Below are 57,033 nucleotides of genomic sequence, written 5' to 3'. Positions count from 1 at the left end.
ATCGTCTACAAGGGCATGGTGCTGGTGACGCAGCTCGGGGACTACTTCAGGGACCTCGTCGACCCGCGCTTCGAGAGCGCGCTCGCGCTCGTGCACCAGCGCTTCGCGACGAACACCTTCCCGACCTGGCAGCTCGCCCACCCCTACCGCATGGTCGCCCACAACGGCGAGATCAACACGCTGCGCGGCAACGTCAACTGGATGGCGGCCCGGCAGGCGAGCGTCGATTCGGAGCTGTTCGGCAACGACATCTCGAAGCTCTGGCCGATCTCCTACGAGGGCCAGTCCGACACCGCCTGCTTCGACAACGCGCTCGAGTTCCTGGTGCGCGGCGGCTACTCGCTCGCCCACGCCATGATGATGCTCATCCCCGAGGCCTGGGCGGGCAACCCGCTGATGGACGAGGACCGGCGCGTCTTCTACGAGTACCACGCCGCCCTGATGGAGCCGTGGGACGGCCCGGCCGCCATCGCCTTCACCGACGGCCGCCAGATCGGCGCGACGCTCGACCGCAACGGGCTGCGCCCCGCGCGCTACCTCGTCACCGAGGACGACCTCGTCGTGCTCGCCTCCGAGATGGGCGTGCTGCCGATCCCCGAGGAGAAGATCGTCGAGAAGTGGCGCCTGCAGCCCGGGCGCATGCTGCTCATCGACCTCGAGCAGGGGCGCATCGTCGCCGACGAGGAGATCAAGAAGGAGCTCGCCGCGGCGAACCCCTATCGCGAGTGGCTGAAGCACACGCAGATCGTGCTCGAGGACCTCAACCCCGTGCAGCCGCGCCAGTCGCGCACGGACGTGTCGCTGCTCGACCGGCAGCAGGCCTTCGGCTACACGCAGGAGGACCTCAAGCTTCTGATGCAGCCCATGGCCGTCACCGGCCAGGAGGCGGTCGGCTCGATGGGCGCCGATACGCCGATCTCGGCGCTCTCGGACAAGGCGAAGCTGCTCTATACCTACTTCAAGCAGAACTTCGCCCAGGTCACGAACCCGCCGATCGACCCGATCCGCGAGGAGCTCGTGATGAGCCTCGTGTCCTTCATCGGGCCGCGGCCGAACATCCTCGACCTCGAGGGCACCGCGCGGCGCAAGCGCCTCGAGGTGCGCCAGCCGATCCTGACCAACCAGGACCTCGAGAAGATCCGCTGCATCGGCCATTTCGAGGACCGGTTCGACACCAAGACGCTCGACATCACCTATCCCGCGGAGCAGGGCGCGCACGGCATGGAGGGCGCGGTCGAGCGCCTGTGCGATCGCGCGGAGGCCGCCGTGCGCGGCGGCTACAACATCATCATCCTGTCCGACCGGCAGGTGGGCCCGGACCGCATCCCGATCCCGGCGCTGCTCGCCACGGCCGCCGTGCACAGCTACCTGATCCGCAAGGGGCTGCGCACCTCGGTCGGCCTCGTCGTCGAGACCGGCGAGGCGCGCGAGGTGCACCATTTCGCCTGCCTTGCCGGCTACGGCGCCGAGGCGATCAACCCCTACCTCGCCTTCGACACGCTGGCCGCGATGATGGACGAGATGCCGGCGGAGGTGGATTCCACCGAGGTCGTGCAGCGCTACATCAAGGCGATCGACAAGGGCCTGCTCAAGGTCATGTCGAAGATGGGCATCTCGACCTACCAGTCCTATTGCGGGGCGCAGATCTTCGACGCGGTCGGGCTCTCCTCGGCGTTCGTGGCGACCTACTTCTTCGGCACGGCGACCACGATCGAGGGCGTCGGCCTGCCGGAGGTGGCGCAGGAGGCGGTCGCGCGCCACGAGGACGCCTTCGGCGACAGCCCGATCTACCGTGACAGCCTCGACGTCGGCGGCGAGTACGCCTATCGCCTGCGGGGCGAGACCCACGCCTGGAACCCGGACACCGTCGCCACGCTCCAGCACGCCGTGCGCCTGAAGGCGGACGACCGCTATCGCGAGTACGCGCGGCTGGTGAACGAGCAGGAGAACGCCTTCAAGACCGTCCGCGGCCTGCTGCACGTCAAGTCGGCGGAGGAGACCGGCCGCGCGCCGCTGCCGCTCGAGGAGGTCGAGCCGGCGGTGTCGATCGTGCGGCGCTTCTCCACCGGCGCCATGTCCTTCGGATCGATCTCGAAGGAGGCGCACGAGACGCTCGCCATCGCGATGAACGAGCTCGGCGGCAAGTCCAACACCGGCGAGGGCGGCGAGGAGCCCGAGCGCTTCCGGCCGATGCCGGACGGGCGCTCCAAGCGCTCGGCGATCAAGCAGGTGGCGTCCGGCCGCTTCGGCGTGACGACGGAGTACCTCGTCAACTCCGACATGATGCAGATCAAGGTCGCGCAGGGCGCCAAGCCCGGCGAGGGCGGGCAGCTGCCGGGCCACAAGGTCGACGCCAAGATCGCCAAGGTCCGGCACTCGACGCCGGGCGTGGGCCTAATCTCGCCGCCGCCGCACCACGACATCTACTCGATCGAGGACCTGGCGCAGCTGATCTTCGACCTGAAGAACGTCAACCCGTCCGCCGACGTGTCGGTGAAGCTCGTCTCGGAAGTGGGCGTCGGCACGGTCGCGGCGGGCGTCGCCAAGGCGCGCGCCGACCACATCACGATCTCGGGCTTCGAGGGCGGCACGGGCGCGTCCCCGCTCACCTCGATCAAGCACGCGGGCTCGCCCTGGGAGATGGGCCTCGCCGAGACGCATCAGACGCTGGTGATGAACCGCCTGCGCGGGCGCGTGGCGCTGCAGGTCGACGGCGGCCTGCGCACGGGGCGCGACGTGATCGTCGGCGCGCTGCTCGGGGCCGACGAGTTCGGCTTCTCGACGGCGCCGCTGATCGCGGCGGGCTGCATCATGATGCGCAAGTGCCACCTCAACACCTGCCCCGTCGGCGTCGCGACGCAGGACCCGGTGCTGCGCAAGCGCTTCAAGGGCCTGCCCGAGCACGTGGTGAACTACTTCTTCTTCGTCGCGGAAGAGGTGCGCGAGCTTCTCGCGCAGATGGGCTATCGCTCGCTCGAGGAGATCGTCGGCCAGACCGACCTCCTGTGCAAGCGCGCGGGCGTCGATCACTGGAAGGCGCGCGGGATCGACTTCGCCCGCATGCTGACCAAGCCCGACGTCGGGCCGGACGTCGCCGTGCGCCACGTCGAGCGGCAGGTCCATCCGATCGCGGACGTGCTCGACCGCCGGCTGATCGCCGAGGCGCAGCCCGCTCTCGAGGGCGGCGAGGCGGTGACGATCGAGGCCCGCGTGAAGAACGTCGACCGCACCGTCGGCGCCATGCTCTCCGGCGAGGTCGCCAAGCGCTGGGGCCACGAGGGCCTGCCCGACGACACGATCACCGTGAAGCTGAAGGGCACCGCCGGCCAGAGCTTCGGCGCCTGGGTCGCCTGCGGCGTCACCCTCGAGCTCGAGGGCGAGGCCAACGACTACGTCGGCAAGGGCCTGTCGGGCGGCAAGCTGATCATCAAGCCCGCCGCCGAGACCAAGGCGGTGGCGGAGCGCTCGATGATCGTCGGCAACACCGTGCTCTACGGCGCCATCGCCGGCGAGTGCTACTTCCGCGGCGTCGCCGGCGAGCGCTTCGCCGTGCGCAACTCCGGCGCCGTCGCGGTGGTCGAGGGCGTGGGCGACCACGGCTGCGAGTACATGACCGGCGGCGTGGTGGTGGTGATCGGCCAGACCGGGCGCAACTTCGCGGCCGGCATGTCCGGCGGCATCGCCTACGTGCTCGACGAGGCCGGCGACTTCGGCAAGCGCTGCAACCTGTCCATGGTCGATCTCGAGCCCGTCGAGGAGGAGGAGGACCTGATGCGCCGCCTCCACCACCACGGCGGCGACCTCGAGACGAAGGGCCGTATCGACGTGCTGGCGAACATGTCCGGCAAGGACGAGGAGCGCCTGATGCAGCTCATCACGAACCATCTCCGGTACACAGGCTCCGCCCGGGCGAAGGCCATCCTCGACGACTGGGCGACGTACCGGACCAAGTTCGTGAAGGTGATGCCGGTGGAGTACCGCCGCGCGCTCCGGGAGATGGAGCGGGCACGGATGCCGGCCGCGGCGGAGTGACGGACTTGATTGCGATCTCTGTAGCTACAATATAGCCATGGAGATTGCGTTCGACCCGGCGAAAGATGCGACGAACATCACCAAGCACGGCATCTCGCTGGTCCGAGCGACGGAACTGGAGCTGGGCGCCTGGTACGTCGACGATCGTCGAGACTACGGCGAGGTGCGATACCGTGCGTTCGGATGGATCGACGGCAAGCCGTATGTACTGGCGTTTACCTGGTCGGGCGTGACGCTTCGCGCCATCAGCCTGCGGCGAGCCCGCCCGAAGGAGATGCGGAAATATGGTCTCTGATCCGCGCAAGCACGTCCTCGACGAGGACAATCCGGAATGGACGGACGAGGACTTCGCTAAGGCACGTCCTTACGACGAGCTTCCGGAGGACCTGAAGAGGGTCTTCAAGAAGGGCCGCGGACCGCAGAAGGCGCCGACGAAGCGGCTCGTCAGCCTGCGGCTGAGCCCAGACGTGCTGGAGCGCTTCAAGGCGAGCGGGCCCGGCTGGCAGACCAGAATCGACGGCGTGCTGCGCGAGCATATGCCGGACAGGAGCGACCACGGCAGCGTGCGCGATGCCGGCCTGGAGGCGAAGTACGACGAGGAGGCGGATGCCTTGTTCGTGCGTGTGGCCGAGGGAGCGATCGTGGGATCGGAGGAGGTTCGTCCAGGGCTCGTCATCGATTTCGATGCGAGCGGGAAGATCGTCGGCTTCGAGATGCTGAACGCGCACGAGACGGTGGCGCCGGGCGCCTTCCCGCCTCTCGAAGCGAGGGCTCGCGATGAGCGGTAAGGCGACACCGGACCGCAGCGATCTGCCGAAGGCGGAATCACGTGAGCGAGAAGCTGCTTCGATCGACGCCGACGACAGCCCGGAATGGACGGACGAGATGTTCGATCGCGCCGAGGTCCGCCAGGGCGATCGCCCGATCAGCCGCGGCCGCTGGCCGGACGAGGACGACGAGCGCCCCCAGCGGGTGTGAGGGACGAAAACCGAAGCGGTCCGCCCCCCGGGCCCGATGGACGAGACAGCGTTGCCGGGGCTCCGCGCGCGCCTGACGAGGACGATGGACGATGGGTAAGGTCACGGGATTTCTCGAGTACGATCGCGCCGAGCAGAAGTACGAGCTCGCCGGCGACCGCGTGCGCCATTTCAAGGAGTTCACGCTCCCGCTCGACGAGGGCGACCTCAAGAAGCAGGCGGCGCGCTGCATGGATTGCGGCATCCCGTTCTGCCACGGCCCGTCCGGCTGCCCGGTGCACAACCAGATCCCGGACTGGAACGACCTCGTCTACCAGGGCGACTGGGTGGAGGCCGCGAAGAACCTCCATTCGACCAACAATTTCCCGGAGTTCACCGGCCGCATCTGCCCGGCGCCCTGCGAGGAGGCCTGCACGCTCAACCTCGAGAACCAGCCGGTCGCCATCAAGACCATCGAGCAGGCGATCGCCGACAAGGCCTGGGACATGGGCTGGGTGAAGCCCGAGCCGCCGAAGCACCTCACCGGCAAGCGCATCGCCATCATCGGCTCCGGTCCTGCCGGCCTCGCCGCCGCCCAGCAGCTCGCCCGCGTCGGGCACGAGGTGCACGTCTTCGAGCGCCAGGCCAAGCCCGGCGGGCTGCTGCGCTACGGCATCCCCGACTTCAAGATGGAGAAGCACCACATCGAGCGGCGGGTGAAGCAGATGGAGGCCGAAGGCGTGGTCTTCCACTGCAACGTCGAGATCGGCAAGACGCGCGCCTTCGCCTCGCTGCACAACGAGTTCGACGCCGTGCTCCTGGCGGCGGGCGCCGAGAACCCGCGCGACCCGCAGCTGCCCGGCCAGGACCTCGACGGCGTCCACTACGCCATGCCCTTCCTCACCCAGTCGAACCAGCGGGTGAACGACGAGGGCATCCCCGAGGAGGTGGAGCAGGTGACGGCGGCGGGCAAGCACGTCGTCGTCATCGGCGGCGGCGATACCGCGTCGGACTGCATCGGCACCTCCTTCCGCCAGGGCGCGCTCGCTGTGACGCAGCTCGACATCCGGCCCAAGCCCCCGATGATCGAGGACAAGCTGACCGTGTGGCCCTACTGGCCGACCAAGTACCGCACCTCCTCCTCGCAGGCCGAGGGCGCCGAGCGCGAGTTCCAGGCGGCGACGCTCTCGATCGAGGGCAAGAAGGGCAAGGTCGTGGGCGTGCGCTGCGCCCGCGTCGACGAGAAGCGCCAGCCGATCCCCGGCACCGAGTTCGTCATCAAGGCGGATCTCGTCTTCCTCGCCATCGGCTTCGCCGGGCCGGTGAAGGAAGGCCTGATCGCCGAGACGCAGGTGGCGCTCGACCGGCGCGGCAACGTCATGGCCGACGATCGCGACTACCGCACCTCGAGCGAGAAGCTGTTCGTCGCCGGCGACATGCGCCGCGGCCAGTCGCTCGTCGTCTGGGCGATCCGCGAGGGGCGCCAGGCGGCCCGCGCCATGGACACGTTCCTGATGGGGTCCTCGACGCTCCCGCGCTGAGCACGGGCTCGCCTCGCCCGGCTTTCGCCACCTTCGCGGTGCACGGCAGGGCGAGGACGGGCGGCGCCCGTCTTCAGCGTTCGTTAACCATGGCGGCGCAGCCTTCCGGCCTGCGCCCCGAGGACGACACCCGCCGATGACGCTCCGCCCGAGACAGGTCCGTGTTCCCGCAGCCCTCGCCGGCCTCGCCGCCGCCTGGGCGCTCGCGCCTTCGCCGGCGGCGGCGCATCCCCACATCTGGGTCGAGACCAAGACCGAGATCGTCTGGGACGACGCCGGGCGCGTCGCCGCGCTCGCCCACGCCTGGAGGTTCGACGAGGCCAATTCCGCCAGCATGGTCCTCGGCCTCGACGTGAACGGCGACGGCCGCTACACGACGGACGAGCTCGCCGAGATGGCGGAGCTCAACGCCACCAGCCTCGGCGACTTCGGCTACTTCACCTTTCTGAAGGCGGACGGTACCGACCACGCCTTCGCGGCGCCGCGCGACTATCGTCTCGCCCACGACGGGACCAACCTGACGCTCCACTTCACCCTGCCGCTGGAGAGCCCGGCGGAGCCGGACACGGCGCTCGTGCTCGAGGTCTACGATCCGGAGTTCTTCATCTCCTTCCGCATGGCCGACGGCGACGACGCGGTCGTGCTGGCCGGCGCGCCCGGCGGGTGCGCGATCGACGTCGCCCGCGCCACCGAGGTGCGGCTCGACCAGTTCGTGAATCTCAGCGAGGCGTTCTTCGACGCGATCACGGCGACGGAGTCGCTCGGCGTCGAGATCGTCAACCGCGCCCTCGTCGCCTGCCCCTGAGGCCCTGCCGATGCCCGCGCCCTCCTCCGCCGCATCGCTGCCCGTCCCCGCTGCCGCGGCGCGGCCCTGGCTGCGGATCGTTCTCGCGATCGGGGCGATCGTGCTCGTGGCCGGGGCCGGCGCGCTTCTGATCTGGGCCCTCCTGCCCCCCGCCCCGCCCCCGCGGCCGATGCCCTTCGGCGTCGGCGTGCCCGAGGCGGCGCCCCGCACGGGCGCGCTGGCGCGGGTGCTCGCGGTCTTCCAGAGCGCGTTCTACGACGGGCTGCGCGGCGCCGTGAGCGCGCTGAAGGAGAGCGGCGCCGCCCTCCCGGCGCTGATCGGGCTCGGCTTCGCCTACGGCGTCTTCCACGCCGCCGGCCCGGGCCACGGCAAGGCGGTGATCGCGGCCTATCTCGTCGCCGACGGCCGCGCCGCCTGGAAGGGGTTCTCGCTCTCGCTCGCGGCGGCGCTGCTGCAGGCGCTCGTGGCGATCGCCCTCGTGCTCACCGCCGGCCTCCTCCTCGCCGCGACCGCGCGGGAGATGGACACGGCCACGCGGCTGATCGAGACGGCGAGCTTCGCCGCGGTCGCCGCGATGGGCGCCGTCGTCGTCTGGCGCAAGGCCGGCACGCTCGCGACGCTCCTCGCCGGGGCCCGGGGCGGAGCGATCGGCCCCGGCTGCGGCGACGGCTGCGCGCACCTGCCCGACCCGACGACGCTCTCGCGGATGCGTGGCCTGCGCGAGCAGGCCGGCGTCGTCGTCGCGGCGGGCCTGCGCCCCTGCGCCGGCGCGATCGTCGTCCTCGTCTTCGCGCTCTCGCAGGGGATCGTCTGGGCCGGCGTCGCGGCGACGCTGGCGATGGCGCTCGGCACCGCCCTGACCACGGGGCTCATCGCCACGCTCGCGGTCCTCGCCAAGCGGCTCGCGCTCGGCCTCGCCGGCGGGCGCGGGAGCGGCGGGACGCTGGCGATCGGCGGGCTCGAGCTCCTCGCCGGCGCGTTCGTGCTGGTGCTCGGCCTAGCGCTGCTCGTCGGGGTGTCGCAAGCCGGCGTCCTCTGACGCGCGCAGCCGGGCGAGCCCGCGTGCCACGCCCCACCCCGCGAGCCCGCCGAGCGCGCCGATGGCGAGCCAATGCCCCGCCGAGAGCCGCGCCGGGCCCGCGCGCCGCCGCCAGGGCTTCCACGAGCCGGCGGCCGATGGCGGATCGCCCAGGTGATGCGCGGCCGTCAGCGTCCCGACCGGCCCGGCGCCCGTAGGCCGCAGCCGCCGCAGCCGCCGGCCGCCGTCGAGCGCCTCGATCGTGCGCACGAGCCCTCGCTCGTGCCCGCCCCGCGCGTGCCGCATCGCGGCGACCGCATCCGCCTCGCACCCGATGAAATGCCCGACGAAGCGGTCGACAGCGCCGGCGATCGCCGCCCGCGTGGAGGCCCCTGCCGCGCCGGGCGCCGCCTCGATCGCGACGTCGAGCTCGGTGTCGAAGCCGAGCGAGCGGTTGTTCAGGTTGGCCGAGCCGATGCGCAGCAGGCGATCGTCGACCACCATCGTCTTGGCGTGCACGATCGTCGGGCGTCCGTCTCGGGCGTGGGGTGCGAAGGCGCGGAAGCGGTCGAACGGGTCGTTGGCGTTCAGGTGCGCGACGAGGGCGTCGCGCGCCGAATCCATCACCATCCGGTCGAACCAGCTCGGCGAATGCGGCGAGAGGATCGCGACGACCTCCGGCCCGTCCGGCTCGGCGAGCCGCCGCGCCAGCGCCTCGCCCACGCGCGGCGCGGCGAAATACTGGTTCTCGAGATAGATCAGCCGACGCGCGGCGCGGATGCTCTCGAGCGTGAGCCGCTCGCCCTCTCGCACGCCGGGTCGGCCGTGGTAGTGCGGTGCCGCGCGGGCGATCCCGATGCGGACGTCGACGAAGTCCGGCGCGACCTCCTCCGGCCACGGATCGCGCGCGGGCGGCGGCGGCGCCGGCACGGCGCGCCCGGTCGCCTCCGCCCAGCGCCGGCGGGCGAGATCGCCGAGGCGGGCGGCCGCCTCCCCGTCGAGCATCAGCGTCACGCCGTGGTGCGGCGCGTGCCCCTCCCCGGTCGAGGCCGCGCGCAGGCGGTTCACGCCGCGATGGGCCCGGGTGTCCCAGCGATCGGGCGAGAAGTCGTCGCCGGAGACGAACGCCAGCGCGTCGTCGACGACGAGGAGCTTCTGGTGATGGCATGCGCCGATCGGCAGGTCGTCGGCGAGCTCGAGGCGGATGCGCGGGTCGAGCCAGAACGGCGCACGCTGCGGGAAGAGGTCGCGCGTGAGCGATATGGGGAGGACCATGTCCCAGATGTGCAGGCGCACGTCGAGCGCCGGGTTGCGGGCGATCGCCGCGTTCAGCACCTCCCCGATCGCGTCCGGCTCCCCCGGCGCCGCGCCGCGCGGATCGAGGCGGGTTCGCGGGTCGAAGGCCCAGCCGAGCAGCAGGACCTGCCGCTCGGCCCGCAGGAGCGCCCGCTTGGCGAGCGCGAAGTAGCGGGCGTTGTCGAGGACGACGGCCGCACGCCGCGCCCGCGGCGTGCGCCAGGCGGTGTCGCCCGCGCGCAGGAGGGGACCGGGGGCGGGGAGGATCGTGGCGGGTGCGTCCATGCGCAGAGGACGCGCCGGGTACCCTCACGGTTCCGTGCGCCCCGCCCGAGCGCTCCGCCCGAGCACCCCGCCCGAGCGTCCTGCCCTCACCAGCCGAGCGCGCAGCCGTCCTTGCGCGGGTCGGAGGCACCGACGAGGACGCCGCGTGCGCGGTCGATCAGCACCGCCTGCGCTCCGCCGATCGGCGCGCTCGCTGTCTCGGGCGCGGCACCGCGCTCGGCGAGCCGGGCGCGGGTCTCGTCGTCGAACCCCGTCTCGACCTCGGTGCGGCCGCCGTAGCCGAACAGGCGCGGTGCGTCGATCGCCGATTGCAGGTCGAGCCTCTCCTCGAACAGCCGGATCATCAGGTGGGCGTGGCCCGCCGCCTGGTACTGCCCGCCCATGACGCCGAACGGCATCAGCGGCGCACCGTCAGCCTCGACGAGGCCGGGGATGATCGTGTGCATCGTGTGCTTGCCGGGCGCGAGCGCGTTCGGATGCCCGGCATCCAGCGAGAAGCTCGCGCCGCGGCAGTGGAACAGCACGCCGCTCCTCGGCGCGTAGAGCGTCGAGCCGAACGGGTGGAAGAGCGAGTTGATGAAGGAGACGACGAGCCCGTCCGGATCGACGACGGACAGGCAGATCGTGTCGGTCTCGCAAGGCGTCGTATCCCACGGAATCGGCCCGAGATCCCGCGTCCCGCGCTCCGAGCCTGGGCCGGGCCCGGGGTCGGCGGCGGCGCGCCGGACGAAGGCGACCGCCTCCTCCCCGAGGAACGTCTCGAGGTCGACCTTCATCGCGGCGGGATCGGTGATGGCGCCGTCGCGCAGGCGATAGGCCGCCCGCGTCGCCTCCGCGTAGAGCCGCAGCCGCTCCGGCCCCCGTGCCGCGCGCCAGACGTCCCAGCTCTCCAGCGCCTTCAGGATGAGGAGCGCGGTGGCGCCCTGCCCGTTGGGCGGGGTCTCGACCACGTCGATGCCGGCGAAGCGCCCGCGGATCGGCGCGACCCACGTCGCCTCGACGCCCGCGAGATCGGCGTGCGCGTGCGTGCCGCCGAGCCCGCGCAGCGTGGCGATCATGTCGTCGGCGACGGCGCCCTCGTAGAACCCGGCGCGGCCGTCGCGCCCGATGGCGCGCAGCGTCGCGGCGAGCGCCGGCTGGCGGTGGACGTCGCCGGGGGCGAGGGGCCGCCCGTCCTTCAGGAAGGCGCTCGCCGTCTCCGCCCGGCGCGCGAGCCGCGGTGCGTTGACGGCCCAGTCCCGGGCGACGCGCGGCGCGATCGCGTAGCCGGCCTCGGCGACGCGGGCGGCGGGCTCCATCAGCTCCGCGAGCGGCAGGCGCCCGTGCGCGGCGTGGAGCGCGACCCAGGCGGCGACGGCGCCCGGCACGTTGACGGCATGCGGGCTGTCGTCGGGGATCGCGGAAAGCCCGGTATCCGCCACCGCCGCGCGGTCGATGCCCCTCGGCGAGGGGCCGGAGCCCATCAAGGCGCGGGTCGGCGCACCGGGCGCGGCGACGAGCGCGAAGCAGTCCCCGCCGATGCCGGTCATGTGCGGCTCGACCACGCAGAGCATCGCGGAGGCGGCGAGCGCCGCGTCCGCCGCCGAGCCGCCGCGCTTCATCGTCTCGACCCCGACGAGCGAGGCGAGCGGGTGGGACGTCGCGATCATCGCGTTGGTGCCGAACACGGCGGAACGGCCGGGAGCCTGGAAGTCGCGGAGCATCGCGGGTCCTCCTCGAGGGATGAAGCCACTCGTTGTGAGGCCGAACCACCCGCCTGGCAAGCGCGCGTCTCGCCCCAGCCGATCGCGCACGAACGCACGCCCGCAGTGCTCGACGCGGCCCCGCCGGACCCTCGCGCCCGCGCGCCCCGTTTGCTAGGAGGGATGCAAGACGCCATCTCGAAACGAGCCCCGAGGACGAGAAGCCATGCCCGACGTCGCCTATCCGAAGCTCGCCCTGCAGATCGCCGGCGCCTGGCGCCCCGCCGCCGACGGCGAGACGCTTCCCGTGATCGACCCGGCGACCGGCGAGACGATCGGCGACCTGCCGAAAGCCGGCACCGCCGATCTCGACGAGGCGCTCGCCGCAGCCGACAAGGGCTTCGCCGCCTGGCGCAAGGTCGGCGCCTTCGACCGCTACAAGATCCTCCGCAAAGCCGCCGATCTCCTGCGCGAGCGGGCCGAGACGATCGCCACCATCATGACGATGGAGCAGGGCAAGCCGCTCTTCGAGGCGCGCGTCGAGACGCTCGGCGCCGCCGACACCTGCGACTGGCTCGCCGAGGAGGGCCGGCGCGCCTACGGCCGCGTGATCCCGCCGCGCGCGGGCGACGTGCTCCAGCTCGTGATGAAGGAGCCGGTGGGGCCGGTCGCCGCCTTCACGCCGTGGAACTTCCCGATCAACCAGGCCATGCGCAAGGTCGCGGCGGGCCTCGCCGTCGGCTGCTCGGTCGTCCTCAAGGGGCCCGAGGACACGCCGGCCTCGTGCATGGAGATGGTGCGCTGCTTCTTCGACGCGGGCGTGCCCGGCGAGGCGCTGCAGCTCGTGTTCGGGGTGCCGGCCGAGATCTCGGAATACCTCATCCCCTCGCCGGTGATCCGCAAGATCTCCTTCACCGGCTCGACGGCGGTCGGCAAGCATCTCGCGGCGCTGGCCGGGCAGCACATGAAGCGCGCCACGATGGAGCTCGGCGGGCACGCGCCGGCGATCGTGTTCGGGGATGCCGACGTCAACAAGGCGCTCTCTGTGCTCTCGGCGAACAAGTACCGCAATGCCGGCCAGGTCTGCATCGCGCCCACCCGCTTCCTGGTGCACGAGACGGTCTACGATCGCTTCGTCGAGGGCTTCGTCGACATCTCGAAGAACCTGAACGTCGGCAACGGCCTCGACCCTCAGACCAAGATGGGCCCCCTCGCCCACGCGCGGCGCATCGAGGCCATGGAGACGCTCGTCGCCGACGCCCAGGAGAAGGGTGCGACGCTGCGGACCGGCGGCAAGCGCATCGGCAACCAGGGCTTCTTCTTCGAGCCGACCGTGTTCACCGACGTGCCGCGCGACGCGCGCATCCTGAACGAGGAGCCCTTCGGCCCGGTCGCCTCGATCAACCGCTTCAAGGATCGGGACGAGGCGATCGCGGAGGCGAACCGCCTGCCCTACGGGCTCGCCGCCTACGCCTATACCAGCTCCGCGCAGACCGCCTCGGCCCTCGCCGCGGGCGTCGAGAGCGGCATGGTCTCGATCAACCACCACGGCGTGGCGCTGCCCGAGACACCCTTCGGCGGCATGAAGGATTCCGGCTACGGCTCGGAGGGCGGCGTCGAGGCGCTCGATGCCTACCTGACCACGAAGTTCGTGACCCAGCAGGGCCTCTGACCGGCCCACACCCCGGGGCGCCGCCGCGCGCCCCGGGGCCCGTTGCAGGGTGCCGGAGCCCCTGACGCCCCGCTGCCCTTTTGCCTATTTCTTGAGCATTGCTCGCTGCCTTCGTTTTCATCAACCGCCGCGCGCGCCCTCCGGCGGCCGGCGCACGCCTCCCGCTCCCTCGCAAAGCACGGCCACAACGCTCGGATTCGGATTTTCCCGGAGGCCGCGGCGCACTTGGCACGCGCCTTGATTAACGATCCCCGACCACCCGGGGCCGCCGCGTCCCGGGGTTCGCGCAACCGGCCGGCGGGGAGACGTCCCGTCGGGATCCAAGGGGGCCTGCCCATGAAGATCGTGATGGCCGTCATCAAGCCGTTCAAGCTGGAGGAGGTGCGCGACGCGCTCACCGCTCTCGGCGTGCACGGCCTGACCGTGACCGAGGTGAAGGGTTACGGCCGGCAGAAGGGACACACCGAGATCTACCGCGGCGCCGAGTACGCCGTGAGCTTCCTGCCCAAGATCAAGATCGAGGTGGCGGTTTCCGCCGACCTCGTCGCCTCGGCCGTCGAGGCGATCGCCAACGCCGCGCGCACGGGCCAGATCGGCGACGGCAAGATCTTCGTCGTGCCGCTCGAGAAGGCGGTGCGGATCCGCACCGGCGAGACCGACGGCGACGCGCTCTGAGCGGACGCCCCGCGCTCGATTCCCATTCGACCGGAGGAGTTTTCCGAATGATGCCTTCCATCCTGACCAAGGCGGCCGCCTCGACGCTCGCGCTCGTCGTGCTCGCCACGGCCGCCGTCGCGCAGGACGCCGCCCCCGAAGCCGCCGAGGCGGTCGAGTACGCGGTCGCCGGCGACACGGCCTTCGTCTTCAACACGCTGCTGTTCCTGATCGGCGGCTTCCTCGTGATGTGGATGGCCGCCGGCTTCGCCATGCTCGAGGCCGGCATGGTGCGCTCCAAGAACGTCTCCATGCAGTGCCTGAAGAACATCGGCCTCTACTCCATCGCGGGCCTGATGTTCTGGGTCGTCGGCTACAACCTGATGTACGACGGCGTCGACGGCGGCTTCTTCGGCTCGTTCACGCCCAAGGCGATCCCGGCGCCCGACGCCGAGGTGGCCGGCGACGGCTACGCCGCGGCCTCCGACTGGTTCTTCCAGATGGTGTTCTGCGCCACCACCGCCTCGATCGTGTCCGGCACCATCGCCGAGCGCACGAAGATGTGGCCGTTCTTCATCTTCGTGGCCGTGCTCACGGGCATCATCTACCCGATCACCGGGTCCTGGCAGTGGGGCACCGGCTGGCTCTACGAGATGGGCTTCTCCGACTTCGCCGGGTCGACGCTGGTGCACTCGGTCGGCGGCTGGGCCGCGCTCGCGGGCGCGCTCATCATCGGCGCGCGCACGGACAAGTACTCCGCCGAAGGCAAGGTGATGCCGCTGCCGGGCTCGTCCATGCCGCTCGCGACGCTGGGCACGTTCATCCTCTGGCTCGGCTGGTTCGGCTTCAACGGCGGCTCGCAGCTCGCCATGGGCACGATCTCCGACGCCTCGGCCGTGGCGAAGATCTTCATGAACACCAACCTCGCCGCCGCGGCGGGCGTGGTGGCCGCGATGATCCTCTGCCAGATCGTCTACAAGAAGGTCGACCTCACGATCGCGCTCAACGGCGCGCTGGCCGGCCTCGTCTCGATCACGGCCGGCCCGCTCGACCCGTCGGTCCCGCTCGCGATCCTGATCGGTGCCGTCGGCGGCGCGATCGTGGTCTTCGCGGTGCCGCTGCTCGACAAGCTCAAGATCGACGACGTGGTGGGTGCGATCCCGGTCCACCTGCTCGCCGGCATCTGGGGCACGATGGTGGTGCCGCTGTCGACCGAGGGCACGAGCTTCGGCGTGCAGCTCATCGGCGTGGTCTCGATCGGCGCCTTCGCCTTCATCGCCTCCGCGATCGTCTGGTACGTGCTGAAGGTGAGCACCGGCCTGCGTGTGTCCAAGGAGGAGGAGATGGCGGGTCTCGACAAGCTCGAGGTCGGCGTCGAGGCCTATCCCGAGTTCGCGGGCGCCGGTCGCGCCTGATCCGAGCCCCGGCTCCAACGACGAACGCCGCGCCCCCCCGGGCGCGGCGTTCCGCGTTCTTCGGCCGAGGCGGCGCCGCTCAGGCGGCCTTCTTCTGGTAGTCCTTGATGTCCGTGAAGCGGATCTGCGGCCAGCGCTCCTCGTCGTAGCGCAGCGAGAAGGCCGATGGCGCGAGGAAGACCGGCGCGCCGTCGAGATCGTCGGCCATGGCCGAGCGGTTGGCATTCATGAACTCGTCGAGCTTCTTCTCGTCGTCCGACGCGATCCAGCGGCACACCGAGAAGCGGGTCTGCTCGTAGTCGATCGGCAATGCATACTCCGCCTGGAGCCGCTCCTTGAGCACGTCGAGCTGCAGCGCGCCGACGACGCCGACGATCGCGCCCGAGCCGTCGTGCGGCACGAAGAGCTGGACGACGCCCTCCTCGCCGAGCTGCTGGAGCGCTTCCTTGAGCTTCTTCGCCTTCATGGCGTCGGACAGCTTCACGCGGCGCATGATCTCGGGGGCGAAGGACGGCACGCCCCGGAAGACGAGATCCTCGCCCTCGGTGAGCGTGTCGCCGATCCTGAGCGTGCCGTGGTTGGGGATGCCGACGACGTCCCCCGCATAGGCCTCGTCGGCGACGGCACGGTCCTGGGCGAAGAAGAACTGCGGCGCCGAGAGCGTGATCGGCTTGCCCGTGCGCACGAGCTTCGCCTTCATGCCGCGCTGGAGCCTGCCCGAGCACACCCGCACGAAGGCGATGCGGTCGCGGTGGTTCGGGTCCATGTTCGCCTGGATCTTGAAGACGAAGCCGGTCATCTTCGGCTCGCCCGCCTCCACCGCGCGCCCGTCCGCCTCCTGCGCGCGCGGCGGCGGCGCGACACGGCCGAGCGTGTCGATGAGGTCGCGCACGCCGTAGTTCCTGAGCGCCGAGCCGAAGAAGACGGGCGTCAGGTGCCCCTCGCGGAAGGCCTGGAGGTCGAAGCGCTGCAGGCCCTCGCGGGCGAGCTCCACCTCCTCGCGGAAGACCGCGCGCTCGGCCGGATCCGGCAGCAGCTCGTCGAAGAGCGGGTCGTCCGGGCCGGAGACCGGGGTCGGCGTCACCTCGTCGTCGAGCCGGCGCACGGTGCCCGCCGCGAGGTCGTAGGTGCCGGCGAAGGAGCGCCCGCGGCCGATCGGCCAGGTCACCGGCGCGATGTCCAGCGCGAGCGTCTTCTCGATCTCGTCCAAGAGGTCGAACGGGTCGCGCGTCTCGCGGTCCATCTTGTTGACGAAGGTGACGATCGGGATGTCGCGCAGGCGGCAGACCTCGAACAGCTTGCGCGTGCGCGCCTCGATGCCCTTGGCCGCGTCGATCACCATCACGGCGGAATCCACCGCGGTGAGCGTGCGGTAGGTGTCCTCCGAGAAGTCCTCGTGGCCCGGCGTGTCGAGCAGGTTGAAGACGTGCCCGCCGTACTCGAACGTCATCACCGAGGTGACGACGGAGATGCCGCGGCTCTTCTCGATCGCCATCCAGTCCGAGCGCGTCGAGACGCGGTTGCGCTTGGCCTTCACCTCGCCGGCGAGCTGGATCGCGCCGCCGAAGAGCAGGAGCTTCTCGGTCAGCGTCGTCTTGCCCGCGTCCGGGTGCGAGATGATGGCGAAGGTTCGGCGCGCCGAGACGGGATCGGCGGCGGCGGGGCGTGCAGCGTCGGTCATGGGATGAGCGATCGGAGGCTTCTCGGGGAACGTGATGCCTCAGATGGGGCAGAACGTCGGAAAACGCAAATCGGCGGGCGCGATCGGGATGAGGATCTAGTGTCGACCAGACGCCGCAATTGCCACTCTGAGGCTGGCATGATCGCGCCGGAGACGCTACGCTCATAGCGTCGAGTGGAACGCCAGGGAGGGGCCAGCATCCCGCGCCGGGAGATCGGCTCCCGGCGCCTGCGGGCGACAGCCTCGCTCGACCCATGGAGGATATGCGATGAGGTGGGACATCCCACACATCAGCGTGTCCATCACCCTGCGCCGGACGCGGAAGACGAGAATGGCCCTCGTCTTCCGCTTAGCGCTGGAGTGGTGAAAACGGAGGAGGAGAGGAAACTCTCCTTCCCCACTCCACGGACGAATATAGCACGACATGGGCGCACCGCAACGCCGCCGAGCAGATCGACGCGTCGCAGACGTGCGCTCCAGTCGACCACCGACACGAAATGCAATTTCCGGCCAGCCGGACGAGACGTGCGCCGTTACGCTCGTTTTATCGAGCGGAACGCCGAGGATGCGCCGTCGTCCTGCATCGGGAGATCGGCTCCTGCTGCCTGCGGGCGACAGCCTCGCTCGCTCGACGAAGGCGATGAAGTGGGAGATGTCCCGGGTTCAGCGTGTCCATTACTCTGCGCTGGCGCGGAAGACGAGATGGCAGCTGGTCTTCCGCTTAGCACTCGCGTAGCGAACCGAAGGAGGGGGGAAGCCCTCTCCTTCCACTCCGGCGAAGAGCACACCAGAATTCGGGCGCCCGGCAACGCTGCCGCGCACCCGACGCGGTCCTCACGCCGCAGCTTCCGCCGGCGCCTCGGCCCGCGCGCGGTCGATCATCGCGAACTGCGCGCGCGTCACCGCCGCCCAGTGGCCGAGATCGTAGGTCGCGACCTCCTTGGCCATGTCGGCCATGGCCGCCGCCGCCTCGTCCGCCGGGGTGGCGAGCGCGGTGTCGAGCGCGTTGTCGAGGGAGCGGTTCGAGTAGGGGTTCGTCAGCATCGCCTGCGGCAGCTCGACGGCGCAGCCGGCGAACTCCGAAAGGATGAGGACGCCCGGATTGCCCGCCTTCGACGCCACGTACTCCTTGGCGACGAGGTTGAGCCCGTCCCGCAGGGGCGCCGTGAGGCAGACGTCGGCGATCGCGTAGTAGGCGACGAGCTTCTCGAAGGGGATCGCCTGGCCGAACAGCACGACGGGCGTCCAGTCCATGGTCGAGAAGCGCCCGTTGATGCGCCCCACCAGGCCCTCGATGTCGCGCTGCGTGCCCTCGTAGACCGTCATCTGCGCGGCGGCCCGCACGGAGGTCGCGAGCATCTTCACCTTGCCGATCAGCTCGGGCCGGCGCTCGAGCAGGCGCTCGAAGGCGCACAGGCTCTCGACCATGCCCTTGGTGTAGTCCGTGCGGCCGACCGTCATGATCAGCCGCCGGCCGTCGAGCTCGTCCAGGAGCTGGCGCTGCAGCGCCTGGTTCTCCGGCGTCGCCAGGATCGAGTCGACGAGCGCGGCATTGCAGCCCACCGGGGCCACGCCGAGCAGCACGTCACGCCCCTCGAACGTCACCTTCGCCGGCACGTCCGGCTCGGAGAGCGCCATGCCGGGCGTCGCCAGCGGCGCGTCGACGGGCACCGGCTCGCCCATGGTCGCGCCCATCAGGGAGCGGGCGACCTCGGCGAAGTTGCGGGCGTAGCGCGGCAGGTGGAAGCCGACGAGATCACAGTCGAGCAGGCTGTTGATGATCTCCCGCCGCCACGGCAGGACGTTGAACACGTCCGGGCCGGGGAACGGCGTGTGGTGGAAGAAGGCGATCTTCACGTCGGGCTTGATGCGGCGCAGGTAGAGCGGCACGAGCCAGAGATTGTAGTCGTGGATCCAGACGAGCCCGTCGTCCGCGACCTCCTCGGCCGCGGCCTCCGCGAAGGCGCGGTTCACCTCGCGGAACGTCTCCCAGTCCACATTGTCGTAGCGATAGCGATCCGGGAACGAGTGCAGGATCGGCCACAGCGCCTCCTTGGAGGTGACGTGGTAGAAGCTCTCCACCTGCTCCTTCGTCAGCGGCAGCCGCGACACACGATAGTCGCCGAACGGGTCCTCGACGGTCACCACCTTCTCGAAGTCGACGCCGACCTCGGGATCGAAGGTCTTCCAGGCGACCCAGGAGCCGCCCTCCTCGCCGAGGTGGTTGAAGAAGCTCTTCAGCGTGGGGACGATGCCGTTCGGGCTCTTGTTCGTGCGGTAGTGGATCTTGCCGTCGATCGTCACCTCCTCGAGGGGCTGGCGATGATAGACGATGACGAGGGGGGATCCGCTCATGCCGTTTCTCCCGTGAGCTCGAAGTGGCGCAGCGCGTCGGCGATGCCGGCCGCGCCGGGATGGGGCGAGTGGTAGACGTGGGCGAGACCGCGGATGGCCCGCACCAGCGGCTCCTCGGAATTGCCGACGGCGACGGCGTTGAAGCCTTCCGCCAGCATGGCGTAGTCGTTCATCGTGTCGCCCGCGGCGAGCACCGTCGCCGGCTCGAGGCCGAGCGTGCGCACGAAGCGGCTGAGGGTCGTGCCCTTGTTCACGCCCTTGGGCACCACGTCGAAGAAGCGCCCGGCGGATACGATGCAGTCGAAGCCCGCGGCCTCGACCTTCTCGCGGCTGGCGGGGGTCAGCCGCGCGGGGTCGTAGTCGTAGCTGACCCGGTATCGGAAGGGCGTGTCCTGGACCATCAGGCCCGGCTCGTCGGCGAGCAGCGCGCGCACGCGCTCGCCCGCGTCGCCCCAGGCCTCGCGGATCGGCGCCTCGAACTCCTCCCAGGGCTGCAGCGAGACGCCGTCGTACACCGAGGTGCCGATGTCGCCGACGATGAAGTGCGGGCGCGGCATGCCGGGGGTCTCGATCAGCTCGGCGATGAAGTCGATGTCGCGGCCCGTCACGAAGACGAGGAGCGCGTCGTCGCGCTCCGACAGCGACCGGTAGAGCGCCGCGCGCTGCTCCTCCGAGCCGCCGAGGAAGGTTCCGTCGAGGTCGGTCGCGAGGACGAGGGACGGGGCGGGGTTCGTCGGGGCATTCATGCGGAGAGGCGCTCCTCTTCTTCCTCGATGCGGGCGGGGTGCGGCGTGGTCCAGTCGTCGCGGGCCCCGACCGCCTCGGGGTGGAGGTCGGCGAGCATCAGGCCCTTCATGGCCGCGTTGACCGGCGCGCCGTCGAGCATGGCGAGCACGGTCTCGCAGACCGGCATCGGCACGCCGAGCCGGCGGGCGAGCGCCACGACCGACTGCGCGTTCTCCGCACCCTCGACGACCGGGCCGTCGGCACGGCGCACCGCCGTCTCCCCGGCGCCGAGCGCCTTGCCGTAGCTGAAGTTGCGCGACTGGGTCGACGAGCAGGTGAGCATCAGGTCACCCGCACCGGCGAGGCCGAGCAGCGTCTCGAGCCGCGCGCCCACGGCGAGGCCGAGCTCGGTGATCTCGGCGAGGCCGCGGGTGATGATCATCGCGCGCGCGTTCGAGCCGAGCCCCAGCCCCTCCGCGACGCCGCAGGCGATGGCGATGACGTTCTTCGCCGCACCGCCGATCTCGACGCCGCGGACGTCGTCCGAGACATAGGGGCGGAACGATTCGCTCGCGAAGGTGACGGCGACGCGCGCGGCGAGATGGCCGTCGTGGAAGCGGCCGTCTCGGAAGCCGTCCTCGGCCGCCGCGACGGTCACGCCCGTCGCCATGTCGTGCGCGACCTCGCCCGCGAACGTCGGGCCGGAGAGGACCGCCATCTCGCGGCCGGGCATCACCGCCTCGATCACCTCGCTCATCAGGAGCCCGGTGTCGCGCTCGATTCCCTTGGCGCAGATCACGACCGGGACGTCCGCCCCGAGCAGCGGCTCGACCCGGCGCACCACCGTACGCAGGTGCTGCGACGGGCTGACCAGCACGACCAGGTCGGCGCCGGAGAGCGCCTCCTCCATCGCGTTGGTCACGAGGACGTCGTCGGGGATGTCGGCATGGGGCAGGAACGGGTTGCGGCGGTCGCGGGCGACCGCGTCGACCACGTGCTCCTCGCGCGCCCACAGCCTGACGCGCCGTCCGGCGCGCCAGGCGGTGAGCGCGAGCGCGGTGCCCCAGGATCCGCCGCCGACGACGGCGATGGTGTCGAAGACCGCGGGCCGCGTGTCCACGGTGGGGCGTGCTGCTGCTGTGTCGAACGTCAAGAGGCGGATCTCCTCTGGCAGGGGCGCGTCTGGCCTGGACGCGCGCGGCCGGGATGGGGCGCCACACAGTCGTGGAGCCCCGTCGAGATGCGCGCGCCGTGATGATGGTGGTCTAGATAGAGCACCGCACCGCAAAATGCAAATCCACCGGGTTGGCGGGATGAACGACACGTCACCGCGACGGAGGGAATGCTCGCGAATGTTCTCCAAGGGAACTTTCGGTCCGCTTCGTTCTACCAACGCTCTTGCCTCAACAGTCAAGCTTGCTGCCGAAATGTTGCTTTCCGTGCCGAAAGATATGGCAGCGCAGCACGATGCGATCAGCGGGGCTCCAGGCCCCGCCACCCTCTGGCGGCGAGCGCGGCGGAGGCTTCGTCGAGCCGCGCGAGCGCGCCGTCGAGGGCGCGCCGCTCGGCGGCGGAAAGCCCCGATTCGAGCGTGTCCTCGATGCCTCTCGCCAGGCGTGCGATGTCGGCGAAGGCGCCGGTCCCGGCGCGCGTGAGGGAAAGGCTCGCCCGGCGGCGGTCGCGCGTCGCGCTGGCGCGCTCGGCGAACCCGAGCTTCATCAGGTGGGCGATTGTCCGGCTCGTCGCGAACTGGTCGAGCCCCGCGGCCCGCGCGATCTCGCCCGCGCTGAGGCCCGGCCGGTCCCCGATCACGGCGAGCGTCCGCCAGGACGCCTGCGTCAGGCCGTAGGTCGGCCCGTAATAGCCCTCGAGCACGCCCGCGACGCGGGCGGAAACGATGAACAGCCGGTAGGGCAGCCATGCCTCCAGGGCCAGCGGGGACGCATCGAGCGCGGGATCTCGGGGCGCGGGATCTTCGGGCGGGGCGTCTTCGGGCGGGGCATCTTCCGGCATGGTGCTCTCGGCCTGGCTCGTCGGGCACGGCGCGCGGCGTCGGCGCGGCGCGCGGCGGGTGGTGCGTGAGCATGCCGCCGCACCGGTGATCATCGCAAGGGCAGGCTCTGCACATCATTCACTCTTTGCTTCGCAGGACGCATGCGATATGTTTGCATTCTGCAAGTTTATGGGAGGGAAGAGCTCGATGCCCGAGGATCGCGTCCCGAAGGACCACGGCGGGCGCGTCGCCGCCCTGATGTTCGCCGCCACCGCGCTCCTGTGGGGCTCCTCCGCGATCGTGACGACGACCCAGGCCGTGGCCGTGCCCGCCGCGCTGTCGGTCGCGTGGCGCATGCTGATCGTCTTCGCCGTCATGCTGGCGCTCGCAGCCGCGACGCGCACCCGGCTGCGGCTCTCGTCGGCGGACGCGCCGTACGTCGCCCTCCAGGGGGTGCTCTTCTTCGGGCTGAACTTCACCGCCTTCTACGAGGCGACGCGGCTCGTCCCCAGCGGCATCGCCGCGCTCGTCCTGTCGACCTCCGCCGTCGTGGCGGCGCTGCTGGCACGGCTCTTCCTAAACGCGCCCCTGTCCGGCCGCGCGCTCGTCGGCCTCGCCTGCGGCGTCGGCGGGCTCGGCCTCGTCTTCGCGCCGGAGCTCGCCCGGCTCGACGCGGGGGCGACCGGGAGCCTCGCGGGGCTCGGCTTCGCCTTCCTCGCGGCCGCCTCGACCGCCGCCGGCACCGTGGTCGGTGCCCGCAACCAGGCGCGGGGCGTGCCGACGCTCGCGACCATGACCTGGGGCGCGGCCGCGGGCGCCGCCTTCGCCATCGCCTGGACGGGCGCGACCGCCGATCGCCCGATCGTGCTGTTCGACCCGAGCCCGGCCTACGTCGCGGGCCTCCTCCACCTCGCGCTCGCGGCCTCCTGCCTCGCCTTCCTGATGTACTTTGCGCTCGTGCGGCGGCTCGGACCGGCCCGCGCCGCCTATACGCTCGCGCTGGCACCGCTGGTCGCGATCGTCGCCTCCGCGCTGTTCGAGGGGCTGGAGCCGACGCCGCTCGTCGTCGCCGGCGCGGCCGTGATCGTCGGCGGCAACGTCCTCGTGCTCGGCGGAGGGGCGCGCAAGGCCCCGGCGGAGCCCGCACGAAGCGCGCGCGGGCGGCGTGTCGCGGGTGCGCCCACCGGCATCTCTCTTGGCGCGGGCACGCGTTCTCCGCTATGACGCCTGCATGGAGCTGATCACCGACACCGACGGCCTCGCCGCCGCCTGCGCCCGCCTCGCCGAGAGCCCGTTCGTCACCGTCGACACGGAGTTCATGCGCGAGACGACCTACTATCCCAAGCTCTGCCTGATCCAGATGGCGAGCCGGGAGGAGGCGATCCTCGTCGACCCGCTGGCGCCGGGCCTCGACCTGTCGCCGTTCCTGTCGCTGATGGCGAACGAGAGCGTGGTCAAGGTCTTCCACTCGGCGCGGCAGGACCTGGAGATCGTCTGGATCCTCGGGCGGCTGATCCCGTCGCCCCTGTTCGACACGCAGGTGGCCGCGATGGTGTGCGGCTACGGCGATTCGGTGTCCTACGAGCAGCTCGCCAACGATCTCGCCAAGGCGCGGATCGACAAGTCCTCGCGCTTCACGGACTGGTCGCGCCGGCCCCTGTCGGAGGCCCAGCTCGCCTACGCGCTCTCCGACGTCACCCACCTCGTCGCGGTCTACGACGCGCTGGAGGCCAAGCTCGCCGAGACCGGGCGGCGTTCCTGGCTCGAGGAGGAGATGGCCGTCCTCACCTCGCCGGAGACCTACGCGGCCGAGCCGGAGGGCGCCTATCGCCGGCTGGCGGGGCGCGTGCGCAAGGCCCGCGAGCTCGGCGTGCTGATGGAGATCGCCGCCTGGCGCGAGCGCGAGGCGCAGACGCGCGACGTGCCGCGCCAGCGCGTCATGAAGGACGACGCCGTCGTCGAGCTGGCGATTACCCAGCCACGCGAGGCCGCGGCGCTCGGCCGGCTTCGCGCCCTGCCCAACGGCTTCGAGCGCTCGCGCGCCGCCGAGGCGGTGCTCGCGGCGGTGAAGCAGGGTCTCGACCGCGACCCGTCCACCATCGTCATGCCCGAGCGCCGGGGCGGGCGCGGGCAGACGGGGGCGACGGTCGACCTGCTCAAGGTGCTGCTCAAGGCCGTGTGCGAGGACGAGGGCGTGGCGACGAAGATCGTCGCCACGGTCGACGATCTCGAGGCGATCGCCGAGGACGACGCGGCGGACGTGCCGGCGCTGGCCGGCTGGCGGCGCACGCTCTTCGGCGAGCGGGCGCTGGCGCTCAAGCACGGCGGGCTGCTGCTCGGCCTGCGCGACGGCCGCGTCGTGGTCGAGGCCGCAGCCGAGGGCTGATCGCCCGCGGCGCGGCCCCGCGCCGTCACTGCTTCTTCATCTCCTTGTCGAGCTCCTCCTTCGAGGGCGCGACCTTGTCGGAGCGCAGGCCTGTCTTGTGCTTGTCGACGAAGTCGTCGGTCTGCGGGCGGTCGGTGCGCGCACCGGCCTGCGTCTGGCGCTCGTTGTGCTGGCGCAGCTGGTCCTGGCCGTGCAGCTCGTTGTCGCCCATCCGCTTGGACGCGAGCTCGTCCTCGCGGGTGACGGTCTCCGGCACGTCCGCGACGTGCTCGGCGTGGCGGACGGTGTCGTGCCCCATTCCCTTGCCGGCCTTCGCCATGGCGTTCTCCTTTGCGTGTCGTGCGTCGTCGCGGGGACAACGGCGGCGGTGGCAGCGGGGTTTCTTTCGTGGGGCTCGCGAGAGAATCCGCGGGTGGGCGCTCCGCTCTGCACTCCGACCGGCAGGACGACCTGGCGATCGGTTGGGGCATCCGGGCAGGGACCGCCGGCTTCTCGCACAGCCGGCCCGGTGATATAACCGGGTGAAACACGAGGAGGGTCTCATGGCCAGCGCAGCACAAGCCAGGGCATCTCGGAAGCATCGGCAGCGAGGCGCCGAGCGTGGTCTCGTGCGCGTCGAGGTTCAGGCGCCGAGCGCCGACGCCGCGCTGATCCGCGATCTCGCCCGCACGCTCCGCAGCGATCCGGAGCGCGCCGCGAATCTTCGTTCCACGATCCGTACCGCACTCGGAAACGAGAAGCGGATGTCGGCTCTGGAGGCCTTCGCCTCCGACCTGCCGGACGAGGACTTCGAGGGCGTCTTCGACCAGCCGCGGGACGACGAATGGCGCGAGATCGACTGGTGAGATTCCTCCTCGATACAAACATCCTCTCCGAACTGCGAAAAGGCCAGCGCGCCGATCCGCAGGTCGTGCGCTGGGCCGACGCGATCGACGCGGTAGAATTCGGCACCAGCGTACTCGTGATTGGCGAGATGCGTCGGGGCATCGAGCTCGCTCGCCGCCGCGATCAGCTTCAGGCTGCTCGCCTCGAGCAGTATCTCGAGAGGACAAGAGCGCGCTTCGATGGCCGCATCCTGCCCGTGACCGAGCCGATCGCGCAGCTCTGGGGCCGTTTAGGCGTCCCGGACCGTCTTCCGCAAGCCGACGGCATCCTGGCAGCGACGGCTATCGTTCACGACCTCGTGCTCGTGACGCGCAACGTGCGCGACGTCGCGCGCAGCGGCGCCAAGCTTCTGAACCCGTTCGTCTCGCCCGCATGACCATTCTCACATTCCCCCCATCTCCCGCACGATCGCCCACTCCGCCTCCGTCACCGGCTGCACGGACAGGCGGGAATTGTTGACCAGGATCATGTCCTTCAGCCGCGGCTCGGCCTTGATCGCGTCCAGCGTCACCGGCCGCGGCAGGGGCTCGACGGCCTTGACGTCGACCATGCCGAACCTGCCGGACGGGTCGGTGTGGTCGGGGTAGTACTCGCGGATCACCTCGACGATGCCGACGATCTCCTTGCCCTTGTTGGAATGGTAGAAGAAGCCGCGCTCGCCGATCCGCATCGCCATCAGGTTCTGCTTGGCGACGTGGTTGCGCACGCCGTTCCAGTGGGTGCCGGCCGCGCCCGCCTCGACCTGCTGCTGCCACGACCACACGTCCGGCTCGGACTTGTAGAGCCAATACGCCATCTTCCTCGCGCCCCCGTCCTCTCGTCTCAATCCTCGGCCTTCAAGGGCCGGCTCATCAAGGCGTCCATCGTCTCGTCGAGGCCGGCGCGCCCGGCGACGAGCCCGGCGACCGCCTCGGCGACCGGCATCTCGATGCCCCGCGCCCGCGCCATGGCGACGAGCGCCTCGGCCGTGGCGGCGCCCTCCACCAGCTTGCCGCCGGCGGCCTCCTCCACGGGCAGGCCGCTCCCGAGCCGCTCGCCGAAGGCGAAGTTGCGCGAGTGCGGCGAGGCGCAGGTGAGCACCACGTCGCCGAGCCCGGAGAGCCCCATCAGCGTCTCGGCCCGGCCGCCGTAGGCGCGGGCGAACCGCATCAGCTCGGCGAAGCCGCGGGCGGTGAGCGCCGCGCGGGCGCTCTCGCCGAGCCCCCGGCCGATCGCCGCGCCGCAGGCGATGGCGAGAACGTTCTTGCCGGCCCCGCCGATCTCGACGCCGCGCAGGTCGAGCGCGTGATAGACCCGCAGCGTCCGCCCGGAGAGCCGCGCCGCGAGGCCCGACGCGAGAAGCGGCTCCGGCGCCGCGAGCGTCACCGCGGTCGGCAGCCCGATCGCCACGTCGTGCGCGAAGCTCGGGCCGGAGAGGGCCGCCACCGGCGCGCCGGGCCGCAGATCGGCGACGACGTCGGAGAGGAAGAAGCCGGTGCGCCGCTCGATGCCCTTGGCGCAGATCACCAGCGGCGCGTGCACCGGCAGCACCAGCGCCAGCGCCTCGGTCACCTCGCGCACGGCCTGCGCCGGCACGACGAGGAGCAGCGCGTCGCAGCCGGAGAGCTCGACGAGCGCGCTCGTCGGGCGCACGGCGTCCGCGAGCGCGACGCCCGGAAGGTGGCGCGGGTTGGCGCGGGTCTCGGCCATGGCGCGGGCGTGATCCGGGTCGCGCGTCCAGAGCACGACGGGCGAGCCCGCCGCGGCGGCGGCGTTGGCGAGCGCCGTGCCCCAGGCACCCGCGCCGACGATGCCGAGCGGCGAGCCGGTCATGCGCCGGCCCCGGCGGGCGATCCCGGCGCCGGGGTATCCGGGGCGGGCACGTCGGGCGCGGGCGCCAGCGCGAGGGGCCAGCGGGCGCGGGCCGGCGCGTCGAGGTCGTCGGTCAGGCCGAGGCGGAAGCGCTCGAGACCGGCCCAGGCGATCATGGCGCCGTTGTCGCCGCACAGGTCGAGCGGCGGCGCGACGAGGCGCAGGCCCGATTCGGTGGCGAGCCGCTGCAGGCCGCGCCGCACCGCGCCGTTGGCCGCGACGCCGCCGGCGACGACGAGCGCGGAGGGGCGCGGCGCGATCGCCTGGAAGGCGCGCAGCGCCACGCGGGTGCGGTCGACGACGACGTCGACGATTGCCGTCTGGAAGGAGGCGCACAGGTCCGCCACGTCCTGCTCGGACAGGGGCGCGATGCGCTCGGCCTCGAGCCGCACGGCGGTCTTCAGGCCGGAGAGGGAGAAGTCGGCGGTGCGGCGCCCGAGCAGCGGCCGCGGCAGGGCGAATCGCTCGGGATCGCCGCCGCGCGCCATGCGCTCCACCTCCGGCCCGCCCGGATAGGCGAGGCCGAGCAGCTTCGCGACCTTGTCGAAGGCCTCGCCGATGGCATCGTCGATCGTGGCGCCGAGCCGTACGTAGTCGCCCACGCCGCGCACGGCGAGGAGCTGGGTGTGCCCGCCCGAGACGAGGAGCAGCAGGTAGGGGAAGGCGATCCCGTCGGTGAGCCGCGCGGTCAGCGCATGCGCCTCCAGGTGGTTGACCGCGATCAGCGGCTTGCCGGCGACGAGCGCCAGCGCCTTCGCCGTGGTCAGGCCCACGATCACGCCGCCGATCAGCCCCGGCCCGGCGGCGGCGGCGATGGCGTCGATGCCGTCGAGATCGGTGCCGGCCTTGGCCAGCGCGCGGGCGACGAGCCGGTCCGCGACCTCGACATGGGCGCGGGCGGCGATCTCCGGCACGACGCCGCCATAGGCCGCGTGCTCGGCGATCTGCGACAGCACCTCGTTGGAGAGGACGGCGCCGCGCCCGCCCTCGGCCAGGCCGACGACGGCGGCCGCGGTCTCGTCGCAGGTCGTCTCGATGCCCAGAACGCGCATGGTCGCCTCGCCGCCTCCGTTGTCGCACGGGCTCGGGGTGGATCGTGCCTTCCCCGAACTTCCGCGCCCCGTCCGCCGCACCTATAGTCCCCGCCCGCGCCGAAGGGAACGCGCGCGAGGGGAGAAACACCGACATGAGCACCGGCGCGGCGCGCGACACGAGCACGGCCTTCGTCATCGGAACCCGCGGCAGCCCGCTCGCGCTGGCCCAGGCACGGGAGACGCAGAAGCGGCTCTCGGAAGCGCTCGGGATCGAGCCGGAGCGCTTCCCGCTCGAGGTGATCAAGACCTCCGGCGACATGATCCAGGACCGCGCCCTCTCGGAGGCCGGCGGCAAGGGCCTGTTCACCAAGGAGATCGACGAGGCCCAGCTCGCGGGCCGGGTCGACGTCACCGTCCATTCCGGCAAGGACCTGCCCAACGACCTGCCGCCGGGCCTCGTCATCGCCGGCTTCCTGCCGCGCGAGGACGTGCGCGACGCGCTGATCTGCAAGGGGGCGACCTCCTTCGAGACGCTGCCCCCCGGCACCGTCGTCGGCAGCGCCTCGCTGCGGCGCCAGGCGCTGGTGCGACGCCTGCGGCCCGATCTCGAGGTGGCGCTCCTGCGCGGCAACGTCGGCACCCGGCTCGCCAAGATCGAGGCGGGGGAGTACGGCGCGACGCTGCTGGCCATGGCCGGGCTCAACCGGCTCGGGCTCGCCCACCTCGCCGCCGCCGCGCTCGATATCGACGCCTTCCTGCCCGCGGTCGCGCAGGGCGCCATCGCTATCGTCGTGCGCGAGGAGGACGAGGCGGCGCACGCGGCCGCAGCCGCCGTCTGCCACGCACCGACGGGCACGCAGCTCGCCGCCGAGCGCGCCTTCCTCGGCGTGCTCGACGGCTCCTGCCGCACGCCGATCGCCGGTCACGCTCGCCTCGACGGCGACCGCATCCGGCTCAAGGGCCTCGTCCTGCGCCCGGACGGGTCGGAGGCGGTGGAGGACGAGGGCGAGGCGCCGCTCGCCGACGCCGCCCGCCTCGGCGCCGACCTCGGCGCGCGGATCAAGGCCCGCCTGCCCGCCGGCTTCTTCGCGGGGCATGCCGGGTGAGCGCGCAGCCGGCATCGGCGCCGCTCGTGCTCGTCTGCCGGGCCGCGGAGGACGCGCGCCGCACCGCGGCACGGCTCGAGGCGGAGGGCTTCCGCACGCTCGTCGCGCCCCTGATCGAGACCCGCGCCACCGGCGAGCCGCCGCCGGAGGGCCCGTTCGACGCCGTGCTGGTGACGAGCGCGAAGGCCGCGCCCTTCCTCGAGCGGGCGCCCATCGATCTCGCGCGCACGCCGATCCTGGCGGTCGGCGATCGGACGGCCGAGGCCGTGCGCGCCGCGGGCGGGCGCGACGTGGCGACCGCCGAGGGCGACGCCGTCTCGATGATCGAGCGGGTGCGCGAGACGTTCTCCCCCGGCACGCGCTTCCTCCATGTCGGAGGGCGCGATCGGAAGGCGGAGCCGGACGCGACCCTGCGCACGTCCGGCTACGTCGTCGCCACCTGGCCCGCCTACGAGGCCGCGTCCGTGCCGCTCGACGAGACGGCGCGGGCGGCGCTCGCGGCGGGCGCGGTCGACGCCGCGCTCCACTATTCCCGCCGCAGCGCGACGCTCTTCGTCGCGGCTGTGGCCGGCGCCGGGCTCGCCGATCGCCTGCCCGGGATGCTCCACGCCGCCATCTCGCCGGACGCGGCGGAACCGTTGCGCGCGGGGGGCGCGCGGCGGATCGCGATTGCGGCGGAACCTTCGGAGAGCGCGCTGCTTCGCGTTTTTGCGGACGCCGCGAGCTTGGCCTTTGGAGCAAGATGTCGCGCCGCGCGTTGAACCAATGCTAAGGTTCGAGGTGCCACCCGGGCATCCGACGGTGTAGACCGACGAGACGAGCCGCCGCGTTCCCCGCGCGGTGATACCAGGCGGAAGGACGACGTGACGAAGAGACCCTCCTCCCGAGCGGGCCGCAACGAGCGGCCCCAAGGCAACGCGTCGCGCAAGCCGGAGGCTGCCGCCGACGGCGCGGCCGAAGCCGCTCCGCAGGCGCCAGGCTCCGCGCCGGCGACGTCCGCGCCGAAGACGTCCGCGCCGTCCTCGACGCTCATCGTCACCGACGAGAAGCGCATCGCGCCCGCGCCTCCCGCCGCGAAGCCCGCGGCCGCCACGGCCGAGCCCCCGGGCGCGACCGCCGCCGAGGCGTCGCCCGCCGGTGCCCCGCCCCCCGAGGTCGCGGCCGCACCCGAGCCGGCGCGCGACGCGTCGACCGCCGCTTCCGCCGCTTACACCACCCCCGCCGCGACGCCGCCCGCCTCCGCCGACGAGATCGCCGCCTCCGCCGCCGTCGAGGCGCCGCGGCAGGCGCCGGTCGAGGAGCAGCGCGGCGGGTCGGGCGGTCTCGTCGCCGCGATCGTCGCCGCCGTGGTGGTCGCGGGCCTCCTCGTCGCCTACGACGCCCTCTTCCGGGAGGGCGCCGACACGGCCGCGATCGAGGAACGGATCACCGTCGTCGAGACTCGGGCGACCGAGGCGCGCGAGAGCGCCGAGGCCGCGCGGCAGCAGGCCGAGACCGTCGCGCAGACCGCGCCGGGCGCGCAGGAGGCGATCGCCGAGATCGAGAGCCGCCTCGCAGCGGTCGAGGAGACCGCCCAGGCCGCCGAGGAGACCGCGGCCGCCGCACCCGGCGTCGAGCGCATCGCCCAGCTCGAGGACCGGATCGCCGCCCTCGCGACGCGCATCGACGAGGAGATCGCCCCGCGCCTCGAGAGCCTCGGCTCGGAGGTCGGGCGCATCGACGAGGCGACCGCAGCCGCCGAGGAGGCGCGGAGCGCCGTCGGCGAGGCTCAGGCCCAGATGCGGGCGCTGCGCGAGAGCGTCGCCGCGGAGGCGCAGGCCACGCGGCAGGCCTATCTCGGCATCACCGCGGCGAACGCCATCGCCAGCGCGCTCCCCGCCGGCACGCCGTACGCGAGCGCGCTCGGCACGCTGCAGGCGACGGGCATCGACGAGGGCATCGTCGCCGATCTCGCGCCCTTCGCCGAGACCGGCGCACCGACGGCCGAGGAGCTGCACGCCGCCTTCGCCGAGGTCGGCCCGCTCGTGCGCCGCGCCTTCACGCCCGAGGACCCGACGCAGGACGGCGTCGGTTCTTTCTTCGAGGGCCTGTTCGCCCGCGCCGTGCGCGTGGAGCCCGTCGAGGGGCTCGAGACCCCCGGCGAGCCGGCGCTCGATCCCACTGCGACCGTCGCGCGCGCCCTGGCGCTCGGCGAGCTCGAGGCGGCGCTCGCGGCCTGGCGGGAGCTCCCGGAGGCCGGGAAGGACGCGTCGCGCGATTTCGCCGATCTGCTCGAGGCGCGCATCGCGGCGGGCGAGGCGGCCCGGTCGGCCGTCGAGGCGGCCAGCGCGGCGCTCGCGCCGCAGGCACAGTAAGGAAGACACGATCATGTGGCGCGTTCTCCTCTACCTCGCCGTCGTCGCCGCGCTCGCCGCCGGCGCCATCTGGCTCGCGGACCAGCCCGGACGGGTGGCGTTCATCTGGGACGGCGTGAGCTATTCCGTCGGCCTCGCGTTGGCGGCGATCCTGCTGCTCGTCGCGGTGCTCGCGTTCCTCCTCGTCGAGGCCCTCGTGCGCTGGCTGTTCCGGGCGCCCGAGAAGATGGCGGAGGCCTCCGTCGCCCGGAAGCGCCGCAAGGGCCTCGTCGCGCTCTCGCGCGGCATGGTCGCCGTGGGCGCCGGGGACGAGGCCGCGGCGCGCCGCTACGCCCGCGAGGCGCAGCGCTGGCTGCGCGCGGACGAGCCCCTCGTGCTGCTGCTGCGCGCCCAGGCGGCGCAGATGAGCGGCGACCGCCACGAGGCCGAGAGCGCCTTCCGCGCCATGGCCGAGAACGACGAGACCCGCGTGCTCGGCCTGCGCGGCCTGCACGTCGAGGCACGCCAGCGCAACGATCGCGACGCGGCCCTCGCCTACGCGCAGGAGGCGGCGCGCCTCGCCCCCGCCGCAACCTGGGCGAACGAGGCGGTGCTCGAGTCCCATGTCGCCCGCGGCGACTGGGCGGGCGCGCTCGACGTCGTCGAGCGCCGCGCCGCGCTGGGTCTCGTCGACAAGGCGACCGCCAAGCGCCAGCGCGCCGTGCTGCTCGCGGCCGACGCGCTCTCGCGCGGCGAGAAGGACGAGGAGACCGCGCTGCAGAAGGCCAAGGAGGCGCTGCGCCTCGCGCCGGACCTCACGCCGGCGGCGGCTCTGGCCGGGCGGATCCTGTCGAAACGGCTCGAGCTGCGCAAGGCGGCGAAGATCCTGGAGACGGCCTGGAAGACGACGCCGCACCCGGAGATCGCGGACGTCTACACGCATCTGCGAATCGGCGATTCGACCCACGACCGGCTCAAGCGCGCCGAGCGGCTGGCCACGCTCTCGACCTGGTCGGTCGAGGGTCGGCTCGCGCTCGGCCGCGCCGCGCTCGACGCCCGCGACTTCGCGCGGGCGCGCCAGACCATCGAGCCGCTCGTCGGCGAGCGCCCCAGCGTGCGCGTGTGCCTTTTGATGGCGGACATCGAGCGGCTCGAGCACGGCCCGACGGTGAAGGTGCGCGAGTGGCTCGCGCGCGCCGTCCACGCCCCGCGCGACAAGGCCTGGGTCGCCGACGGCATCGTCTCCGACCGCTGGGCGCCGATGTCGCCCGCGACCGGCCGGCTGGACGCCTTCGAGTGGAAGCAGCCGCCGGAGGTGCTCGGCGGGGCGGGGACGACGGTGGTCGATTCGGTCGTCGGCGATCTCGACCAGCGGCCGGACGACGCGCTCGCGTCGCTCGAGGCGCCGGTCTACCACGGCGCGACGCTCGCCCCCGTCGCCAAGGCGCTGCCGCCGCGCACCGAGGACGCGCAGGTTCTGGCTCCGGAGCCGAAGCCTTCGGTGGAGCCGGCGGTGGAGCGTGCCGCGGAGCCGGAACCGAAGCCTGCCTCCGAGCCGGCGCCGGCGACGCCGTCGCCCGTGGTCGCTCCGGCGGCCGTCGCGACGGGGGCCGAGCAGCCGGTGCGCCCGGCACCCGCAGCGGCTCCCGCTCCCACGCCCGCTCCGGCTCCCACGCCTGCTCCGGCAGCCGCGCCGGCAGCCGCGAGTTCCGGCTACGCCGCGCGGCTCGTGCCGCAGCCCCCGCCCGAGCCCGCCCCGCCGCCCCGTCCGCAGCCGGTTCCGGTCGCCGAGCCGGCGCCCGCGCCGTCTCCTGCGCCCGTTGCCGAAAAGCGGTTCGACCCGATCCGCCGCGAGACCCCGGCGCCGGCCCCCGCGGCGGTCACGACGGGGAAGGCCGAGCCGTCCGCGACGCAGCAGCCGGAGCTCCACGCCGGCGCGGTCCCGGCCCCTGGTGCCTCCCCTGGTGCCTCCCCCGGTGCCTCTGCCGGCCCGACGCCGCCCCGCGGCGGCTGGATGAGCCGCGAGCGCGCCGAGCTCGACTCGGCGCTCGCCGCCGGGCGTCGCGTCGAGGAAACGCCGGCCCCCGCCCGCGCCCCCGCCTCCACCGCGGCGTCCGCGCCCGAGGAGAGCGAAACGCCCGCCTTCGCGGGGCGCGCGCCGGACGATCCCGGCATCGAGGACGAGCCCAAGCCGCGGCGTTTCCGCCTGTTCGGCTGATCGACCGGCGGCCCGCGGCGCGCGAAAAAGGCGCCGCGGGCCGCTTGCCAACCGCGCCGGCTGCCTTTATGGAGGGCGCCTCGAAAGCGTCCGGCACCACCGCGGTGCCGCGCCTTCAGCCGCAATAGCTCAGGTGGTAGAGCACGTCATTCGTAATGATGGGGTCGGGGGTTCGAGTCCCTCTTGCGGCACCACTTTCCCACTTGTCCTGCCCGAGACGCGGGTGACTCCGAGACACGGATGACCCGGTGCTCCGCCGGCGACGCCCGCGGGCCAAGCCGGTCGTCGCGTCTTGCGCCCGGACGCAGGACCCTCGGCACGTCGATCGTGCCGTCTCTCGACACAGCGCCACGACACGGGTGAGCGCACCGGGGCGAAGCCGTGCAGGGTCGCGTCGCGCAAGCACGAGCGCCGACGCCGCCCGCTTCAGCCGGATACGGGCACCGCCGCGTCGACCACCCGGGCCTCGATGCGGGTGCGGCCGCCCCACGCGTTGCGGGTCAACGAGGCCGCGACGTGGAGTGGTCTCCCCTGCGCCTCGAGCAGCGCGCGGCCGAGGGGCTCCTCGGCGCAGCGGAAGGCGATGGCGTCGATGGTGCGTCCGTCGCCCGCCGAGAGCGTCGCCTTGACGTGGCCCGTGCCGACGACGAGGGCGCGGGTCACGCGGTGGGCGGCGAAGGCGAAGACGGGCTCGGGGCAGCCCGCGCCGAAGGGGCCCGCCTGCTCCAGCGCCGCGAGCAGGTCCGGCGTCGCGCCGCCGGCGGTGAGCCGCGCATCGACATCGAGCGCGTCCCCCGCCATGGCGGCGGCGACGGGGTCGGCGAGACGCTCGGCGACGAAGGCCCCGAAGCGGGCGAGCCCGTCGACGGCGACCGTCGCGCCCGCCGCCATGGCGTGCCCGCCGCCCTTGGCGGCGAGCCCCGCCTCGACCGCGGCACGCACGGCACGGCCGATGTCGGCGCCGGGCACCGAGCGGCCGGACCCGGTCGCGAACCCCTCGGGCGACGGCGCGCCGAAGGCGAAGGCGGGGCGGCGGAATCGCTCCTTCAGCCGCGCCGCGACGAGGCCGACGATGCCGGGATGCCAGTCGGCACCCGCGACGACCAGAACCGGCGCGTCCGGGGCGGCGCCGAGGCTGCGCTCGGCCTGCGAGACCGCCTCCTCCAGCGCCGCCGCCTCGATCACCTGCCGCTCGCGGTTGTTGCGGTCGAGCGCCTCGGCCATGCGGGCGGCCTCGAGCGGATCCGTGCAGCCGAGCAGCCGCGCGCCGAGCGAGGCATCGCCGACGCGCCCGCCGGCGTTGATGCGGGGGCCGACGAGGTAGCCCAGATGCCACGCCTCCGGCGCCGCCGTGAGGCCGGCCGCGTCGAGGAGCGCGGCCAGCCCCGGCCGGCCGCGCCCGCGCATCACGGCGAGGCCCTGGCGCACGAAGGCGCGGTTGAGCCCCACGAGCGGCACCACGTCGGCGGCGGTGGCGAGCGCCACGAGGTCGAGCTCGCCCATCAGGTCCGGCAGCCGCCCGGCGAGCGACGGCTCGCCGCGCAGGCGCCGCGCCAGCGCGACGAGGGCGAGGAAGACGACGCCCGCCGCGCAGAGGTGGCCCAGGCCGGAGAGGTCGTCCTGACGGTTCGGGTTGACCAGCGCCGCGACGGCGGGCAGCGCCTCCGGCGCCTGGTGGTGGTCGAGGACGACGACGTCCATGCCGAGCCGCGCCGCCTCGGCGAAGGGCTCGTGGCTCGCCGTGCCGCAATCGACCGCGACGAGGAGCCCGGCCCCGGCCTCCGCGAGCGCCCGGATCGCGCCGACATTGGGGCCGTAGCCCTCGGTGATGCGATCGGGGATGTGGATCTCCGTCGCGACCCCGAGCGCGCCGAGGAAGCGCGCGAGGAGCGCGGCCGAGCAGGCCCCGTCGACGTCGTAGTCCCCGAAGATCGCCACGCGCTCGCGCCGCATCACCGCGCGGGCGAGCCGCTCGGCGGCGGCGTCCATGGCGACGAGGGTCGAGGGGTCGGGCATCAGGTCGCGCAGCCTGGGCGCGAGGAAGCCCGGCGCCTCCTCGAGCGCCACGCCGCGGCCGGCCAGGACGCGGGCGAGGGCGTCGGGCAGGCCGTGCGCCTGGGCGATCGCGGTGGCGACGAGGCTGGTTCGCGCGTCGAGCCGCTCGCGCCAGGGCCGGCCCGTGATCGAGCGGGCGACCTCGAGCACGGCCCGCGGGCCGTCCGGGTCCGGTGCGACCGGATGGTCGCCGGCGTGGCGGCCATCGATGCGCGCTGCGGTGTCGAGCATCCCGTCCTCGTCTCGCTCCCCGATCGGCGGGCGAAGCCGCCGGTCGCGGGATTCGCCCCTTCGCGAACGAACCTTGTTCCACGGCGGGACAGGGGCGGCAAGGGGACGACACGGGCGCGCACCACCGAACCCGGCGCGCTCCACAGGAGCCCGAGTCGTTCGGCCGCAGGGACAGGGCCCTCATTCTTCCGATTGCGGCGCCCCCGCTCCCGCCGCTACGCTCGTCTCCGACGAGAGGGCGCGCGTGCACGACACGAGCCGAGGACACGCCCGGAGGACACGTCATGGAGACGATCTACGACCGCGATCTCGATCGCAACCCGGCGAACTTCCAGCCGCTGACGCCGCTCGGCTTCCTGGAACGCGCGGCCACCGTGTTCCCCGAGCGCACGGCGATCGTCCACGGTGCCCTGCGGCGGACCTACGCCGAGTTCTACGCCCGCGCGCGCCGCCTCGCCTCGGCGCTGGCGAAGCACGGCATCGGGCGCGGGGACACGGTGGCGGCGATGCTCGCGAACACGCCCGCGATGCTCGAGGCGCATTACGGCGTGCCGATGGCCGGCGGCGTGCTCAACACGCTCAACACCCGCCTCGACGCGGGCATCATCGCCTTCTCGCTGAAGCACGGCGAGGCGAAGGTGCTCGTCACCGACCGGGAGTTCTCCAGGACGATCAAGGCCGCGCTCGCGCAGGTCGAGCACGAGATCCTGGTGATCGACTACGACGACCCGGAATATTCCGGCGAGGGCGAGCGGCTCGGCGCCGTGGAATACGAGGACTTCCTCGCCGAGGGCGACCCGGACTACGCCTGGTCCCCGCCGGGCGACGAGTGGGACGCGATCACGCTGAACTACACGTCCGGCACGACCGGGGACCCCAAGGGCGTCGTCTACCACCACCGCGGCGCCTACCTGCTGGCGACGGGCAACATCGTCACCTGCTCCATGGGCAAGCACCCGGTGTACCTGTGGACCCTGCCGATGTTCCACTGCAACGGCTGGTGCTTTCCCTGGTCGATCTCGGTGGTCGCGGGCACCCATGTCTGCCTGCGCCAGGTGCGGGCGAAGCCGATGTACGACGCCATCGCCGATCACGGCGTGACGCACCTGTGCGGCGCGCCGATCGTGATGGCGGCGCTGCTGAACGCGCCGCAGGCCGAGAAGCGCCCGCTGCCCCGGGAGGTCCAGTTCTTCACCGCCGCCGCGCCTCCGCCCGAATCGGTGCTCGCCGCCATGCGCGAGGCGGGCTTCGCGGTCACCCACCTCTACGGCCTGACCGAGACCTACGGCCCGTCGGTCGTGAACGATTGGCACGCGGAATGGGACGCGCTCGAGCCCGCTGCCTACGCCCAGAAGAAGGCGCGCCAGGGCGTGCGCTACGCGGCGCTCGAGGGCCTCGCCGTGCGCGACCCGGAGACGATGACGCCCGTCCCCGCCGACGGCGCGACGATGGGCGAGGTGATGATGCGCGGCAACGTCGTGATGAAGGGCTACCTGAAGAACCCCGGCGCCACGGCGAAGGCCTTCGCCGGGGGCTGGTTCCGTTCCGGCGACCTCGGCGTGACGCATCCGGACGGCTACGTGCAGCTCAAGGACCGCTCGAAGGACATCATCATCTCGGGCGGCGAGAACATCTCCTCGATCGAGGTCGAGGACGTGCTCTACGCCCACCCCGCCATCGCCGCCTGCGGCGTGGTGGCGAAGCCCGACGAGAAATGGGGCGAGACGCCCTGCGCCTTCGTCGAGCTCAAGCCCGGCATGGAGGCGACGGCGGACGAGATCGTCGCCTTCTGCCGCGAGCGGCTGGCGCACTACAAGTGCCCGCGCCACGTCGTCTTCGCCGAGATCCCGAAGACCTCGACGGGCAAGATCCAGAAGTTCAGGCTGCGCGAGATGGCGCGGGAGGGGTGAGCCCTCCCCGCCTCAGCCGCGCAGCCACTCCTGGACCGGCATCTCGCGATAGGCGTCCTCGGCGACGTAGGCGAACATGCGCCGGAAGGCCTCCGGCTCGTGGTAGCCGACGATGCGGAAGACCTCGCGCTCGCGCGGGGCGCGCGCCGCGAGCCCCTCCGGGCCCGGCGGGAAGAACTGGATCGTCGGCGTGCCGCGCACGCCGTACTTCGCGGCGAGCGCCTTCTCCGACAGCGTCTCGCCGTCGAAGTCGACCACGTCGAGCGCGCCGATGACGTTGAGCTGGAGGATGGCGAAGCGCTCGCGGATGTAGTCCGTGACGGCGGGAACGGCGAAGTTGACGAGGTGCACGTCGCGGCAGGCGGGGCAGCCACGCAGCTCCCACATCACCGCGAGGCGCTTGCCCGCCGCCGCGGCGTCCTCGAGGTCCGGGCCGAGCTCGAGGAAGCTCTCCAGGAACCAGGGCTGGCGATAGAGCCCGTCCTCGGTGCGGAAGGCGGCGCCGGCGGGCTCCTCGGCTCGCGCGCCGCGGCTGCCGCCCGCGAGGCCGGCGAGACCCGTGATGCCGGCCGCGGCGGTGAGGCCGGCCCCTGCGATGAGGTCGCGTCGTGTCGGCATGCGTCGGTCCTCCAGGCGATGGTCCTCCGGGGGCGTCCAGGATAGCGCGGCCGCGCCCGCGTCTCGTTCACGCTCTCGCGATCAGCCGATGCGGCCGAGCGCGGGCACGGCGTCGAGCAGCCAGCCGGCCAGCACGGGCATGAGGCCGAGGAAGATCAGGACGCCCGTCGCGACGAGCGCCGCCCCCATCGCCGTCTCCACCGCGCCCAGGTGCCGCTTGAAGCCCGCGAGCCAGCGCAGGAACGGGCCGGTGAACAGCGCGGCGGCGAGGAAGGGCAGCCCGATGCCCGCGGCGTAGGCGGCGAGCAGGGTCGCGCCGCGCCCGGGCGCGTCCTCCATGCCCGCGACCATCAGGATCGAGGCGAGGACGGGGCCGACGCAGGGCGACCAGCCGAAAGCGAAGGCGAGGCCGACGACGAAGGCGCCGGCGAGGCTCGCGGGCCGGCTCGCGACGTGGACGCGCGCCTCGCGCATCAGGACCATCCAGCGGAAGGCGCCGAGCATGTGCAGGCCGAGGATGACGATGATCACGCCGGCGATCTGCGACAGGAGCACCACGTGCCGAGAGACGAAGCCGCCGAGCGTCGTCGCCGCCGCGCCGAAGGCGACGAAGACGACGCCGAAGCCGAGCACGAAGGCGCCCGCGCGCGCCAGCGCCCGCCCGGTCGTCGCCGCCTTCGGCTCGCGGGTCAGCTCCTCGAGGGACGCGCCGGCGAGGAAGCACAGGTAGGGCGGCACCAGCGGCAGGATGCAGGGCGACAGGAACGAGAGGAGGCCCGCGCCGAACGCGGCCGCGAGCCCTATGTCCAGTTCCATGCGCGCGTCTCCCATTACATTCGTGTTGCGCGATATGTTATGGGATCGGGAGCGCGGCGCAAGCGGGCACCGTCGGGTGCGCCTGCGTTGGGGAAGCGGCATCGAGGACGGGAGGGCGCCATGGGCGGGATCGGGCGACGTCGGTTTCTGCGGTCGATCGCGGCGCTGGCGGGCGCGGCGGCGCTCGCGCGAGCGCTCGGGCCCCTGCGGGTCGCGGCAGCGGAAGCCGGTGAGCGGGGGGTCACGGTGACGATGTTCCGTCGCGCCGGCTGCCCCTGGTGCCACGCCTGGGACCGGGAGATCGGCGGCATCTGGCCGAAGTCGGACGTCGGCGCGCGCCACGCGATGCGCATGGTCGACCTCGACACCGATCCCATGCCCGAGATCGCCCTCGACCGCCCGGTGCGCTTCACCCCCACCTTCGTCGTCGCCCGCGACGGCGCCGAGATCGGCCGGATCGAGGGCTATCCGGGCCAGGACTTCTTCTGGGGGCTGATCGAGCGGCTGGTGGCGGAGGCGGAGGCGGACGACGCCGGGAGCGGGGCCTCGACGAACTGAGCTCTTCGCCGGCGACGATGCACCCAGCGACTGCGCGTGCCGGATCCGCCAACGGCCTCACACGTCCGCCAGCCGCCGCCCCGTCTCGCGGTCGAACACGTGCAGCGCGCCTTCCACGACCCGCAGCGGCAGGGTGTCGCCCTCCCGCACCGCGACGTTGCCGGGCAGGCGCGCGGCGAGCACCTCGCCGCCCTCCCCCGCCACCGGCACGACCGCCTGGCCCTTGTCCAGCAGCGCTCCGTGGACGAGCGTGTCGGCGCCGAGCGTCTCGACGACGCCCACGCGCAGCGTCAGCTCGGCGGCTTCGCTGCCGACGAGAGTCAGATGCTCCGGGCGCACGCCGATCGTCACCGCCTTCTCGCCGTGCCCGGCGATCGGCTCGGGCAGCGCCCGCAGCGGCGCGCCGGTGTCGAGCGTCACCGCCCGCCCGTCGGCGCCGAGCCGGCCCGGCATGAAGTTCATCGCCGGCGAGCCGATGAAGCCGGCGACGAAGGTCGTCGCCGGGTGGAGGTAGACGTTCATCGGCGTGTCGATCTGCTCGGCGACGCCGGCGTTCATGACGACGAGCCGGTCCGCCAGCGTCATCGCCTCGACCTGGTCGTGCGTGACGTAGAGGGACGTGGTGCCCAGCGAGCGCTGCAGCTGCCTGATCTCCAGGCGCATCTGCACGCGCAGCTTGGCGTCGAGGTTGGAGAGCGGCTCGTCGAACAGGAAGGCCGCGGGCTCGCGCACGATGCACCGCCCCATCGCGACGCGCTGGCGCTGGCCGCCCGAGAGCTGGCGGGGCTTGCGGTCGAGATAGGGCTGGAGCTGGAGCATCGTCGCCGCCTTGTCGACGCGCGCGCGGATCGCCTCCTTGGACAGGCCGGCGATCTTCAGCCCGTAGGCCATGTTGTCGTAGACGCTCATGTGCGGGTAGAGCGCGTAGTTCTGGAACACCATGGCGATGTTCCGGTCCTTCGGCTCCAGCCGGTTGACCACGCGCCCGTCGATCGAGACCTCGCCGCCGGTGATGTCCTCGAGCCCGGCGACCATGCGCAGCAGCGTCGACTTCCCGCAGCCCGACGGGCCGACGATGACGATCAGCTCGCCGTCGGCGACGTCGATCGAGACCCCGTGAATGACCTTCGTGTCGCCGTAGCGCTTGACGACGTCGCGGATGCCGATGCCGGCCATGCCCGTTCTCTCACTTCTCGGTTTCGACGAGGCCCTTCACGAAGAGCCTCTGCATGACCAGGATGACGACCACCGGCGGCAGCAGCGCGAGCATCGCCGTCGCCATGACGAGGTGCCATTGCGGCTGCTCGTCGGAGACGTTCACCATCCGGTAGATGCCCATGACGATGGTGGTGTAGCTCTCGTCGGTCGTGACGATCAGCGGCCAGAGATACTGGTTCCAGCCGAACAGGAACATGATCACGAAGATCGCCGCGATGTTGGTGCGCGAGAGCGGCAGCAGGATGTCGCGGAAGAAGCGCATCGGCCCGGCGCCGTCCATGCGCGCCGCCTCGGCGAGCTCGTCGGGGATCGTCAGGTAGAACTGCCGGAACAGGAAGGTCGCCGTCGCGGACGCGACGAGGGGAATGGTGAGGCCGGCGTAGGAGTTGAGCATGCCGAGATCGGCGATGACCTCGAAGGTCGGCAGGATGCGCACCTCCACCGGCAGCATCAGCGTGAGGAAGATGATCCAGAACGCCACCATCCGGAAGGGAAAGCGGAAGTAGACGATCGCGAAGGCCGAGACGAGCGAGACCGCGATCTTCCCCGTTGCGATCAGGAGCGCCATGATGAAGGAATTCAGCAGCATCAGCCCCACCGGCGTGCCGCCGGCCTGGGACATGCCCGAGGCGAGCAGCCGGGAATAGTTCTCGACGAGCCGGTCTCCGGGGAGAAGCGGAGCGGCGCCCGACATCAGCGCCGCCTGCGGATGGGTCGACGCCACGAAGGCGACCCAGACGGGGAAGAGGACGATGACGACGCCGAGCCCCAGGACCAGGTGGCGCAGGATCGTCAGGACGGGGCGGTTCTCGACCATGGCGGCGCTCCTCAATACTGCACGCGCCGCTCGATCCAGCGGAACTGCACGATGGTCAGCACGATGACGATCGCCATCAGGACGACCGACTGCGCGGCGGATCCGCCGAGATCGAGACCGACGAACCCGTCGGAATAGACCTTGTAGACCAGGATCGTCGTCGCCTGGCCCGGCCCCCCGGAGGTCGTCGCGTGGATGATCTGGAAGGTGTCGAAGAAGGCGTAGGTGACGTTGACGACGAGGAGGAAGAAGGCGGTCGGCGAGAGCAGCGGGAAGACGATGGTCCAGAACCGCTTGAAGGGTCCCGCGCCGTCGATCGCCGCCGCCTCGATCAGCGACTTCGGGATCGCCTGCAGCCCGGCGAGGAAGAAGAGGAAATTGTAGGAGATCTGCTTCCAGACCGCCGCGACGACGACGAGGATCATCGCCTGGTCGCCGTTCAGGAGGTGGTTCCAGTCGACGCCGACGGCGCGCAGCGCGTGCGCGAACAGGCCGATCGAGGGGTTGAACAGGAACCACCACAGCACACCGGCGACCGCGGGCGCGACGGCGTAGGGCATGACGAGCAGCGTCTTGTAGCCCGACGCGCCCTTGATCACCCGGTCGGCCATCACCGCCAGCAGGAGCGCGAGCGACAGCCCGATCGCGGTGACCGCGATGGAGAACACGAGCGTGACCTGGAAGGCGTTGAGGTAGAGCGGATCGCTGAACAGCCGCTCGAAGTTGGCGAGCCCGACGAACGTGGTGCGCAGCCCGAACGGATCCTGGCGCAGCACCGACTGGTAGAGCGCCTGCCCCGCCGGCCACAGGAAGAAGACGGCGGTGATCGCGAGCTGCGGCAGGAGCAGCGCCAGCGGCAGCGCGACGCCGCGGAAGGTGACTTTCTTGTGCATGGGCGGGTCCGTTCGCGAGCGCCCCGACAGCGCGAGCGGGAAGGCCGGATCGGCGCGCGGGCGCTTCGCCGGCAAAGGAGGACGCCGCCCGAGCCGGGCGGCGTCCCGTCGAGAGGTGCGTTACCTCAGCTGTTGTCGGACTCGAACTGGCGCAGCAGCGAGTTGCCGCGCTCGACGGCGGCGTCGAGCGCCTCCTGCGGCGACTTCTGGCCCGACCACACGAGCTCGAGCTCCTCGTTGATGACGTCGCGGATCTGGACGAAGTTGCCCAGACGCAGGCCGCGCGAGTTGCCGGTCGGCTCGTTGAGGGTCATCTGGCGCACCGACACGTCCGTGCCGGGGTTCTCGGCGTAGAAGCCCTGCTCCTGGGAGAGCTCGAACGCGGCCTGCGTGATCGGCAGGTAGCCGGTGTCCTGGTGCCACTGCGCCTGGACCTCGGGCTGCGACAGGTACTGGAAGAACGCCGCGACGCCCTCGTACTCCTCCGCGTCGTGGCCCTGGAGCACCCACAGGGTCGCGCCACCGATGATCGAGTTCTGCGGCGCACCCGGCACGTCGTCGTAGTAGGGCAGCATCGCCACGCCGACCTCGAAGTCGGTGTTGGCGTCGACGCCCGCCTGCGCGGCCGAGGAGTTCATGTAGATCGCGCACTCGCCCGAGTAGAACAGCGGGGCGGAGTCGGAGCGGCGACCGCCGTACTTGAACACGCCCTCGTCGGCCCAGTCCTTCATGTTGGACACGTGGCGGACGTGCACGTCGCTGTTGAAGGCGAACTCGGTCTCGAGACCGTCGAAGCCGTTGTCGAGGGTCGCGAAGGGGACGTCGTGGTAGGCCGAGAAGTTCTCGAGCTGCACCCAGGACTGCCAGCCGGTGGTGAAGCCGCAGGTGGCGGCGCCGGACTCGATGATCTTGCGCGAGGCCTCGACGAGCTCGTTCCAGGTCTTCGGCGGCATCTCCGGATCGAGGCCGGCGGCCTCGAAGGCGGCCTTGTTGTAGTACATCACCGGGGTCGAGGAGTTGAACGGCATGGAGAGCATGTTGCCCTCCGAGTCGGCATAATAGCCGACCACCGACGGGAGGTAGGCCGACTGGTCGAATCCGTCCGCGTGCTCCTGCATCAGCTCGTAGACCGGGTAGATCGCCCCACGGGCGGCCATCATGGTCGCGGTGCCGACCTCGAAGACCTGCACGATGTGCGGCTGCTCGTTCGCCCGGAACGCCGCGATGGCCGCGGTCATCGTCTCGGTGTAGTTGCCGCGGTAGACCGGGACGACCTCGTACGCGTCCTGCGTGGCGTTGAAGCCGGCCGCGACGGCGGCGGTCTTCTCGCCGAGCTCGCCGCCCATGGCGTGCCACCACTGGATCTGGGTCTGGGCGCTGGCGGCGCCGGCGGCGAGCAGGATCGCCATGGCCGAGGTGCCGGCCAGGATCGTGCGGGTGAAGGGCATGGACGTCTCCCGTTTCGTGAGTAGCCCGTCGCCCCGGCCGGGCGGGCCGGGGACGCGACGTGAGCGCCTTTTCGTGACGCTTCGTTACGGCTCTGTGACAATGAGCCGGCAAGACGATAGGCGGGAGGGCCGGAGCTGGGCAAGCGGTCGCGCGGTCGCGCGCCCTCGCCCGTGCCACCGGAAGCGGCACACCGGGCCCGAAGGCCGCCGAACCGCCACCCTGGATGCGCGTCAGGCAAAGCCTGGTATGGAAAGTAGTGTGGATAACGGCCGCCGCCCCGTACGGGGTGCCGGGCGGCGGCTGCGGTCAGCCCTGCCTGATCGGGATCGAGCGCGGCGCGTGCGCGGCTCGCGCAGGGCGCGGCACCCGCACCGTCAGGACGCCGTCCTGGAAGGAGGCCTCGATCGTCTCCGGATCCACCGCGAACGGCAGCGCCACGCGGCGCAGGAACGACCCGTAGCTGCGCTCGAGAACGTGGGCGGCCGCGCCGTCCGTCTTCGTCTCGTCCTCGCGCGCGCTCTTCTTCTCCCCGCGGATGACGAGCGCACCGTCGGCGGCTTCCACCGTCACGTCCTCGCGGGCGACGCCGGGCAGTTCCGCCGTGATCTCGATCTCGTTCGCGCCCTCCGTGACGTCGAGCGCGGGAAAGCGCCGCTCGCCGAGAAGCGCGGGCATGTCCCCGCCGAGACGGCGGACGAGATGCTCGATGTCGTTCCGGAGCGCGGTGAACGGATCGCGCTCGTCGTGCCGAAGCGTTGACAGGCTGCTCATGACCACTTTCTCCCGAATGCGGATGCCGCGCGCAGGGGCGCGCGTTCGGGATGATGCGCCCGGCCACCCGTGCCGAGAATGATCGACGTCAACGTGGCCGTACTGGACCGCGCGCCACGCTCCGGCGTATGCGTTCGCGAGACCAGCCCCTCGCGACCGGAGCCCGATCATGTCCCTCGAGAGCGTGCGCGCCTTCCTCGCCGAGCGCGCGCCCGACATCGCCGTGATCGTCACCGAGGCCTCGAGCGCCACCGTCGCCGAGGCCGCCGCCGCGCACGGCGTCGAGCCCGCGCGCATCGCCAAGACGCTGACGCTCGCGATCGGCGAGCGCGTCCTGCTCGTCGTCGCCCGCGGCGACGCGCGGCTCGACAACAGGAAGATCAAGGCCACCTTCGGCGGCAAGGCGAAGATGCCGGACGCCGAGACCGTCGCCGCGCTCACGGGGCATCCGGTGGGGGGCGTGTGCCCCTTCGGGCTGGCGACCAACCTGCCGGTGCATTGCGACGTGTCGTTGAAGGCCTTCGACGTCGTGGTGCCGGCCGCGGGCGCGACCAACGCCGCGGTCCGCATCGCCCCGCAGCGGATGGCGGACCTCGTCGGAGCGACCTGGGTCGACGTCTGCCAGGAGCCGGCACGGGCGGACGGGGGCTGACGAGCTGCGCCGTCCCCGACGCCGGAGCCGGGAGCGGCGCGGGGGCGCCGTGCGAACCGATCGACCACGAGACGAGGGGAGAGCGTCGGCGGCGCCCGCCCCGCCTCAGAGCACGTCCTGGAGGCTCTTGGGCGCCCACTCGTTGACGATGCGCCGACGCTTGGCCTGGCGCCGCAGCACCGACTTCAGCTTCTGCTTGAGCAGCGCGATGTCGAACGGCTTGAGCAGGAAGGCGTCGACGCCCGCCGCGTGCGCCGCGGTCACCTGCTCGAAGGTGATCGACGTCTCGGTGAGGATGAAGGCGATCTTGAAGAGCTCCTCGTCGCTCTTGACCGTGCGCAGCACCTGGAGCCCGTCCACCGGCTCGAGGTCGAGATCGCAGACGATGAGGCCGTAGCTGCCGTTGCGGATCATCTCGATGCCCTCCACGCCGGAGGGGGTGACGTCGACGTCGGCGAAGCCGAGGCGCAGGAAGATCTCCGCCACGAGCCGGCCGATCTTGGCGTTGTCGTCGATGATCAGGACCGAGGGAAACGGATCGTCGGACATGTGATCGCTCCCTCAGGTCAGGGCCTCGATGCCGCGCTTGGCCAGCAGGCTCTGCTGGAGCGCGAGCATGCAGTCGTGGACCTGCGTCGGCTTGGGCGTACCCCGCGCGAAGGCCTCGTCGAGCGCGTACTTCTCGAGCACCTCCTGGGTCATGAGGTTGCGCTCGAGCAGCTCCAGCGAGGGCAGGAGCTCGCGGCGGGGGATCTCGCGCCACTCGATGATGCGCACCTCCTTGTGGCGGTTGTCCGAAGCGATCCGTTTGAAGGTCGTGTTCAGCGCGTCACGGTCCCCCTCGAGCATGTGCCCGAACCATCCACGGTCGAGGACGAGGATCGAGGTGATCAGCCCGAACTCGTTCTGCCGCCGGCTCGAGCGCACCAGCCGATCGAGCTGCTCCGCCCGGTTCGCCTGGTCGCGATCGAGGGTGCAGCGGCTGAAGTAGCTGATCCGGCTGAGGCTGGAACGGTTGAGCATGGGGCCTGTCGCGTCGCGTTCGGGCCCCAAGTTGTCATCTCGTCGATAAAAATCCGTAAAGGGGAAGCGCGGTGCCCGTCCGCCCGCCCCCGCGCCCCGCCGCGCTCACATGCGGAACACGCCGAAGGTGGTCTTCGGGATCGGCGCGTTGAGCGTCGCCGAGAGCGCGAGCGCGAGCACCCGGCGCGTCTCGGAAGGCAGGATCACCCCGTCGTCCCAGAGCCGCGCCGTGGCGTGGAAGGGCGAGCCCTCGGCCTCGTACCTGTCGCGGATCGGCGCCTTGAAGGCCTCCTCCTCCTCCGCCGACCAGGACTGGCCCTCCGCCTCGATGTTGTCGCGCCTGACGGTCGCGAGCACGGAGGCCGCCTGCTCGCCGCCCATCACCGAGATGCGCGCATTCGGCCACATGAACAGGAAGCGCGGGGAATAGGCGCGCCCGCACATGCCGTAATTGCCCGCCCCGAAGGAGCCGCCGACGACGAGGGTGAGCTTGGGCACCTGCGCGCAGGCGACCGCGGTGACGAGCTTCGCGCCGTCCTTGGCGATGCCACCGGCCTCGTACTCGCGCCCCACCATGAATCCGGTGATGTTCTGCAGGAACAGGAGCGGGATGCCGCGCTGGCAGCACAGCTCGACGAAGTGCGCCCCCTTCTGCGCGCTCTGCGAGAACAGGATGCCGTTGTTGCCGATGATGCCCACCGGCATGCCGTGGATGCGGGCGAAGCCCGTCACCAGCGTCGTGCCGTAGAGGCGCTTGAACTCGTCGAATTCCGAGCCGTCGACGAGACGCGCGATCACCTCGCGGATGTCGTACTGCTTCTTGAGGTCGGTGGGGACGACGGCGTCGAGCTCGTCCTCGTCGTAGGCGGGGTCGACCGGCTCCGCGAGGGCGAGGTCGACGCGCTTGACGCCGTTGAGGTTCGCCACGATCCGCCTCACGATGGCGAGCGCGTGGGCGTCGTCGGTGGCGTAGTGGTCGGCGACGCCGGAGAGGCGGGCGTGCACGTCCGCCCCGCCGAGATCCTCCGCCGAGACCACCTCGCCGGTGGCCGCCTTCACCAGCGGCGGGCCGCCGAGGAAGATCGTGCCCTGGCGGCGCACGATCACGGTCTCGTCCGACATCGCCGGCACGTAGGCGCCGCCCGCGGTGCACGAGCCCATCACGCAGGCGATCTGCGGGATGCCCATCGCCGACATCGTGGCCTGGTTGTAGAAGATGCGCCCGAAATGGTCGCGATCGGGGAAGACCTCGGTCTGGTGCGGCAGGTTCGCGCCGCCCGAATCGACGAGGTAGATGCAGGGCAGCCGGTTCTCCCGCGCGATCTCCTGGGCGCGCAGATGCTTCTTCACCGTCATCGGGTAGTAGGTACCACCCTTGATGGTCGAATCGTTGCACACGATCATGCATTCGCGGCCCGACACCCGGCCGATGCCGGCGATCACGCCCGCGGAATGGATCGCGTCCTCGTACATGCCCGACGCGGCGAGGGCGCCGATCTCGAGGAAGGGCGCGCCGGGGTCTAGAAGGCGCATGACGCGCTCGCGCGGCAGCAGCTTGCCGCGGGCGAGATGCCGCTCGCGCGCCTTGGCCGGACCGCCCTGCGCCACCTCCGCCCGACGCGCCCTCAGATCCGCCGCGAGCGCGGCCCAGGCGGCGCGATTGTCCTGCGCTTCATGGGACGAGAGGTCGATCTGCGAGGCGATGACGGGCACGGGCGAGCCTCCGGAGGACGCGGTGAGACGACCCGCGGGTTATGCGGCAGCCGCAGGCGGATCACAAGCGGGGGAGGCGTCCGCGCCTCACGCCGCCTGCGCCTGCGGCGCCGGGGGTCGCACGCGGTCGAGGAGCCGCTCGATGCCCTCGCGCCGCGAGAGCAGCGCGACGGTCTCGGCGCGGTCCATGTCGGCGAGCCCCTCCTCGACGCTCTCGGCGGCGTCGAGCCGGGCGAGCGCGACGACGAAGGCGGGGTCGACGCCGATGCGCCCCGCGGGCGCAGGCGGCAGCATCGCGATGTGCAGCGCGGTGAGCGACGGCGTGTCGAGGAGGCGCGCCACCGCCGGGCGCTCCGCGCCCAAGGCGGCCGCGATCTCCCGGCGCAGGGCGCGGGCGCGCACCAGCATCGGCGGGGCGGCGCGCTCCTCGGGCGTGCGCAGGAGGCCGGCGGCGGCGATGCGCGGCGTGGCGCGCGCGGTGAGCCCGGAGAGCGGGATCGCGAGCAGCAGGCCGACCACCGCCGGGCTCGTCCACAGGAACACCGCCGGCGAGACCGCGAGCGCGGCCGCCCCGAGCGCGAGGCCGAGCGCCGTGTGCCAGCGGTGGCGCCGGGCGATCTCAGACCAGGGCACGGAGCCGTCCTCGCGCCGCTGCGCCTTCCAGCCGGCGTCGCGGCCGGCGAGGATCTGGAACACGGCGGCCGACTGCAGCGCCATCATCACGGGGGCGAGCAGCGCCGAGGCGAGCGTCTCGAGCACGACGCCCCCCGTCGCGCGCAAGGGTCCGCCGAGCCCGCGGCGCACCGGGCCCGACGTCAGCGCGACGAGGAGCCCGAAGAGCTTGGGCAGCAGCAGCACCGCCATCGTCGCGCCGAACAGCCCGAGCGCGCGCTCGAAGTCGATCACCGGCCAGATCGGGAAGAGCGTGAAGTCCGCCGCGAAATAGTCCGGCCGCACGAACTGCGCCTGCAGCGCCAGCAGCAGGCCCGAGAGCAGGAAGGCGAGCCACAGCGGCGCGGAGAGATACGAGAGGATGCCGACGGCGAAGTGCATCCGGCTCACCGGATGCAGGCCGCGCGCGAACAGCACGCCCGCGTGCTGGAGGTTGCCCTGGCACCAGCGCCGATCGCGCTCGGCGAGGTCGACGAGCGAGGGCGGGCTCTCCTCCCACGAGCCGGAGAGCGCGGGGTCGATCTCGACGGCCCAGCCGGCGCGGCGCATCAGCGCCGCCTCGACGAAATCGTGGCTCATCACCGGCCCGCCGAAGGGCGCGCGCCCGGGCAGGTGCGGCAGCCCGGCGCTCTGCGCGAAGGCCTTCGTGCGGATGATGGCGTTGTGGCCCCAGTAATTGCCGGCATCGCCGGAGAACACCGCGAGCCCCGTCGCCATCACAGGCCCGTAGACCCGCGCCGCGAATTGCTGCAGGCGCGCGAACAGGCTCCAGCGCCCCACCAGCAGCGGCACGGTCTGGAGGAGGCCGAGCTCGGGGCGGCGCTCGAGCGCGAGGGTCATGCGCACGAGCGTGCGCGGGGTCATCACGCTGTCGGCGTCGAAGACGACGAAGGCGGGATAGGCGTCGCCGAAGCGGCGCACCCATTCGGCGATGTTGCCGGCCTTGCGCTCGACGTTCTTCGGGCGGCGCCGGTAGTAGATCCGCGCCCGCGGGCGGCGGGCGGCGCGGATGGCGAGGAAGGCCGCCTCCTCCGCGAGCCAGACGTCCGGGTCCGTCGTGTCGCTGAGCACGAAGACGTCGTAGGCCTCGTGCACGTCGGCGTCCGCCAGCGCCTCCGCGGTGGCGACGGCGGTGGCGAAGACGCGGGCGGGGTCCTCGTTATAGGCCGGCAGCAGGATCGCCGTGCGCGTGCTCGGCCGCGCGCGGGGCGCGAGGAAATGCGGCGGCGACAGGCGCCGACGCAGCAGCGCCGCGGTGCCGAGCACCGCGAGCGCGAAGGCGAAGGCGATCCAGGTGATCGTCGTCGCGAACAGGACGAGCATGACGATCTCGACCGAGGTCAGCGACGCGACCGAGAGCACGGCGTGCATCTCGCGGGTGAGCCCGCCGGAGATCGCGAGGGCGAGCACGATCGCGACCGCTCGGGCGATCCGGGTGCCGCGCCGCGGCGGCAGCGCGCCGCGCGGGGCGGGCCGCGCGTCGAGGTCCTGCACCGGCATCGCGAGCGGCGCCTCCGGCGGCAGCGCCGGATCCATCAGCGGATGAGCGGTCATGCGGGAAGCCACCTGTAGAGCCAGGTCTCGGAGACGACGGTGCCGTCGCGCACGAGCGCGCAGCGCAGCTCGGACACGGTCGCACCCTGCGGATCGAGCTCGATCGCCACGCGCACGCCGCCGATGTCGGGATCGGTCTTGACGACGGGCGGCGACAGCACGCCCGCCGACGCGGTCACCTGCGCGGTAATCGGTGCGGCCCCCTCCTGCACCAGATCCTCGCCGGCGAAGTCGACGACGAAGACGCGCTTGTCGCGCTCCGCCTGCGGCCGACCGACCTCGGAGAGGCCCGAGAGCGTTCGGCGCACCTTGGCGAGCCCGTGCTGCACCGGCGGCTCGCCGCGCCAGTGCAGGCGGTAGGCGAGCTGGAACGGCACGCCGGCGGCGAGCGGCGTGCGCGGGCGCCAGAAGGCGACGATGTTGTCGTGCACCTCGGCGTCGGTCGGGATCTCGACGAGGACGACGGCCCCCTCGCCCCAGTCCCCGATCGGCTCGACCCACAGGCTCGGGCGGCGATGGTAGTCGGCCTCGAGGTCCTGGTAGACCGAGAGGTCGCGCTCGCGCTGCATCAGGCCGAAGCCGTGCGGCTTGCTGTCGAGGAAGGTCGCGATCTGGAGCGTGCGCGGGTTGAGGATCGGCCGCCAGAGCCACTCGCCCTGCCCGTTCCACATCAGGAGCCCGTCCGAATCGTGCACCGCGCCGCGGAAGTCGTCGATGCCGAGCCGGTCGTGGCCGGAGAAGTAGTACATCGAGGTGAGCGGGGCGACGCCCACCGTCGCGATCTCGACGCGCGGGTAGAGCACCGCCTCCACCTCGATCACGGTGGAGGCGCCCGGCCGCAGGCTGAAGCGGTAGGCGCCTGTCGTGCTCGGGCTGTCGAGGAGCGCGTGGACGACGATCGTGTCCGCGTCGGGCGCCGGCGTCTCGATCCAGAACTCGCGGAAGGTGGGGAACTCCTCGCCCGCCGGATCGGCGGTGGCCACGGCCAGCCCGCGCGCGGACAGGCCGTAGGCCTGGTCCTTCGCGACGGCGCGAAAGTAGCTCGCGCCCTGGAAGACGGCGAACTCGTCGAGATAGTCGTCGCGGTTGACCGGCGCGTGGACGCGGAAGCCGGAGAAGCCGAGGTCCTCGATGTCGGTCGGCGGGTCCGCGACCAGGGGGCCGTAGGAGAACATCGCCGGGTCGAAGATCAGCTTGCGGCTCGTCCCGCCGTCGACGACGCGAATCGCCACCGGGTCGCGGTAGCCGAAGCCGAGGTGGAACAGCTGGAGCTGGAACGGGCTCTCGCCGCCGGCCCAGATCGCGCTCTCGGGACGGAAGCGGATGTCGCGATACTGGTCGTAGTCGAGGCCGGCGAGGGTCTCCGGCAGGTCCTGGGGCGGCGGCACCCAGGGGGCGGCGGCGAGCGCCTGGGCGCGCTCGCGCACGAGGGCGGGGCGGAAGGGCTCGGGCTCGCCCCAATGCTCCGCGCCCTCGGCGAGGGCGGCGGCGAGAGCGCGCCCGGGCGAGCCCGGACGCGGGGCAAGCGCGAGCGCGGCGGCGAGCGCCAGCACCGAGCGGCGAGTGACCGACACGAGGAGTTCTCCGACTGTCCTGAAGGCGTCCGCCCGGGCCGTTCGCGGGCGCGTGGCGGGGGACGCCGCGCGCGTGTCCGCTCGCTCTCGGTCGACACACCCTCATCATACGCTTCCGTATCGCGCTGCACAACGGCCAAGGAGGCGGATCGTTCGATCACGAAGCCGAAACCGCTGCGCCGCGAGCCGGACGCTGGCGACGGTTTCGGAGATGATCGTGGCGGGTATCGGGCGAGGATGCGGAATCGATCTCGAACCCGCAGTCGCAGCACACTAGCGATCGCGCATGGCCGACATGCGCCACCGGAAGACGGCATCCACGAGGCGCGCGGGCACGCGCGGCGCGACGGTGTTCTCGAGGAACGGGCGCGCGGAGGGCGCATAACGCAGGCGCGGGCGCCGTGCGGACATCGCCGCGAAGGTCGCGCGCGCCACCGCCTCCGGCGCCAGGCCGTGCCGCGGCGCACCGGAGACGATGGCGCCGAGCGCCCAGCGGAATGCACCCCCGTAGCGCGTCCGGTCGAAGCGGTGGAGGCCCTGCGCCGACACCTTGTCCCACACGGACGTCGCCACGGCGGAGGGCGCCATCACGACGACACGGATGCCGAAGGGGGAGACCTCCCGCCGCAGCGCCTCCGAGAAGCCCTCGATGCCGTGCTTGGTGGCGATGTAGGAGGTGACGAAGGGCTGGCCGAAGCGCCCGCCGAGCGAGGACATGGTCACGATCCGCCCCGGCGGCCCCTCCCGCGCCGGGTCGGTGCCGACGAGCGGCAGGAAGGCGCGGGCGGTGAGCATCGTACCCACCAGGTTCACGTCGATCTGCCGGCGGATCTCGGCGACCTCCTGGTGCTCGAGCGGCGCGGGGATGCCGATTCCGGCGTTCGCCACGAGCCCCGCGAGCCGCCGCCGGCCCAGTTCCGCACCGACGGTCTCGGCGGCGCGCGCGAGCGCGTCCGCATCCACGACGTCGAGGAGGAGCGGCGTGAAGCCGGGCCCCAGCTCCTCCGCGAGCCGCCGCGCATCTTCCTCCCGCCGCGCCGAGCCGAACACGCGCCAGCCCTGCGCCAGGAAGTGCCGGGCGATCGCGAGCCCGATGCCGGACGTGGCGCCGGTGACGACGAGGGCGGGGGGCGGGCTTGGCATGGCGTCCTCCTGATGCCGTGGGTAACGCCCGCGACGCGCCACCGTTTGCGGCCGGCGCCCTGGCGAATCACCCGGCGAAGGGTGGAGATAGCGCCCGGAGGACGGATGGTCAGGATCCTGCACACCGCCGATTGGCATCTCGGGCACACGCTCGCCGGCTTCTCCCGCGAGGCGGAGCACCGCGCCGCCCTCGACGCGCTCGTCGAGATCGCCGTGCGCGAGGCGGTCGACGCCGTCGTCGTCGCGGGCGACGTGTTCGACGCGCTCAACCCCTCGGCGGAGGCGCAGACGCTCTACTTCGACACGCTGGCGCGCCTGCGGGCGGCGCGCCCGCACGCGGCTATCGTCGTCGTCGCCGGCAACCACGACCCTGCCGGGCGGCTCGAGGCGCCGGGCGGGCTCTATCGGCTGGCGGACGTCACCGTCGTCGGCACGATCGCCCGCCGCCCCGAAGGCCCCGACCTCGCCCGCCACCTCGTGCCCGTGCGGGACGCCCGCGGCGCGGTCGGCGCGCACGTCCTCGCCGTCCCCTTCCCGCGGGTGGCGGACCTGCCGCCGCTCGACGGCGAGATCGCCGGATCTCCCGTCGTCGCCGGCGTGCGCGCGCTCTACGGCGACCTGATCGCGCGTGCGAAGGCGGCGATCGGCGAGAGCCCGCTCGTGGTGACGGGGCACCTCCACGTCGCCGGCGGGCTCGAGTCGGACGGCGCCGAGCGGCGCATCCTGGTGGGCGGCGAGCACGCGGTGCCGCCCGACGTGTTCCCCCGCGACGCCGCCTACGTCGCGCTCGGCCATCTGCACCGGCCGCAGGCGGTGGGGCGCGAGACGATCCGCTATTGCGGCTCGCTGTTCCCGCTGTCGAAGACCGAGAGCGGCTACGCCCACGGCATCACCCTCGTCGACGTCGAGGGCGCGGCGGTGAGCGTGCGCCACGTCCCCCTGCCCCGCCCGATCGCCTGCCTGCGCGTGCCCGCGCGGGGCGCGCTCCCTGCTGGCGAGGTCGAGGCGGCGCTCGCCGGGCTCGGGCTCGCGGACGACCTGCCGGCGCACGAGCGACCCTTCGTCTGGGTCACCGTCGCCGTCGAGGGACCCGCCGTCGGGCTCCACGCCGAGATCGGCGAGCTCGCCGAGCGCTTCCCCGTGCGCCTCGCCGGCCTCGCGCTGGAGCGGCCCGCCGCATCCGGCGAGGCGGCGCCGGACGCGGCGCTCGCGGTGCGGCTCGCCGAGCGGGCGCCGGCGGAGGTCTTCCGCGAGGCCTACCGCGCCCGGCACGGGGCGGAGCCCACGCCCGCGCACGAGGACGCCTTCGCCACCCTCCTCGCCATGGACGAGGCGGAGGGCTGACATGCGCATCCTCGCGATCCGCGGCGAGAACCTCGCCTCCCTCGCCGAGAGCTTCGAGATCGACTTCGCCGCCGCGCCGCTGGCGGCTGCGGGCCTCTTCGCCATCACCGGCGAGACCGGGGCCGGCAAGTCGACGCTGCTCGACGCGCTCTGCCTCGCGCTCTATGACGAGTTCCCGCGCGTGAAGGCCGAGGGCTCGAACGAGCAGATCCCGGACGGGGAGAATTCCCCGCTCTCCGCCACCGACCCGCGCACCATCCTGCGCCGCGGCGCCGGCCGCGGCTTCGCCGAGGTCGATTTCGCCGCCCGCGACGGCGCCGTCTATCGCGTGCGCTGCGAGCTCAACCGCGCCCGCGGCAAGGCGACCGGCGCGCTGCAGAAGCGCGGGCGGGCGCTGTGGAAGGTCCTCCCCGAGGGCGGGCTCGACGCGGTGGCGTCCGGCGTCGTGCCGGTGCGCCAGGAGGTGGAGCGGCTGACCGACCTCACCTGCGACCAGTTCCGCCGCACGGTGCTCCTCGCCCAGGGCGACTTCGACGCCTTCCTGCGCGCCGACGCGCGGGAGCGCGCCGAGCTGCTCGAGAAGATCACCGGCACGGAGATCTACGCCACGCTCTCGCGGCGCGCCTACGAGCGCTGGCGCCAGACCCGCGCCGCGCTCGACGCGCTCGAGGCGCGGCGCGCCGGGATCGGCCTCCTCGCGCCCGAGGACCGCGCGGCGCGCGAGGCCGAGATCGCGGCGCTGACCCTGCGCAAGGCGGAGGAGTCGGCCGCGCGCGAGGCGGTGGACGCGGCGCTGCGCCGGCACGAGGCGATCGCCACGGCGACGGCGAAGCGCGACGCGGCGGCGGCGGCGCTGACGGCGCGTCGCGAGGAGGCCGACGCGCTGGCGCCGGAGCGGGACCGCCACGCGGCGCTGGAGCGGGCGGAGCCGCTACGGGCCGGCCGGGAGAAGCGCGACGACGCCGCGCGCGCCGCCGAGGAGGCACGGTCCGCCGGCGACGCGGCGCGAGGCGAGGACGAGGTCGCCCGCACCGCGCTCGCCGCGTCCGAGGTCGCGGAGGCGGACGCCAAGGCGCGCGCCGACGCGGCGCAGGCGGCCTGCGAGGGGTTCGAGCCGGCGTGGTCGCGGGCGCGGACCCTCGACGGGCGCATTGCCGACGCCCGCGCCGATCTCGCGAAGCGCGCCGGCGCCCGCGACGCCGCCGAGGCCGAGGCGACGGCGTGCGCATCGAAGGCCGAGGCGATCGCCGCGCGTCTCGCAGCAATGGAGGTCGACGCCGAGGCGCTCGAGGCGACGCTCGCACGCGATGCCGATCTCGCACCGCTCGCCACGCGCTTCGACGAGCTCGCCGAGGCGCTGGAGAAGCGCACCGGATTCGTGCGCGAGGCCGCCCGGCTGGAGACCGAGCGCGACGGGGCGACGGCGACGCTGGAGCGTGTCGCGCGGACGCTCGCCGCCCTCGATGAGGCCGATGCCGCGGACGCGGCGTCCCGCGCCGCCTGCGACGCGCGCCTCGCCAGCCGGGACGCCGCCCTCGCCGCGCTGGACCTGCCGCAGGTGCAGTCGCGGGCGCAGGCGCTCGAGGCGGCCGACGGCATCGCGGCGCGCCTCGTCGCCGCGGCGAAGGAGGCGTCCGCGGCGGAATCCTCCCGCGATGTGGCCGACGCACGCCGCGAGGCCGCGGTCGCGGCGTGGAAGGCAGCCCGCGAGGCGGAGCGCGGGGCGGAGGCGGCGCTCGCCGAGCTCGCGACCCGCACCGAGGAGGTCGAGCGCCTCGGCGCGCTCGCCGACGCCACCGCCTCCGAGAGCGCCCGCCACCTGCGCGCCGCGCTCGTGCCCGGCGAGCCCTGCCCGGTCTGCGGGGCGCCCCACGAGCCGAAGCCCGACGCCGCGCCGGACGCCTTCGTCGCCGCCATCCGGGAGCGCCGCGACGCGCTGCGCGCCGGGCAGGACGCCGCGCGCGCCGCGGGCGCGCAGGCCAAGGCCGCGGCGCAGGCGGCGGAAGCCGAGGGGAGCCGGGCGCGCGACGCGATCGCGGTCGAGGCAGCCCGCCTCGCCGCCGCCGAGACCGCCTTCGCCGATGCCCACGCCGGCTGG

At 72.5% G+C, this 57,033-nt stretch carries 47 protein-coding genes and 1 tRNA gene (1 of these 48 only partly in view); 23 read left to right on the top strand and 25 right to left on the bottom strand.

From position 1 onward, the window contains the following. The 7 genes from gltB to G407_RS0108035 form a co-directional block, all read left to right on the top strand. Positions 1-4,032, top strand: the 3' portion of a protein-coding gene (gene gltB / locus G407_RS0108065; RefSeq protein ID WP_084327389.1) for a glutamate synthase large subunit. The gene continues 663 nt to the left of window position 1, outside the view; 4,032 of the gene's 4,695 nt are visible here — the last part of the coding sequence; the start codon falls outside the window, past its left edge; its stop codon occupies positions 4,030-4,032. A 37-nt stretch (positions 4,033-4,069) separates the two neighbouring features. After that, a complete protein-coding gene (locus G407_RS0108060; RefSeq protein ID WP_029030403.1) occupies positions 4,070-4,327 on the top strand; it encodes a BrnT family toxin in 258 nt (85 codons plus the stop codon). Next, positions 4,317-4,820, top strand: a complete 504-nt coding sequence (locus tag G407_RS32490) for a BrnA antitoxin family protein (RefSeq protein WP_245259053.1) — start codon at positions 4,317-4,319, stop codon at positions 4,818-4,820. The genes G407_RS0108060 and G407_RS32490 overlap by 11 nt, the downstream gene beginning before the upstream one ends. Beyond that, positions 4,810-5,010: a hypothetical protein gene (locus tag G407_RS31635; protein WP_156917508.1), complete on the top strand. Its 201-nt coding sequence runs from the start codon at positions 4,810-4,812 to the stop codon at positions 5,008-5,010. The genes G407_RS32490 and G407_RS31635 overlap by 11 nt, the downstream gene beginning before the upstream one ends. 91 nt (positions 5,011-5,101) lie before the next feature. Further along, positions 5,102-6,529 (top strand): glutamate synthase subunit beta, encoded by a 1,428-nt coding sequence (locus G407_RS0108045; RefSeq protein WP_029030402.1) that lies wholly within the window; start codon positions 5,102-5,104, stop codon positions 6,527-6,529. 136 nt (positions 6,530-6,665) lie between these two features. Next, the gene (locus G407_RS0108040; protein WP_029030401.1) at positions 6,666-7,334 is read left to right on the top strand and encodes a DUF1007 family protein; all 669 of its coding nucleotides are present in this window, start codon (positions 6,666-6,668) and stop codon (positions 7,332-7,334) included. Between the two features lie 10 nt (positions 7,335-7,344). Beyond that, positions 7,345-8,373, top strand: a complete 1,029-nt coding sequence (locus tag G407_RS0108035; protein ID WP_043539259.1) for a nickel/cobalt transporter — start codon at positions 7,345-7,347, stop codon at positions 8,371-8,373. Here the strand turns inward: G407_RS0108035 and G407_RS26435 are convergent. Next, the gene (locus G407_RS26435; RefSeq protein ID WP_052341091.1) at positions 8,332-9,933 is read right to left on the bottom strand and encodes a phospholipase D-like domain-containing protein; all 1,602 of its coding nucleotides are present in this window, start codon (positions 9,931-9,933) and stop codon (positions 8,332-8,334) included. The genes G407_RS0108035 and G407_RS26435 overlap by 42 nt on opposite strands. 86 nt (positions 9,934-10,019) lie before the next feature. Next, a complete protein-coding gene (locus G407_RS0108025) occupies positions 10,020-11,636 on the bottom strand; it encodes a gamma-glutamyltransferase family protein (RefSeq protein WP_029030399.1) in 1,617 nt (538 codons plus the stop codon). Between the two features lie 205 nt (positions 11,637-11,841). On the opposite strand from G407_RS0108025, the gene G407_RS0108020 reads away from it, so the two are divergent. From G407_RS0108020 to G407_RS0108010, 3 genes are all read left to right on the top strand, one after another. After that, positions 11,842-13,287 carry an NAD-dependent succinate-semialdehyde dehydrogenase gene (locus G407_RS0108020; RefSeq protein ID WP_029030398.1) on the top strand — a complete coding sequence of 482 codons (1,446 nt, stop codon included), beginning with the start codon at positions 11,842-11,844 and terminating at the stop codon, positions 13,285-13,287. A 336-nt stretch (positions 13,288-13,623) separates the two neighbouring features. Beyond that, entirely contained in the window at positions 13,624-13,962 is a 339-nt protein-coding gene (locus G407_RS0108015) for a P-II family nitrogen regulator (protein ID WP_029030397.1), read from the top strand. Positions 13,963-14,012: 50 nt separating this feature from the next. After that, entirely contained in the window at positions 14,013-15,356 is a 1,344-nt protein-coding gene (locus tag G407_RS0108010) for an ammonium transporter family protein (RefSeq protein WP_029030396.1), read from the top strand. Positions 15,357-15,435: 79 nt separating this feature from the next. Here the strand turns inward: G407_RS0108010 and G407_RS0108005 are convergent, their stop codons facing one another. From G407_RS0108005 to G407_RS0107980, 5 genes are all read right to left on the bottom strand, one after another. Further along, positions 15,436-17,037, bottom strand: coding sequence for a peptide chain release factor 3 (locus tag G407_RS0108005; RefSeq protein ID WP_029030395.1), 1,602 nt, complete (start codon positions 17,035-17,037; stop codon positions 15,436-15,438). Positions 17,038-17,871: 834 nt separating this feature from the next. Beyond that, complete coding sequence (ggpS, locus tag G407_RS26430) at positions 17,872-19,392, bottom strand: glucosylglycerol-phosphate synthase (RefSeq protein WP_043539258.1); 1,521 nt, start codon at positions 19,390-19,392, stop codon at positions 17,872-17,874. Beyond that, entirely contained in the window at positions 19,389-20,138 is a 750-nt protein-coding gene (locus G407_RS0107990; protein WP_029030394.1) for an HAD-IIB family hydrolase, read from the bottom strand. The genes ggpS and G407_RS0107990 overlap by 4 nt, the downstream gene beginning before the upstream one ends. After that, a complete protein-coding gene (locus tag G407_RS26425; RefSeq protein WP_245259052.1) occupies positions 20,135-21,271 on the bottom strand; it encodes an NAD(P)H-dependent glycerol-3-phosphate dehydrogenase in 1,137 nt (378 codons plus the stop codon). Before G407_RS26425 ends, G407_RS0107990 begins: the two co-directional genes overlap by 4 nt. 320 nt (positions 21,272-21,591) lie before the next feature. Then, entirely contained in the window at positions 21,592-22,131 is a 540-nt protein-coding gene (locus G407_RS0107980) for a MarR family winged helix-turn-helix transcriptional regulator (protein ID WP_052341090.1), read from the bottom strand. 187 nt (positions 22,132-22,318) lie between these two features. On the opposite strand from G407_RS0107980, the gene G407_RS26420 reads away from it, so the two are divergent. Together G407_RS26420 and rnd are read left to right on the top strand one after the other, a co-directional pair. After that, positions 22,319-23,335: a DMT family transporter gene (locus G407_RS26420; RefSeq protein ID WP_084327387.1), complete on the top strand. Its 1,017-nt coding sequence runs from the start codon at positions 22,319-22,321 to the stop codon at positions 23,333-23,335. Positions 23,336-23,342: 7 nt separating this feature from the next. Further along, positions 23,343-24,497: a ribonuclease D gene (rnd, locus tag G407_RS0107970; protein WP_029030392.1), complete on the top strand. Its 1,155-nt coding sequence runs from the start codon at positions 23,343-23,345 to the stop codon at positions 24,495-24,497. Positions 24,498-24,522: 25 nt separating this feature from the next. Here rnd and G407_RS0107965 read toward each other — a convergent pair whose 3' ends face one another. Further along, positions 24,523-24,816: a hypothetical protein gene (locus tag G407_RS0107965; RefSeq protein ID WP_029030391.1), complete on the bottom strand. Its 294-nt coding sequence runs from the start codon at positions 24,814-24,816 to the stop codon at positions 24,523-24,525. A gap of 522 nt (positions 24,817-25,338) precedes the next feature. On the opposite strand from G407_RS0107965, the gene G407_RS0107955 reads away from it, so the two are divergent. Beyond that, a complete protein-coding gene (locus G407_RS0107955; protein WP_029030389.1) occupies positions 25,339-25,758 on the top strand; it encodes a type II toxin-antitoxin system VapC family toxin in 420 nt (139 codons plus the stop codon). A gap of 6 nt (positions 25,759-25,764) precedes the next feature. On the opposite strand, the gene G407_RS0107950 is transcribed toward G407_RS0107955, so the two are convergent. From G407_RS0107950 to tsaD, 3 genes are read right to left on the bottom strand one after another with little or no spacing between them, the layout of a single operon-like run. Continuing rightward, on the bottom strand, positions 25,765-26,178 hold the full coding sequence (locus G407_RS0107950; RefSeq protein ID WP_029030388.1) for an EVE domain-containing protein: 414 nt from the start codon (positions 26,176-26,178) through the stop codon (positions 25,765-25,767). A gap of 26 nt (positions 26,179-26,204) precedes the next feature. Continuing rightward, a complete protein-coding gene (locus G407_RS0107945) occupies positions 26,205-27,194 on the bottom strand; it encodes an NAD(P)H-dependent glycerol-3-phosphate dehydrogenase (protein WP_029030387.1) in 990 nt (329 codons plus the stop codon). After that, entirely contained in the window at positions 27,191-28,285 is a 1,095-nt protein-coding gene (gene tsaD / locus G407_RS26415; protein ID WP_052341089.1) for a tRNA (adenosine(37)-N6)-threonylcarbamoyltransferase complex transferase subunit TsaD, read from the bottom strand. Before tsaD ends, G407_RS0107945 begins: the two co-directional genes overlap by 4 nt. A 134-nt stretch (positions 28,286-28,419) precedes the next feature. Here tsaD and hemC point away from each other — a divergent pair, with 134 nt between their 5' ends. The 5 genes from hemC to G407_RS0107915 all read left to right on the top strand — a co-directional run bounded on the left by hemC (position 28,420) and on the right by G407_RS0107915 (position 34,118). Further along, entirely contained in the window at positions 28,420-29,373 is a 954-nt protein-coding gene (hemC, locus tag G407_RS0107935) for a hydroxymethylbilane synthase (protein ID WP_043539256.1), read from the top strand. Then, a complete protein-coding gene (locus tag G407_RS26410) occupies positions 29,370-30,134 on the top strand; it encodes a uroporphyrinogen-III synthase (protein ID WP_052341088.1) in 765 nt (254 codons plus the stop codon). The genes hemC and G407_RS26410 overlap by 4 nt, the downstream gene beginning before the upstream one ends. A 102-nt stretch (positions 30,135-30,236) precedes the next feature. Beyond that, on the top strand, positions 30,237-31,727 hold the full coding sequence (locus G407_RS0107925) for a COG4223 family protein (protein WP_029030385.1): 1,491 nt from the start codon (positions 30,237-30,239) through the stop codon (positions 31,725-31,727). 13 nt (positions 31,728-31,740) lie between these two features. Beyond that, on the top strand, positions 31,741-33,924 hold the full coding sequence (locus tag G407_RS26405) for a heme biosynthesis HemY N-terminal domain-containing protein (protein WP_156917506.1): 2,184 nt from the start codon (positions 31,741-31,743) through the stop codon (positions 33,922-33,924). 118 nt (positions 33,925-34,042) lie between these two features. Then, positions 34,043-34,118: transfer RNA gene (locus G407_RS0107915), tRNA-Thr, on the top strand. Between the two features lie 232 nt (positions 34,119-34,350). Here G407_RS0107915 and recJ read toward each other — a convergent pair. After that, a complete protein-coding gene (recJ, locus tag G407_RS0107910) occupies positions 34,351-36,210 on the bottom strand; it encodes a single-stranded-DNA-specific exonuclease RecJ (protein WP_084327386.1) in 1,860 nt (619 codons plus the stop codon). A 284-nt stretch (positions 36,211-36,494) separates the two neighbouring features. On the opposite strand from recJ, the gene G407_RS0107905 reads away from it, so the two are divergent. Next, positions 36,495-38,120, top strand: coding sequence for an acyl-CoA synthetase (locus G407_RS0107905; protein ID WP_029030383.1), 1,626 nt, complete (start codon positions 36,495-36,497; stop codon positions 38,118-38,120). A gap of 12 nt (positions 38,121-38,132) precedes the next feature. On the opposite strand, the gene G407_RS0107900 is transcribed toward G407_RS0107905, so the two are convergent. Both G407_RS0107900 and G407_RS0107895 read right to left on the bottom strand, forming a co-directional pair. Further along, positions 38,133-38,738, bottom strand: a complete 606-nt coding sequence (locus G407_RS0107900) for a thioredoxin family protein (protein ID WP_029030382.1) — start codon at positions 38,736-38,738, stop codon at positions 38,133-38,135. Positions 38,739-38,819: 81 nt separating this feature from the next. Next, positions 38,820-39,554, bottom strand: a complete 735-nt coding sequence (locus G407_RS0107895; protein WP_029030381.1) for a cytochrome c biogenesis CcdA family protein — start codon at positions 39,552-39,554, stop codon at positions 38,820-38,822. Positions 39,555-39,674: 120 nt separating this feature from the next. Here G407_RS0107895 and G407_RS26400 point away from each other — a divergent pair, with 120 nt between their 5' ends. After that, positions 39,675-40,112 (top strand): thioredoxin domain-containing protein, encoded by a 438-nt coding sequence (locus G407_RS26400; RefSeq protein WP_245259051.1) that lies wholly within the window; start codon positions 39,675-39,677, stop codon positions 40,110-40,112. Between the two features lie 57 nt (positions 40,113-40,169). Here the strand turns inward: G407_RS26400 and G407_RS0107885 are convergent, their stop codons facing one another. The 5 genes from G407_RS0107885 to G407_RS30970 form a co-directional block, all read right to left on the bottom strand. After that, on the bottom strand, positions 40,170-41,288 hold the full coding sequence (locus G407_RS0107885) for a sn-glycerol-3-phosphate import ATP-binding protein UgpC (protein WP_029030380.1): 1,119 nt from the start codon (positions 41,286-41,288) through the stop codon (positions 40,170-40,172). A 10-nt stretch (positions 41,289-41,298) separates the two neighbouring features. After that, positions 41,299-42,147 (bottom strand): sn-glycerol-3-phosphate ABC transporter permease UgpE, encoded by an 849-nt coding sequence (gene ugpE, locus G407_RS0107880; protein WP_029030379.1) that lies wholly within the window; start codon positions 42,145-42,147, stop codon positions 41,299-41,301. 11 nt (positions 42,148-42,158) lie between these two features. After that, positions 42,159-43,040, bottom strand: a complete 882-nt coding sequence (gene ugpA / locus G407_RS0107875) for a sn-glycerol-3-phosphate ABC transporter permease UgpA (RefSeq protein ID WP_029030378.1) — start codon at positions 43,038-43,040, stop codon at positions 42,159-42,161. A gap of 125 nt (positions 43,041-43,165) precedes the next feature. Beyond that, positions 43,166-44,488, bottom strand: coding sequence for a sn-glycerol-3-phosphate ABC transporter substrate-binding protein UgpB (gene ugpB, locus G407_RS0107870; protein WP_043539254.1), 1,323 nt, complete (start codon positions 44,486-44,488; stop codon positions 43,166-43,168). Positions 44,489-44,795: 307 nt separating this feature from the next. Continuing rightward, a complete protein-coding gene (locus tag G407_RS30970; RefSeq protein ID WP_029030376.1) occupies positions 44,796-45,260 on the bottom strand; it encodes an Hsp20/alpha crystallin family protein in 465 nt (154 codons plus the stop codon). 169 nt (positions 45,261-45,429) lie between these two features. On the opposite strand from G407_RS30970, the gene G407_RS0107860 reads away from it, so the two are divergent. After that, positions 45,430-45,912, top strand: a complete 483-nt coding sequence (locus G407_RS0107860) for a YbaK/EbsC family protein (protein ID WP_029030375.1) — start codon at positions 45,430-45,432, stop codon at positions 45,910-45,912. Positions 45,913-46,017: 105 nt separating this feature from the next. Here the strand turns inward: G407_RS0107860 and G407_RS0107855 are convergent, their stop codons facing one another. The 6 genes from G407_RS0107855 to G407_RS0107830 all read right to left on the bottom strand — a co-directional run bounded on the left by G407_RS0107855 (position 46,018) and on the right by G407_RS0107830 (position 53,591). Then, on the bottom strand, positions 46,018-46,461 hold the full coding sequence (locus tag G407_RS0107855; protein ID WP_029030374.1) for a response regulator: 444 nt from the start codon (positions 46,459-46,461) through the stop codon (positions 46,018-46,020). A gap of 12 nt (positions 46,462-46,473) precedes the next feature. Beyond that, positions 46,474-46,935: a BLUF domain-containing protein gene (locus tag G407_RS0107850; protein WP_029030373.1), complete on the bottom strand. Its 462-nt coding sequence runs from the start codon at positions 46,933-46,935 to the stop codon at positions 46,474-46,476. Positions 46,936-47,040: 105 nt separating this feature from the next. After that, positions 47,041-48,648 (bottom strand): carboxyl transferase domain-containing protein, encoded by a 1,608-nt coding sequence (locus G407_RS0107845; RefSeq protein ID WP_029030372.1) that lies wholly within the window; start codon positions 48,646-48,648, stop codon positions 47,041-47,043. An 87-nt stretch (positions 48,649-48,735) separates the two neighbouring features. Beyond that, entirely contained in the window at positions 48,736-50,874 is a 2,139-nt protein-coding gene (mdoH, locus tag G407_RS26395; protein WP_084327384.1) for a glucans biosynthesis glucosyltransferase MdoH, read from the bottom strand. Continuing rightward, complete coding sequence (locus G407_RS26390; RefSeq protein WP_210163094.1) at positions 50,871-52,448, bottom strand: OpgD/OpgG family glucan biosynthesis protein; 1,578 nt, start codon at positions 52,446-52,448, stop codon at positions 50,871-50,873. Before G407_RS26390 ends, mdoH begins: the two co-directional genes overlap by 4 nt. A 273-nt stretch (positions 52,449-52,721) precedes the next feature. Further along, positions 52,722-53,591, bottom strand: a complete 870-nt coding sequence (locus tag G407_RS0107830) for an SDR family oxidoreductase (RefSeq protein ID WP_029030371.1) — start codon at positions 53,589-53,591, stop codon at positions 52,722-52,724. Positions 53,592-53,696: 105 nt separating this feature from the next. On the opposite strand from G407_RS0107830, the gene G407_RS0107825 reads away from it, so the two are divergent. After that, positions 53,697-54,935, top strand: coding sequence for an exonuclease SbcCD subunit D (locus tag G407_RS0107825; protein ID WP_029030370.1), 1,239 nt, complete (start codon positions 53,697-53,699; stop codon positions 54,933-54,935). A 1-nt stretch (position 54,936) separates the two neighbouring features. Further along, on the top strand, positions 54,937-57,033 hold a 2,097-nt coding region (locus tag G407_RS0107820; RefSeq protein ID WP_029030369.1), incomplete at its 3' end, for an AAA family ATPase.

It is taken from the genome of Salinarimonas rosea DSM 21201 (assembly GCF_000429045.1).
Classification (GTDB): domain Bacteria; phylum Pseudomonadota; class Alphaproteobacteria; order Rhizobiales; family Beijerinckiaceae; genus Salinarimonas; species Salinarimonas rosea.
Note: the sequence above shows the minus strand (reverse complement) of the source record. Positions and strands in the feature narration are given on the sequence as shown.

Excerpts from the sequence above, each read along its gene's own strand:
- G407_RS0108060 (WP_029030403.1), top strand. The coding sequence starts at position 4,070 with ATGGAGATTGCGTTCGACCCGGCGAAAGATGCGACGAACATCACCAAG.
- G407_RS32490 (WP_245259053.1), top strand. The coding sequence starts at position 4,317 with ATGGTCTCTGATCCGCGCAAGCACGTCCTCGACGAGGACAATCCGGAA.
- G407_RS31635 (WP_156917508.1), top strand. The coding sequence starts at position 4,810 with ATGAGCGGTAAGGCGACACCGGACCGCAGCGATCTGCCGAAGGCGGAA.
- G407_RS0108045 (WP_029030402.1), top strand. The coding sequence starts at position 5,102 with ATGGGTAAGGTCACGGGATTTCTCGAGTACGATCGCGCCGAGCAGAAG.
- G407_RS0108040 (WP_029030401.1), top strand. The coding sequence starts at position 6,666 with ATGACGCTCCGCCCGAGACAGGTCCGTGTTCCCGCAGCCCTCGCCGGC.
- G407_RS0108035 (WP_043539259.1), top strand. The coding sequence starts at position 7,345 with ATGCCCGCGCCCTCCTCCGCCGCATCGCTGCCCGTCCCCGCTGCCGCG.
- G407_RS26435 (WP_052341091.1), bottom strand. The coding sequence starts at position 9,933 with ATGGACGCACCCGCCACGATCCTCCCCGCCCCCGGTCCCCTCCTGCGC.
- G407_RS0108025 (WP_029030399.1), bottom strand. The coding sequence starts at position 11,636 with ATGCTCCGCGACTTCCAGGCTCCCGGCCGTTCCGCCGTGTTCGGCACC.
- G407_RS0108020 (WP_029030398.1), top strand. The coding sequence starts at position 11,842 with ATGCCCGACGTCGCCTATCCGAAGCTCGCCCTGCAGATCGCCGGCGCC.
- G407_RS0108015 (WP_029030397.1), top strand. The coding sequence starts at position 13,624 with ATGAAGATCGTGATGGCCGTCATCAAGCCGTTCAAGCTGGAGGAGGTG.
- G407_RS0108010 (WP_029030396.1), top strand. The coding sequence starts at position 14,013 with ATGCCTTCCATCCTGACCAAGGCGGCCGCCTCGACGCTCGCGCTCGTC.
- G407_RS0108005 (WP_029030395.1), bottom strand. The coding sequence starts at position 17,037 with ATGACCGACGCTGCACGCCCCGCCGCCGCCGATCCCGTCTCGGCGCGC.
- ggpS (WP_043539258.1), bottom strand. The coding sequence starts at position 19,392 with ATGAGCGGATCCCCCCTCGTCATCGTCTATCATCGCCAGCCCCTCGAG.
- G407_RS0107990 (WP_029030394.1), bottom strand. The coding sequence starts at position 20,138 with ATGAATGCCCCGACGAACCCCGCCCCGTCCCTCGTCCTCGCGACCGAC.
- G407_RS0107980 (WP_052341090.1), bottom strand. The coding sequence starts at position 22,131 with ATGCCGGAAGATGCCCCGCCCGAAGACGCCCCGCCCGAAGATCCCGCG.
- G407_RS26420 (WP_084327387.1), top strand. The coding sequence starts at position 22,319 with ATGCCCGAGGATCGCGTCCCGAAGGACCACGGCGGGCGCGTCGCCGCC.
- rnd (WP_029030392.1), top strand. The coding sequence starts at position 23,343 with ATGGAGCTGATCACCGACACCGACGGCCTCGCCGCCGCCTGCGCCCGC.
- G407_RS0107965 (WP_029030391.1), bottom strand. The coding sequence starts at position 24,816 with ATGGCGAAGGCCGGCAAGGGAATGGGGCACGACACCGTCCGCCACGCC.
- G407_RS0107950 (WP_029030388.1), bottom strand. The coding sequence starts at position 26,178 with ATGGCGTATTGGCTCTACAAGTCCGAGCCGGACGTGTGGTCGTGGCAG.
- G407_RS0107945 (WP_029030387.1), bottom strand. The coding sequence starts at position 27,194 with ATGACCGGCTCGCCGCTCGGCATCGTCGGCGCGGGTGCCTGGGGCACG.
- tsaD (WP_052341089.1), bottom strand. The coding sequence starts at position 28,285 with ATGCGCGTTCTGGGCATCGAGACGACCTGCGACGAGACCGCGGCCGCC.
- hemC (WP_043539256.1), top strand. The coding sequence starts at position 28,420 with ATGAGCACCGGCGCGGCGCGCGACACGAGCACGGCCTTCGTCATCGGA.
- G407_RS26405 (WP_156917506.1), top strand. The coding sequence starts at position 31,741 with ATGTGGCGCGTTCTCCTCTACCTCGCCGTCGTCGCCGCGCTCGCCGCC.
- recJ (WP_084327386.1), bottom strand. The coding sequence starts at position 36,210 with ATGCTCGACACCGCAGCGCGCATCGATGGCCGCCACGCCGGCGACCAT.
- G407_RS0107905 (WP_029030383.1), top strand. The coding sequence starts at position 36,495 with ATGGAGACGATCTACGACCGCGATCTCGATCGCAACCCGGCGAACTTC.
- G407_RS0107900 (WP_029030382.1), bottom strand. The coding sequence starts at position 38,738 with ATGCCGACACGACGCGACCTCATCGCAGGGGCCGGCCTCACCGCCGCG.
- G407_RS0107895 (WP_029030381.1), bottom strand. The coding sequence starts at position 39,554 with ATGGAACTGGACATAGGGCTCGCGGCCGCGTTCGGCGCGGGCCTCCTC.
- G407_RS26400 (WP_245259051.1), top strand. The coding sequence starts at position 39,675 with ATGGGCGGGATCGGGCGACGTCGGTTTCTGCGGTCGATCGCGGCGCTG.
- G407_RS0107885 (WP_029030380.1), bottom strand. The coding sequence starts at position 41,288 with ATGGCCGGCATCGGCATCCGCGACGTCGTCAAGCGCTACGGCGACACG.
- ugpE (WP_029030379.1), bottom strand. The coding sequence starts at position 42,147 with ATGGTCGAGAACCGCCCCGTCCTGACGATCCTGCGCCACCTGGTCCTG.
- ugpA (WP_029030378.1), bottom strand. The coding sequence starts at position 43,040 with ATGCACAAGAAAGTCACCTTCCGCGGCGTCGCGCTGCCGCTGGCGCTG.
- ugpB (WP_043539254.1), bottom strand. The coding sequence starts at position 44,488 with ATGCCCTTCACCCGCACGATCCTGGCCGGCACCTCGGCCATGGCGATC.
- G407_RS30970 (WP_029030376.1), bottom strand. The coding sequence starts at position 45,260 with ATGAGCAGCCTGTCAACGCTTCGGCACGACGAGCGCGATCCGTTCACC.
- G407_RS0107860 (WP_029030375.1), top strand. The coding sequence starts at position 45,430 with ATGTCCCTCGAGAGCGTGCGCGCCTTCCTCGCCGAGCGCGCGCCCGAC.
- G407_RS0107855 (WP_029030374.1), bottom strand. The coding sequence starts at position 46,461 with ATGTCCGACGATCCGTTTCCCTCGGTCCTGATCATCGACGACAACGCC.
- G407_RS0107850 (WP_029030373.1), bottom strand. The coding sequence starts at position 46,935 with ATGCTCAACCGTTCCAGCCTCAGCCGGATCAGCTACTTCAGCCGCTGC.
- mdoH (WP_084327384.1), bottom strand. The coding sequence starts at position 50,874 with ATGACCGCTCATCCGCTGATGGATCCGGCGCTGCCGCCGGAGGCGCCG.
- G407_RS0107830 (WP_029030371.1), bottom strand. The coding sequence starts at position 53,591 with ATGCCAAGCCCGCCCCCCGCCCTCGTCGTCACCGGCGCCACGTCCGGC.
- G407_RS0107825 (WP_029030370.1), top strand. The coding sequence starts at position 53,697 with ATGGTCAGGATCCTGCACACCGCCGATTGGCATCTCGGGCACACGCTC.